Origin of the sequence: Cesiribacter sp. SM1, assembly GCF_020178975.1 — a bacterium.
Taxonomy (GTDB): domain Bacteria; phylum Bacteroidota; class Bacteroidia; order Cytophagales; family Cyclobacteriaceae; genus Cesiribacter.
Map to the genome: position 1 here is coordinate 173,014 of NZ_JAHXBU010000091.1, position 57,671 is coordinate 230,684.

47 protein-coding genes (1 of these 47 running past the window's edge) are annotated in these 57,671 nt (G+C 48.7%); 19 read left to right on the top strand and 28 right to left on the bottom strand.

Features of this window, described 5'->3' with window-relative positions; all coding sequences use genetic code 11:
- The first annotated feature begins 271 nt into the window (after nucleotides 1-271).
- The 6 genes from KWJ01_RS18695 (at nucleotide 272) to KWJ01_RS18720 (ending at nucleotide 8,752) form a co-directional block, all read left to right on the top strand.
- On the top strand, nucleotides 272-1,579 hold the full coding sequence (locus tag KWJ01_RS18695; RefSeq protein WP_224998534.1) for an SWIM zinc finger domain-containing protein: 1,308 nt from the start codon (nucleotides 272-274) through the stop codon (nucleotides 1,577-1,579).
- Between the two features lie 2 nt (nucleotides 1,580-1,581).
- Nucleotides 1,582-3,054: a DUF5691 domain-containing protein gene (locus KWJ01_RS18700; protein ID WP_224998535.1), complete on the top strand. Its 1,473-nt coding sequence runs from the start codon at nucleotides 1,582-1,584 to the stop codon at nucleotides 3,052-3,054.
- Nucleotides 3,055-3,058: 4 nt separating this feature from the next.
- Entirely contained in the window at nucleotides 3,059-4,138 is a 1,080-nt protein-coding gene (locus KWJ01_RS18705; RefSeq protein WP_224998537.1) for an AAA family ATPase, read from the top strand.
- Nucleotides 4,139-4,363: 225 nt separating this feature from the next.
- Entirely contained in the window at nucleotides 4,364-6,694 is a 2,331-nt protein-coding gene (locus KWJ01_RS18710) for a DUF5682 family protein (protein WP_224998539.1), read from the top strand.
- A gap of 23 nt (nucleotides 6,695-6,717) precedes the next feature.
- A complete protein-coding gene (locus KWJ01_RS18715) occupies nucleotides 6,718-7,866 on the top strand; it encodes a VWA domain-containing protein (RefSeq protein ID WP_224998541.1) in 1,149 nt (382 codons plus the stop codon).
- A gap of 76 nt (nucleotides 7,867-7,942) precedes the next feature.
- Nucleotides 7,943-8,752, top strand: coding sequence for an SDR family oxidoreductase (locus KWJ01_RS18720; protein WP_224998543.1), 810 nt, complete (start codon nucleotides 7,943-7,945; stop codon nucleotides 8,750-8,752).
- A gap of 100 nt (nucleotides 8,753-8,852) precedes the next feature.
- On the opposite strand, the gene KWJ01_RS18725 is transcribed toward KWJ01_RS18720, so the two are convergent.
- The gene (locus KWJ01_RS18725; RefSeq protein WP_224998545.1) at nucleotides 8,853-10,508 is read right to left on the bottom strand and encodes an alpha-amylase family protein; all 1,656 of its coding nucleotides are present in this window, start codon (nucleotides 10,506-10,508) and stop codon (nucleotides 8,853-8,855) included.
- Between the two features lie 102 nt (nucleotides 10,509-10,610).
- Entirely contained in the window at nucleotides 10,611-11,327 is a 717-nt protein-coding gene (locus tag KWJ01_RS18730) for a 3-ketoacyl-ACP reductase (protein ID WP_224998547.1), read from the bottom strand.
- 196 nt (nucleotides 11,328-11,523) lie between these two features.
- Between KWJ01_RS18730 and KWJ01_RS18735 the strand changes: the two genes are divergently transcribed.
- Both KWJ01_RS18735 and feoB read left to right on the top strand, forming a co-directional pair.
- Nucleotides 11,524-11,742 (top strand): FeoA family protein, encoded by a 219-nt coding sequence (locus KWJ01_RS18735; protein WP_224998548.1) that lies wholly within the window; start codon nucleotides 11,524-11,526, stop codon nucleotides 11,740-11,742.
- On the top strand, nucleotides 11,739-13,880 hold the full coding sequence (gene feoB / locus KWJ01_RS18740) for a ferrous iron transport protein B (RefSeq protein ID WP_224998549.1): 2,142 nt from the start codon (nucleotides 11,739-11,741) through the stop codon (nucleotides 13,878-13,880). Before KWJ01_RS18735 ends, feoB begins: the two co-directional genes overlap by 4 nt.
- Before the next feature lie 25 nt (nucleotides 13,881-13,905).
- Here feoB and KWJ01_RS28075 read toward each other — a convergent pair whose 3' ends face one another.
- Nucleotides 13,906-14,193: a hypothetical protein gene (locus KWJ01_RS28075; RefSeq protein ID WP_255651141.1), complete on the bottom strand. Its 288-nt coding sequence runs from the start codon at nucleotides 14,191-14,193 to the stop codon at nucleotides 13,906-13,908.
- Nucleotides 14,194-14,640: 447 nt separating this feature from the next.
- On the opposite strand from KWJ01_RS28075, the gene KWJ01_RS18750 reads away from it, so the two are divergent.
- From KWJ01_RS18750 to KWJ01_RS18765, 4 genes are all read left to right on the top strand, one after another.
- Nucleotides 14,641-17,886, top strand: coding sequence for a PA14 domain-containing protein (locus KWJ01_RS18750; RefSeq protein ID WP_224998551.1), 3,246 nt, complete (start codon nucleotides 14,641-14,643; stop codon nucleotides 17,884-17,886).
- Nucleotides 17,887-18,835: 949 nt separating this feature from the next.
- On the top strand, nucleotides 18,836-21,613 hold the full coding sequence (locus tag KWJ01_RS18755) for a PA14 domain-containing protein (protein WP_224998552.1): 2,778 nt from the start codon (nucleotides 18,836-18,838) through the stop codon (nucleotides 21,611-21,613).
- Between the two features lie 379 nt (nucleotides 21,614-21,992).
- Nucleotides 21,993-22,421: a BLUF domain-containing protein gene (locus KWJ01_RS18760; protein WP_224998553.1), complete on the top strand. Its 429-nt coding sequence runs from the start codon at nucleotides 21,993-21,995 to the stop codon at nucleotides 22,419-22,421.
- 470 nt (nucleotides 22,422-22,891) lie between these two features.
- A complete protein-coding gene (locus KWJ01_RS18765; RefSeq protein ID WP_224998554.1) occupies nucleotides 22,892-23,230 on the top strand; it encodes a hypothetical protein in 339 nt (112 codons plus the stop codon).
- An 80-nt stretch (nucleotides 23,231-23,310) separates the two neighbouring features.
- On the opposite strand, the gene KWJ01_RS18770 is transcribed toward KWJ01_RS18765, so the two are convergent.
- The gene (locus KWJ01_RS18770; protein ID WP_224998555.1) at nucleotides 23,311-24,783 is read right to left on the bottom strand and encodes a PQQ-dependent sugar dehydrogenase; all 1,473 of its coding nucleotides are present in this window, start codon (nucleotides 24,781-24,783) and stop codon (nucleotides 23,311-23,313) included.
- A 311-nt stretch (nucleotides 24,784-25,094) separates the two neighbouring features.
- Between KWJ01_RS18770 and KWJ01_RS18775 the strand changes: the two genes are divergently transcribed.
- The 6 genes from KWJ01_RS18775 to KWJ01_RS18800 all read left to right on the top strand — a co-directional run bounded on the left by KWJ01_RS18775 (nucleotide 25,095) and on the right by KWJ01_RS18800 (nucleotide 33,326).
- Entirely contained in the window at nucleotides 25,095-29,114 is a 4,020-nt protein-coding gene (locus KWJ01_RS18775; protein ID WP_224998557.1) for a hypothetical protein, read from the top strand.
- Between the two features lie 291 nt (nucleotides 29,115-29,405).
- Complete coding sequence (locus KWJ01_RS18780) at nucleotides 29,406-30,026, top strand: YceI family protein (protein WP_224998559.1); 621 nt, start codon at nucleotides 29,406-29,408, stop codon at nucleotides 30,024-30,026.
- 210 nt (nucleotides 30,027-30,236) lie between these two features.
- The gene (locus tag KWJ01_RS18785; protein ID WP_224998561.1) at nucleotides 30,237-31,112 is read left to right on the top strand and encodes a helix-turn-helix domain-containing protein; all 876 of its coding nucleotides are present in this window, start codon (nucleotides 30,237-30,239) and stop codon (nucleotides 31,110-31,112) included.
- Between the two features lie 183 nt (nucleotides 31,113-31,295).
- On the top strand, nucleotides 31,296-31,775 hold the full coding sequence (locus KWJ01_RS18790) for a cupin domain-containing protein (protein ID WP_224998563.1): 480 nt from the start codon (nucleotides 31,296-31,298) through the stop codon (nucleotides 31,773-31,775).
- Between the two features lie 20 nt (nucleotides 31,776-31,795).
- Complete coding sequence (locus KWJ01_RS18795) at nucleotides 31,796-32,167, top strand: hypothetical protein (RefSeq protein WP_224998565.1); 372 nt, start codon at nucleotides 31,796-31,798, stop codon at nucleotides 32,165-32,167.
- A 484-nt stretch (nucleotides 32,168-32,651) separates the two neighbouring features.
- On the top strand, nucleotides 32,652-33,326 hold the full coding sequence (locus KWJ01_RS18800) for a YceI family protein (RefSeq protein ID WP_224998567.1): 675 nt from the start codon (nucleotides 32,652-32,654) through the stop codon (nucleotides 33,324-33,326).
- Between the two features lie 102 nt (nucleotides 33,327-33,428).
- Here KWJ01_RS18800 and KWJ01_RS18805 read toward each other — a convergent pair whose 3' ends face one another.
- The 24 genes from KWJ01_RS18805 to KWJ01_RS18920 form a co-directional block, all read right to left on the bottom strand.
- The gene (locus KWJ01_RS18805; RefSeq protein ID WP_224998568.1) at nucleotides 33,429-34,400 is read right to left on the bottom strand and encodes a calcium/sodium antiporter; all 972 of its coding nucleotides are present in this window, start codon (nucleotides 34,398-34,400) and stop codon (nucleotides 33,429-33,431) included.
- 119 nt (nucleotides 34,401-34,519) lie between these two features.
- Nucleotides 34,520-35,602, bottom strand: coding sequence for a TerC family protein (locus KWJ01_RS18810; RefSeq protein WP_224998570.1), 1,083 nt, complete (start codon nucleotides 35,600-35,602; stop codon nucleotides 34,520-34,522).
- A 33-nt stretch (nucleotides 35,603-35,635) separates the two neighbouring features.
- Entirely contained in the window at nucleotides 35,636-37,036 is a 1,401-nt protein-coding gene (locus KWJ01_RS18815) for a dicarboxylate/amino acid:cation symporter (protein ID WP_224998572.1), read from the bottom strand.
- A 12-nt stretch (nucleotides 37,037-37,048) separates the two neighbouring features.
- Nucleotides 37,049-38,365, bottom strand: coding sequence for an NAD(P)/FAD-dependent oxidoreductase (locus tag KWJ01_RS18820; RefSeq protein ID WP_224998575.1), 1,317 nt, complete (start codon nucleotides 38,363-38,365; stop codon nucleotides 37,049-37,051).
- Nucleotides 38,366-38,409: 44 nt separating this feature from the next.
- Nucleotides 38,410-40,002 (bottom strand): tetratricopeptide repeat protein, encoded by a 1,593-nt coding sequence (locus tag KWJ01_RS18825; protein WP_224998576.1) that lies wholly within the window; start codon nucleotides 40,000-40,002, stop codon nucleotides 38,410-38,412.
- 18 nt (nucleotides 40,003-40,020) lie between these two features.
- Nucleotides 40,021-40,971, bottom strand: coding sequence for a PstS family phosphate ABC transporter substrate-binding protein (locus tag KWJ01_RS18830; protein ID WP_224998577.1), 951 nt, complete (start codon nucleotides 40,969-40,971; stop codon nucleotides 40,021-40,023).
- Nucleotides 40,961-41,200 carry a hypothetical protein gene (locus KWJ01_RS18835; protein ID WP_224998578.1) on the bottom strand — a complete coding sequence of 80 codons (240 nt, stop codon included), beginning with the start codon at nucleotides 41,198-41,200 and terminating at the stop codon, nucleotides 40,961-40,963. Before KWJ01_RS18835 ends, KWJ01_RS18830 begins: the two co-directional genes overlap by 11 nt.
- 2 nt (nucleotides 41,201-41,202) lie before the next feature.
- Entirely contained in the window at nucleotides 41,203-42,009 is an 807-nt protein-coding gene (locus tag KWJ01_RS18840; RefSeq protein WP_224998579.1) for an energy transducer TonB, read from the bottom strand.
- 10 nt (nucleotides 42,010-42,019) lie between these two features.
- Entirely contained in the window at nucleotides 42,020-42,526 is a 507-nt protein-coding gene (locus KWJ01_RS18845) for a biopolymer transporter ExbD (RefSeq protein WP_224998580.1), read from the bottom strand.
- A 20-nt stretch (nucleotides 42,527-42,546) separates the two neighbouring features.
- Nucleotides 42,547-43,137 carry a biopolymer transporter ExbD gene (locus KWJ01_RS18850; protein WP_224998581.1) on the bottom strand — a complete coding sequence of 197 codons (591 nt, stop codon included), beginning with the start codon at nucleotides 43,135-43,137 and terminating at the stop codon, nucleotides 42,547-42,549.
- 17 nt (nucleotides 43,138-43,154) lie between these two features.
- On the bottom strand, nucleotides 43,155-43,979 hold the full coding sequence (locus KWJ01_RS18855) for a MotA/TolQ/ExbB proton channel family protein (RefSeq protein ID WP_224998583.1): 825 nt from the start codon (nucleotides 43,977-43,979) through the stop codon (nucleotides 43,155-43,157).
- 139 nt (nucleotides 43,980-44,118) lie between these two features.
- On the bottom strand, nucleotides 44,119-44,508 hold the full coding sequence (locus KWJ01_RS18860; RefSeq protein ID WP_224998584.1) for a hypothetical protein: 390 nt from the start codon (nucleotides 44,506-44,508) through the stop codon (nucleotides 44,119-44,121).
- On the bottom strand, nucleotides 44,505-45,155 hold the full coding sequence (locus KWJ01_RS18865; protein WP_224998586.1) for a DedA family protein: 651 nt from the start codon (nucleotides 45,153-45,155) through the stop codon (nucleotides 44,505-44,507). Before KWJ01_RS18865 ends, KWJ01_RS18860 begins: the two co-directional genes overlap by 4 nt.
- Before the next feature lies 1 nt (nucleotide 45,156).
- Entirely contained in the window at nucleotides 45,157-48,165 is a 3,009-nt protein-coding gene (gene secDF, locus KWJ01_RS18870) for a protein translocase subunit SecDF (RefSeq protein WP_224998588.1), read from the bottom strand.
- A 269-nt stretch (nucleotides 48,166-48,434) separates the two neighbouring features.
- Nucleotides 48,435-48,782 carry a hypothetical protein gene (locus tag KWJ01_RS18875; protein WP_224998590.1) on the bottom strand — a complete coding sequence of 116 codons (348 nt, stop codon included), beginning with the start codon at nucleotides 48,780-48,782 and terminating at the stop codon, nucleotides 48,435-48,437.
- A gap of 82 nt (nucleotides 48,783-48,864) precedes the next feature.
- Nucleotides 48,865-49,539 (bottom strand): phosphate signaling complex protein PhoU, encoded by a 675-nt coding sequence (gene phoU, locus KWJ01_RS18880; protein WP_224998591.1) that lies wholly within the window; start codon nucleotides 49,537-49,539, stop codon nucleotides 48,865-48,867.
- 62 nt (nucleotides 49,540-49,601) lie between these two features.
- Nucleotides 49,602-50,363 carry a phosphate ABC transporter ATP-binding protein PstB gene (pstB, locus tag KWJ01_RS18885; protein ID WP_224998593.1) on the bottom strand — a complete coding sequence of 254 codons (762 nt, stop codon included), beginning with the start codon at nucleotides 50,361-50,363 and terminating at the stop codon, nucleotides 49,602-49,604.
- A gap of 6 nt (nucleotides 50,364-50,369) precedes the next feature.
- A complete protein-coding gene (pstA, locus tag KWJ01_RS18890; RefSeq protein WP_224998594.1) occupies nucleotides 50,370-51,227 on the bottom strand; it encodes a phosphate ABC transporter permease PstA in 858 nt (285 codons plus the stop codon).
- The gene (gene pstC / locus KWJ01_RS18895) at nucleotides 51,220-52,095 is read right to left on the bottom strand and encodes a phosphate ABC transporter permease subunit PstC (RefSeq protein ID WP_224998596.1); all 876 of its coding nucleotides are present in this window, start codon (nucleotides 52,093-52,095) and stop codon (nucleotides 51,220-51,222) included. The genes pstA and pstC overlap by 8 nt, the downstream gene beginning before the upstream one ends.
- A gap of 29 nt (nucleotides 52,096-52,124) precedes the next feature.
- Nucleotides 52,125-53,144, bottom strand: coding sequence for a PstS family phosphate ABC transporter substrate-binding protein (locus KWJ01_RS18900; protein WP_224998598.1), 1,020 nt, complete (start codon nucleotides 53,142-53,144; stop codon nucleotides 52,125-52,127).
- Nucleotides 53,145-53,806: 662 nt separating this feature from the next.
- The gene (locus KWJ01_RS18905) at nucleotides 53,807-55,144 is read right to left on the bottom strand and encodes an MFS transporter (protein ID WP_224998600.1); all 1,338 of its coding nucleotides are present in this window, start codon (nucleotides 55,142-55,144) and stop codon (nucleotides 53,807-53,809) included.
- Nucleotides 55,145-55,215: 71 nt separating this feature from the next.
- Nucleotides 55,216-55,503: a hypothetical protein gene (locus KWJ01_RS18910; protein WP_224998602.1), complete on the bottom strand. Its 288-nt coding sequence runs from the start codon at nucleotides 55,501-55,503 to the stop codon at nucleotides 55,216-55,218.
- Between the two features lie 72 nt (nucleotides 55,504-55,575).
- Nucleotides 55,576-55,875, bottom strand: a complete 300-nt coding sequence (locus KWJ01_RS18915; RefSeq protein WP_224998603.1) for a hypothetical protein — start codon at nucleotides 55,873-55,875, stop codon at nucleotides 55,576-55,578.
- A 183-nt stretch (nucleotides 55,876-56,058) separates the two neighbouring features.
- On the bottom strand, nucleotides 56,059-57,513 hold the full coding sequence (locus KWJ01_RS18920; RefSeq protein ID WP_224998605.1) for a PLP-dependent aminotransferase family protein: 1,455 nt from the start codon (nucleotides 57,511-57,513) through the stop codon (nucleotides 56,059-56,061).
- 114 nt (nucleotides 57,514-57,627) lie between these two features.
- Between KWJ01_RS18920 and KWJ01_RS18925 the strand changes: the two genes are divergently transcribed.
- Nucleotides 57,628-57,671 carry the start of an EamA family transporter gene (locus KWJ01_RS18925; RefSeq protein WP_224998607.1) on the top strand. Its footprint extends 877 nt past the window's final position, so the window shows 44 of its 921 coding nt (coding positions 1-44); the start codon lies at nucleotides 57,628-57,630; its stop codon lies off the right edge, out of view.

The following is a 57,671-nucleotide window of genomic DNA, read 5'->3' on the forward strand; positions in this document are numbered from 1 at the left end:
AAATATCTGACTGCCAGCTGATCTGTATTTACTCCTGCCTCTTATATTCAGAGAGGTAGCTGCTGCCTCTTCAGCAGCAGCTCATCCGCAATGGGCCCGGATCAACAGAAATTAGATTTCCGCCAGCACATGTTGGATGATCTGCAGAATATCAATTTCAGCAATAAACTCTGGTTCCAAACAATAGCAAAACTCCCGTCCATTTCTTACCTTGGTTTGGGTGTGGCAATGGCAGAAACACAGGCTGCTGCGCCTATTCGCCCTTCTCTCTATGCAGTTTACTGAAGATCAGATCATACAACTTTCACCTGATGCTGCCTCTACCAAGGCAGGGCAGCAGCTTGCTACTACGGCCAAATGGGTAGCCCGCCATGCGCACGAAAGAGCCTTGTGGGGCGATTGCCAGGGCAGCGGCAAAAATCCCTACCGCACTGTTATTGACCTCAGCAATATTGCTTTTAAATGCTCCTGCCCCAGCCGAAAATTTCCGTGCAAGCATGGGCTTGGACTCTTTCTGCTCTATGCTAAAAACAAAGAAGCCTTTACACGGGAAGAAAACCTTAGTGCCGATGTAGAAGAATGGCTGGGCAAGCGTGAAAGCAGGGCGGTGGCCAAAGAGGTAAAAGAAGGTACTACGCCTGATTCCAAAGCCAAAGAAAAGCGCGCAGAGGAGCGGGAGAAGAAAGTATCTGCAGGGCTGGAAGAGCTCCGCATGTGGCTGAAGGACCTGGTGCGGGGTGGCATTATGCACATTCCGGGAGATGCTTATAAGTTCAACCAGGCCATCACCGCCCGCATGGTAGATGCCCAGGCCGGAGGCGTTGCCGGCATGCTGCGCCGCTTAAGTAATATCAATTATTACCAGGATGGCTGGCAGCAGCCATTCTTAAAAAAAATCGCCAGCCTTTACCTGCTAACAGAAGCCTATAAGCAGCTGGAAAGCTGCAGTGATTTGCCTGCCGAAGACATCCGTTCTCTAATTGGCTGGTCCACGCCAAAAGAACAGGTTCTGCAGCAGGATGGAGTTAAGGATCAGTGGCTGGTGTTGGCCAAGAGCAGCGAAGTGGACGACCGGCTCACCATAGAACGTACCTGGCTCTGGGGCTGCAAAACAGAAAAGTTTGCCCTGCTTCTGAATTTCTACGCCCCCGGCCAGCTCCCGGGTGCCAGCTCCGTGGAAGGCAGCATGCTGGAGGCAGAACTGGCTTTTTACCCTTCTGCCCTCCCCTTACGGGCACTGATAAAAGAGCAGCATGCCACCAAGCCTATTCCTGAACCGCTGCTTAGCCGCAGTTTCAGCGATCTGGAACAGGAGCAGGCAGTTAGTCTGTCTGTACTTCCGTTCATAGATCAACTCCCCAAATGGCTTAGCCCTGCCCGGATATTCATGCAAAAGGGTAGCTGGTTTTTAGCCGATAGCAATAATAAAACCGCCCGCCTGCTGAATGCAGAAGATGACTGCTGGAAGACCCTTTCCATTAGTGGCGGTGAAGATTTTACTGCTTTTATACTCTATGAACCCGAAGGCATCTGGCTCATGGCCCTATGGTTCAATCACACCTACCACACCTTATCATAAGCATGCTGCAGGAAATCATTAAAACAGCCATGATTGGCACGGAGAAGTATTTACCTGCTCCGGACACTGCACTCATGCAGGAGGTAACGGAAAAAATTACAGCTACCCGGGAGGATAAAGAAGATGCTTTTCTGAAGCTCACCGCTGCTTACCTGCTACTGCAGGAAGCTGGTAAACAGCTGCCCGTAAATGATTACAGGCATGCTACGGCCCCTCCTGACAACAGGCCCCAGCTTTCTGCAGATTCAGCTTCGCTCATCAACCAGCTGCTGAAAACCAATGAGGAGGCTCTGCTGGCATACGCCCTGCACCGGGTGGCTGCCAGCGGAAAAGTGGTGCGCCCTGAGCTGGTGCCTGCCCTTTTGAACAAAGCAGCTGCACGAAAAGACAACAGCCTGTACCTGCAGGTGTGCGGTGAGCGCGGCCCCTGGCTGGCGCGCCTCAGTGAACAGTGGAAAATGCTTTACCTGGGCACCAACGAAGACATCTGGCAAACCGGCACCTCAGCCCAGCGCAGGGAGTACCTGAATGCTGTCAGAAAAACGGATCCGCAGCTGGGCAGGGCATTATTAGCAGGGGTAATTGAGCAGGAAAGTGCCAACCTACGCTACGAACTGCTCAACCAGCTTATTGTGGGATTATCTGCCGACGATGAAGCTTTTCTGATTAGCCAGACCAAAGACAAAAGTCAGAAGGTAAAGCAAACTGCTTACACACTCTTAAAACTACTGCCCCAGTCGGCCATCAGCAGGCAATATGCAACTTTCTTAAAGGAAGCACTGCTGCTGAAGGAAGAGCGCGTACTGCTGATAGGAAAGAAAAAGCTTTTTGAGGTAAACAAAGACATAGCTTATCCGCAGGCGCTGGCCGACAGCGGACTTGAAAAAATGAGCAGCCAGAAAGGGATTGAGGATAGGGATTACTGGGTAGCGCAGGCAATTGAACACCTGCACCCCCATTTCTGGCAGAAGTCCTACGGCCTTACTGCAGATCAAACGGTGCAGCTGTTCATGGAGCACAAGCAAAAAGAGCTATTCCTGACTTCACTGATCCATGCCGCATTTCTACACAAGCACCAGCCACTGGCGCATGCCCTGCTCCGCCAGCATGCAGTCTCCCATCCATCAATCCTGCAAGTGCTGCCGCTACAGGAACGATGGAGCTATGCAGCACAGTTTACAGATAACAGCTCCAATGCTGCGCAGTTGCTGCCCCTGCTGATGGACGAGGCCTATGTGCCTATACCCGCCGGGCTGTGCCGGAAACTACTGGAGATTTTCATCCATAAACCTTATGATGTTAGCCAGCCCCTTTACCACAGCTGGGCACTTTACATGCCTGCCGGGCTTCTGCCCTATCTGCAGGAGCTGGCAAAGATTGAATCAGAGCACTACCAGCAGCGCTTCTTCCGCAATGTAGTAACGGAAATGAGCCGCATCATCGAAACCAGAGAACAATTAAACGCATCGATATAAACCTATGCAGAACGTATTACGTCAGCACGCCGAACAACAGTTTGCAGAAGAACTGGAGGAGCTGAAAAAACAGGATACCCAAACAAAGCCCCTCAACTGGCTGCTATCGCCGCAGGCGGTGGTTACCTACCTGGTGGGTGGCAAGCTGGCCAATGGCTACCACATCATGCCTAAATACATCGGCAACAGGCGCCTCATGGAAATTGCCGTAGCCACCCTTACTACCGACAGGGCCCTGCTGCTGTACGGATTGCCGGGCACCGCCAAGTCTTGGGTATCGGAGCACCTGGCGGCCGCCATCTCCGGAGACTCTACCCTGCTGGTGCAGGGCACTGCTGGCACCGGCGAGGAAGCCGTACGCTATGGATGGAATTATGCCCGCCTGCTGGCAGTAGGTCCCGTGCCCGATGCGCTGGTAGAAACCCCTGTGATGCGCGCCATGAAGGATGGTAAAATTGCACGGGTGGAAGAGCTTACCCGCATTGGCTCAGACGTGCAGGACACGCTCATTACCATTCTTTCAGAAAAAACCCTGCCCATTCCCGAGCTAAACACAGAGGTGCAGGCGGTAAAAGGCTTCAATGTAATAGCCACGGCCAACAACCGCGACAAAGGCGTAAATGACCTCTCCAGCGCCCTTAAACGCAGGTTCAATACCGTAATTCTGCCGGTACCCAACACCCTGGAGGAAGAAGTGGAGATTGTACAGCAGCGGGTAAACAGCTTCAGCAAAACCATGGAGCTACCCCTGGAGAAACCCATTGGCGAAGAGGTTAAGCGAATTGTAACCATCTTCCGGGAGCTGCGCAGTGGCCTTAGCCTCGATGGCAAGAACAAGCTAAAATCGCCCTCCGGCACCCTGAGTACCGCCGAAGCCATTTCGGTAATGAACAGCGGCATTGCCCTCTCCCACCATTTTGGCGACGGAAGCATTAAAGCCGACGACCTGGCCTCCGGCATACTGGGAGCCGTGGTGAAAGACCCGGTGCAGGATAAAATTGTATGGCAGGAATACCTGGAAACTGTTATGAAGCAGCGCGAAGGCTGGAAAGACATCTACCGCTCCTGCAGGGATATGATGTAGAGGTGAGAGGTATGGAGTATGAAGTATGAGGTAAGGCGTGGCTGGTTTCAACTGAACTACTGCAAAAGCTGATACTCAATTTCAATGAAAGGCAAGGCTGAAATATAATCTGTTAATCTTTTACTGATACCGCATACTCCATACCCGAAAACTGATACCAATACCATAGCGGCAGATCGTCATAAGGCTCAATCCTCATACCTCATACCTGACACCCCCCTCCCCATGCCCCTACACCTCTTAGGCATACGACACCACGGACCTGGCTCTGCGCGCAATGTAAAAGAAGCGCTGGAGCAGCTGCGGCCTGATATCATACTCATTGAGGGTCCTCCTGAAGGTGAGGCCCTGCTGCAGTGGGCGCTGCACGAAGAAATGCAGCCGCCCGTTGCCCTGCTCGTTTACAGGCCTGACAATCCGCAGGATGCAACCTTCTACCCCTTTGCCGAATATTCACCTGAGTGGCAGGCCATCTGTTATGGGCGGCAACACCATATTCCCGTCCGCTTTATCGACATTCCGCTGGCGCATGAGTTTGCCCTGCGCGAAGCTGAAAGAGTCCGGCAGGAGGCCCCATCAGAAGATGGAGGAGCCGATGGTATTGAAAGGCAGGAAGATCTTACTGACGAAAGTGAGCTACGCAATGGTACACAGCCTGGCACAGCCCTGGTGACTGAGGCCTTAGCTGATGAGTTGTTAGAAGAACTACCAGAACCAGATGTATACCGGAACCCTATCCGCTACCTGGCAGAGGCTGCAGGCTATGCCGATCCCGAGGTATGGTGGGAGCAGCAGTTTGAGCTGCGCAGGGGAAGCCTGGAAACCTTCGATGCACTGGCAGAAGCCATGCAGGCCCTGCGGGATACACTCCCGCTGAAAGAGGACCGCAGGGAACAGCTCAGGGAAGCCTTTATGCGCAGAGCCATTCGCAACGCACAAAAGGAAAAGTGGGAAAATATTGCAGTAGTATGCGGTGCCTGGCATGTACCTGCCCTGCAAAACATGCCCTCTCAAAAAGCCGACGATGCCCTGCTGAAAGGGTTGCCCAAAGTAAAGGCAGATGCCACCTGGATTCCCTGGACCAACAGCCGACTATCGTATGAAAGTGGCTACGGGGCAGGCATTGACTCCCCCGGCTGGTACACCCACCTCTGGAACAGGTCCCAGGACGACGGCACAGAATGGCTCGTGCATGTGGCCAGGGTCTTCAGGGAGCAGCGTATGGATATTTCTTCTGCCCATGTAATTGAAACCCTCCGGCTGGCACATGCCCTGGCTTCCATGCGCCAGCTGCACCGTGCAGGCCTGCATGAATATAACGAGGCCGTGCAATCGGTGATGTGCATGGGCGATGGTGCGCTGCTCCAGCTGGTGTGGCGTGAGCTTATTGTGGGCCACCAGACCGGCAGCACACCAGCCGATGCCCCACAGGTACCCCTGCAGCGCGACCTGGAAATCTGGCAGAAAAAGCTGCGCCTGAAAGCCCAGGATGCCCCGAAACTGCTGCAGATTGACCTGCGGGACGAAAGCGGACTGCAAAAAAGTATTTTGCTGCACCGGCTGCTCCTGCTGGAGGTGCCCTGGGGGAGTAAACGAGCAGCTGCCGGTAAAGGCACTTTCAAAGAAGAATGGGAGCTGTACTGGAAGCCCGAGCTAAGCATTAACCTGCTGGAAAAAGCAGCCTGGGGCAACACCATTGAAGAAGCCGCCAACGCATTATTAGGAGACAGGGCAGCCAAAGCACAGCAGCTATCGCAGCTAACCAGGCTGATGGAAAACACGCTGCCTGCAGAATTACCAGCCGGTGTAGCCCTGCTCATGCAACGCATGGACCAGCTGGCAGCCAGCACCTCCGATGTAGGGGAGCTGATGCAGGCCTTTCTGCCGCTGGCACAGGTACGGCGCTATGGTAATGTACGCAACACCAATACCAGCACCATTGCCCTGATCATGGATTCGCTGCTGGCGCGCATTATAGCAGGCCTGCCCCCTGCCTCCAGCGGCATCGATGAAGAAACAGGCGCCGCACTGGCAGCACTGATGGTGCAGATGAACAGCGCCATTCTGCTGCTGGAAGAGGAAGAATACCGCAGTCTCTGGTATGAGGCTTTGGAAAAGATCATGGATACCCACCAGGCAAATGCTTTAGTCTGCGGCAGTTGCTGTAAACTGCTGCACGATGCACAGGAGATCGATGAGCTAAGGACTGCACAGGAGTTTAGCAAAGCCCTTTCGGCAGGTACCGATCCTGCCTATGGCGCATCATGGATCGAGGGTTTCCTGAAGGAAAGCGCCACCACACTGATACTTGATGACCGCATCTGGCAAATTGTAGACGAGTGGCTGGGAGAATTACAGCCCCAGCTGTTCCAGGAGGTGGTGCCCGTTTTGCGCCGCACTTTTTCAGAATATACCAATACTGAAAAAAGGCAGCTGGCCCAAAAAGCAAAAGCAGGTGGCACTGCCACAACCACTACAATACAGCGCGAAAACCTGGATGAAGCCCGGGCCAGGACATTACTGCCCCTTTTCTACAAAATGATTGGTGCTGAATAAATAAGGCGATTAGGCTTAAGCAAATGAACGAAGAAAAATTAAAAAGATGGCGCCTGGTGCTGGGCAGCGAAACCAAAGAAGAGCTGCCAATGGAGCTATCGCAGCTGGAGGGTGGCATCGATAAAACCCTGGAGGCACTGTACAACGGCAGCCGCAGAGGTGGTTTGGGAGCCTCCTCCCCTAATGTTGCCCGCTGGCTGGGCGATATCAGGGAGTACTTTCCCGGCACCGTGGTGAAGATCATGCAGCAGGATGCCCTTAAGCGCCTCAACCTTACCTCCATGCTCATGGAACCCGAAATGCTGGAGGCGGTAGTACCCGATGTGCACCTGGTAGCCAACCTCATGACCCTAAGCCGGGTAATACCCGAAAAAACCAAAGACACCGCCCGGCAGGTAGTGCGCAAAGTTGTGGATGAGCTGATGCAAAAGCTGGCAGCCCCAACCCAGCAGGCTATTACAGGTAGCTTAAACCGCTCCACCCGCAGCCGCAGGCCTCGCCATAATGAAATAGACTGGCCCACCACCATCCGTAAAAACCTGAAGCACTACCAGCCCGAGTACAACACCATTATTCCGGAAGTGCGCATTGGCTTTGGCCGCAAGCGTAAAGCCCTTAAAGACATTGTGCTGTGCATTGATCAGAGCGGCTCCATGGGCAGCTCGGTGGTGTACTCAGGCATATTTGGCGCAGTAATGGCCTCTATTCCTGCTGTTAATACCAAAATGGTGGTGTTCGATACTGCCGTTGCCGATTTAACCGAAGAGCTGCAGGACCCTGTGGAGCTCCTGTTCGGGGTACAGCTGGGTGGCGGTACTGATATTCACCAGGCCCTAAGCTATTGTCAGCAGATCATCACACGGCCAACAGATACTGTGCTGGTGCTTATTACCGATCTGTACGAAGGGGGCAATGAAAAAGAAATGAAGAAAACCGCTGCCCAGCTGGTGAACAGCGGCGTACAGGTGGTTACCCTACTGGCGCTTAACGACAGCGGGGCTCCCTCCTACGATCATCAGAATGCAGAATATTTTGCCTCTATCGGCATCCCGGTATTTGCCTGCACACCAGATCTGTTCCCGGACCTGATGGCCAGCGCCCTCAGTAAACAGGACATCAGCCAGTGGGCAGCCATGCAGTCTATCAAGCTGGCATCGGCACACAGCGCTTGAGCGGATAGCACATCAAACCCATAAGCATTGGTTTCGTAGACTCTTTTATAGAATTAAAAACATAAAAGAAGAAACCATGTCAAATAGTAATAAATATGCCCTGATCACAGGAGCAACACAAGGGATAGGTTTTGAGCTGGCAAAATTGTTTGCTAAAGACCAGTATAACCTGATTATAGTAGCACCCGAACAGCAGGAGCTCGATAAAACAGCCTCAGAGCTAAAGCAGCTGTATGATATTGAGGTAGTAAGCATTGCCAAAGACCTTTTTAAACGCGAAGCCCCTTTTCAGATTTATGATGAGGTAAAAGCCAAAGGCATAAAGGTAGATGTGCTGGTGAATAATGCAGGGCAGGGTCAGTACGGTGAGTTTGTGGATACTGATATCAACAGAGAGCTGGATATCATTCAGCTGAATATTGGTGCCTATGTAACCCTCACTAAAAAGTACCTGCAGGAGATGGTTGTGGCCAATGATGGCAAGATCCTGCTGGTTTCTTCCATTGCAGGCGAAGTGCCAGGTCCGCTGCAGGCAGTGTATCACGGTACCAAAGCTTTTATTACTTCCTTTGCCGAGGCTATTCAGGAAGAAAACAAAGAAACAAATGTAACGATTACCTACCTGATGCCCGGTGCCACCGATACCGACTTTTTCAGAAAAGCAGATATGGAAAACTCCAAGATGGTACAGGATGGCAGCCTGGCCGATCCGGCAAAAGTTGCCAAAGATGGCTATGATGCCCTGATGTCGGGAGATGAGAAAATCATTTCTGGCTTTAAGAACAAAGCCATGGTAGCTGGCACCAAGCTTATATCTGATGACCTGGCTGCAAAAGCCATGCATAAGCAAATGGAACCTAAAGACAAAGAAAAGAGCAAAGCTTAGTCAGCCTAAGCAAATAGTTAAAGCAAAAGCCCCGGAACGTGTCCGGGGCTTCTTTTATGGGTTTAGCATTGGGTTGCCCCTAAAGTAAACTGCTCAAAGTTTAACTATTTTTTTTATGAAAGGAATGCTCGAGATTACCAGCCCGGAACCACCGATAACCGAAAGCATCCAGGGTAATATTGTGTATCCCGCTGTCTTCGGCAACACTTTCGTACTCAACCATCAGGTCTACGAGTTTTGTTTCTCCATCACGCTCAAGTTTCAGGCTTACTTCATGGGCTTTTTCGTCGAAATTATGGAGAATAACCAGGGAGCTCCCCTTCCAGTTATAGTGCATGCACAGCACCTGTTCAACACCAGTGTCCAGTATCTTCCAGTCTCCCCAGCCAATTTCGGTGCACTCCTGGCGCAGCCTGATGAGCGTCGTCATCCAGTTGAGCATAGAATCCGGTGTGCGGCGCTGGTTTTCTACATTCACGTGCTTGTAACCATAAGGCCCTTTGTCAATAACAGGATGCACCAGCTCATCGGCCTTCGAAAATCCTGCCTGCGGACTTTCTGACCACTGCATGGGGGTGCGTACAGCATTCCGTTCCTCCAGCTCCAGGTCATCACCCATGTTTATTTCGTCTCCATAGCGAATTACAGGTGCACCCGGCAGAGAAAATATCAGGCTATAGGCCAGTTCTGTCTGCTGCCTGTTGCCAAGCATGGTGGCTAAACGCCGCCGTATGCCCCGCCCGTACAGCTGCATATGTTCTTCGGGAGCAAAGCGGGCAAATACTTTTTGGCGCTCCTCGTCTGAAAGCCTCCCAAGGTCAAGCTCATCGTGGTTACGCAAAAAATGAGCCCACTGGTTAGTGGGTATATCTATCCTGGTTTCCTCCAGTGCCTTGATCAGCGGTTTGGTTTCACCCGTGGCAAGGGCGTAAAACAGGTACTGGTTAACATAAAAATTAAACATCATGTGAATACCGTTTCCTTCATTACCAAAGTAATCCTTGGTATCCTCTGGTTTTACGTTAGCCTCGCCCAGTAAAATGGCATCGCCCCTGCGCCACTGTAAGAATCTTCGTATCTCACGCAGGTATTCAAACCTGATCTCCTTGCTGGTTTCTCCCGGATTCTGTGTTTCCAGCAGAAAAGGAACAGCATCTACCCGAAAGCCTGCCACCCCCAGCTCCAGCCAGTAGCCTATAATACGGGTAATTTCTTCTCTTACTTCCGGATTATCTATGTTCAGGTCTGGCTGAAAGTGGTAAAAGCGATGATGGTAATAGGCTTTGGCTTTTTTATCATAGGTCCAGGTTGTTTTCTGAACACCTGGAAAAACCATACCCTCATCCCAGTCTTCGGGTTTCTTTTTAGACCATACATACCAGTCGCGGTGCATGGCATCTTCACTGCTGCGGGCATCCTGAAACCACAGATGCTGATCAGAAGTATGGTTTACCACCAGGTCTATGATTACCTTGATGCCTCGTTTTTTGGCCTGATGCATAAACTCCACAAAGTTACCACTGGAGCCATGGCGGGGATCTACCCCATAATAGTCTTTGATGTCGTAGCCGTTGTCATGGTTAGGTGTTGGCTGAAAGGGTGCCAGCCATACCGTATCCACTCCCATGGCATGAAGATAATCCAGGCGCCGGGTAAGGCCCTCGAAATCGCCAACACCATCTCCATTCAGATCCATGAAGGTTTCAAGGTCAAGACTGTAGATGATTGCATTTTTGTACCATAAGTCTCCTATCATAGTTTGATGGCTGTTGAAAAATGAGTTAAACATTGTTGATCCTGATGTTACAGCTCATGTGGCTGCATTAAAGCTGCAATTGAATGATATGACAAAGGCAGTTTAGGGGTTCGTAGACCACATACCTGCCTCTTTGATAAATACACGGCGGTTCAGCTTCAGCTGGGCGATGATCAGTTCTGCCAGGTCTTCGGGGTGCATTACCTTCTCGGGGTCTCCGCCAATCAGGTTTTGGCTGTAGGCCAGGTCGGTTACAACGGTGCTGGGGGTTAAGGCACTAACCCGTATGTTGTGCTTCCGCACCTCCTGCATCAGGGACTCAGTTAAGCCCATAAGCCCGAATTTAGAAGCACTGTAGGCACTGGTAACAGCCGCACCACGCAAACCAGCGGTAGAGGAAATGTTGATGATGTCACCCTGTTTGCGCTCTATCATGTCTGGCAGTACGGCCCTGGTCATATAATACACCCCGAAAAGATTAACCTTAACATTGCGTTCCCATTCTTCGGGCTCCAGCTCCAGAAACTTACCAAAGCTTGCGGTACCGGCATTGTTGATGAGGATATCGATGCTGCCAAGCTCTTTCAGCACCTGCTCTACAGCCCCGTTTACTGCTTTTATATCGGCTACATCGGCAGTTACCACGGCGGCTTTCACCCCCTGTGCCTCTACTTCGGCTGCAACTTCTTTTAGCTGGCTAGCCGTTCTGGCCAGCAGGCCAACATTTACACCTTCGCGTGCAAGAGCAACTGCCACTGCCCGGCCAATACCTTTTCCCGCACCTGTTACAAGTGCATTCTTTCCCTTTAGAGATTCCATGTTTTCTTCTTGATAATATAGATGTCTGTTCTGTTGTGTAGAACATAGCCTGAAGATATATCAACAGGAGCTTCAGTAAAAAGTTATAGGCCCCGGATCGAAAAGCATTTCTATATTAGCGCTATTTATTTAGAATCTCTCTAAATAATAAGTAACTTGCGTTGAATGAAAACAGTGATGTTTTAGTTATCGGTGTATGACAACCTTAGACCAGTTGAAGCCCGGTGATAAAGCCACCATTACCAACATTAAGTCATCTGACTTAACCATAAAATTGCTGGAAATGGGGCTCCTGCCGGGTAAGACTATAAAATATAATTTTAAAGCTCCACTGGGATGTCCCATCTCAGTGCAGATATCCGGTTACAGCCTGTCGCTAAGGATAGACGAGGCACAACTAATTGAGGTGGCATGAGTACACAAACAGTTACAGCATCCCCGCCAAAGATTGGTAAGCCATCCATTACCCTTGCCCTGGTTGGTAACCCAAATTCAGGAAAAACCACCCTGTTCAACCTGCTTACCGGCCTTAACCAGAAAGTGGGCAACTATCCGGGTGTAACGGTAGAACGCAAAAGCGGGAAATGTACTTTAGGAGAAGACAAAGCTGCAGAAGTAATTGACCTGCCGGGCACGTACAGCATTTACCCCCGCTCCACAGATGAGCAGGTAGTGCTGGATGTGTTGCTGAACAAACAGGTAGACGACTATCCGGATGTGGTGGTGGCAGTTGCAGACATGAGTAACCTGGAAAGAAGCATGCTGCTGGTAACCCAGCTCCTGGATATGAACCTGCCGCTGGTGCTGGTTTTGAACATGGCCGACATGGCCAGTAAGCGTGGAATAGAAGTAGATACTGAAAAATTAAGCAAACTGCTGGGTGGCATTCCCATTGTTTGCATGAATGCCCGCAACGGACAAGGGCTGGCCAGGCTTAAAAAAGTGCTGAAGCAGGAAGTCAGTGCCAATGCTGCTCCGTTTTATAATGTACTTCCGCTTGCCCCGGAGGCTATTGCAGAAGCACGGCAGTGTTTTGACCGTAGTACCTATTATGAAGCCTACCAGCTGCTGCAACACACAGAAGGACTCCGCTTTCTGTCTCCGCTTGAAAAAGACCAGCTGGCCGCCATCAGGGACCATGGCAAAATAAACCCTGAAGCCCTGCAGATAGAAGAAACCAAAGCAAGGTATGCCAGGATTCAGCAGGTGCTGGAAAAGGCTATCAAGCGGCCCGATACTGATAGCAGCAGCTTTGCCTCGGCAAAGATAGACAAGTGGGTAACCCATAAAGTCTGGGGATACCTGATCTTCTTTGGCATTCTAACACTGGTGTTCCAGGCAATTTTTGCATGGGCATCTGTGCCCATGGATCTCATAGACATCCTTTTTGCCAGGGTTACAGAATTTTTACAGCAAAACCTCCCCGATGGCAGGCTTAGCAGGCTGCTGGTAGAAGGTATTTTACCGGGCATTGGCGGTATTATCATCTTTGTTCCGCAGATTGCCATTCTGTTCGTACTCATCGCTATGCTGGAAGAAAGCGGCTATATGGCAAGGGTGGTGTTTCTGATGGATAAACTGATGCGTAAGGTAGGCCTGAACGGCCGCAGCGTAGTACCCCTGATCTCAGGCCTTGCCTGTGCCGTACCGGCCATTATGGCTACACGCGGTATCGACAACTGGAAAGACCGCCTGATTACCATCTTTGTTACCCCTTTTATGAGCTGCTCTGCACGCCTGCCTGTTTATACAATTCTGATTGCCCTTGTAGTACCGGAAGAGCGGGTGTTGTGGTTTATAAACCTGCAGGGGCTGGCCCTTATGGGCATGTACCTGCTTGGCTTTGTAGCAGCCATTGTATCGGCCTTGCTGATGAAGCTGATCATCAAAACCAAAAAAAGTGGCTTCCTGATTATGGAGCTGCCGGCGTACCGCTGGCCGCGCTGGGGCAATGTGCTGCTGATGACGGTAGAAAAATCAAAGACCTTTGTATTTGAGGCTGGTAAAATAATACTTGCAGTTTCTGTTATACTATGGGTACTGGCCTCCTACGGCCCCGGTGACAGGATGGAGCAGGCAGAAAATGCTTATATAGCACAACACAGCGGCGAAGAAAACCTGGATGATAAACTTGCCTCTGTACGCCTGGAGCACTCCTACGCAGGTACCATAGGTAAATTTATGGAGCCTGTGATTGCTCCCCTGGGCTACGACTGGAAAATTGGCATTGCCCTGCTTTCTTCATTTGCAGCACGCGAAGTGTTTGTTGGTACCATGGCAACCCTCTATAGCGTGGGCAGCAGTGCCGACGACGAAAATACGATCAGGAGTAGGATGCAGGCCGAAGTTAATCCTGCCACAGGTGGCCCCAGGTTTAACCTTGCCGTTGCCTTTTCGCTCCTGGTATTCTACGCCTTTGCCATGCAATGCACCAGCACCCTGGCCATTGTTAAAAAGGAAACCAACAGCTGGAAATGGCCTTTGCTGCAACTCACTTACATGACTGCACTGGCCTATGTATCTGCCCTGCTTGTTTACCAAACCCTTTCGTAATATGATTCAGGATATTTTAGTCTGGCTACTTTTTATTATTGCACTGGGCTACATTGGTAAGCTCCTCTACAGCAACTTTAAGCCTAGTAAGGGGGCGGCCTGTCCCAGGGGCTGTGGCAGCTGCAGCGCAATCGACATAAAAAAAATAGAGGCACAACTCAGAGACAGGGCATAAAAGCCCTGTCTTTTTTTCACCCAATATTTTCTGTACGCCCTTCTGTCTCTTTAATTCACCGCAGGCATCAACTTTTTTTTGAGCTAAAGCACCTGCACTTAAAACCATACTGTAATCACCCACTATGCTTTCTTTCACGGGAGCATTTTTACCCAAAATTGTACTACTAAAGTATTAGCCGTTAGCAGCAAATCAGGAAAAATGCTTATTTCCTCCTTTTTTGTAAACTCCTGGCCCCAACATTACATTGCACATTCGCTCCACAGATTTCCCCACCATTGTACTATTCTGCTGTTTTGAGTACTAAAACAATTCAGGTCTGTAGAAGCCTTCCACAAAACTCAGGCTTAATTTAACTGCAAGGCAGCTTTCAAGACCACACATTTTTTAAACTACGGCATTTACTAACGATCTGTCCCAACAAAAGGCACGGCAATTTTTTCGTGAGCTGCATGGCTTTAATATTGCAATAGTTCAGCAAAAATCTCTTGATCAGGCACTTACAGGAAGCACAACACCCTGGTAAGGAGTCTCTCGCAGAAGCTGAAGCTACACTATTAAAACCATTGCTTTAAAGACGGCTGCATGAAAACATATTTATCTGCCAGATATTTAAAAGAATTTATTACAGGCTTTATCCTTACTGTTTTATTCCTTCTCTCCACCCCCCTACTGGCCCAGGACTGCGGATGCGACTATACCATTAGCACATCACAGGGTTATATCAAAGCCAGCGATGTACCAGCCATCAAACCTGGCAGCACAGTATGTATCAAAGCGGGTGTGCGCGGAAGACTGAAGCTGATGGGCTTCAAAGGCACAGCAGAACAGCCCATTACCTTTATCAACTGTGGCGGCAAAGTAATATTTGATAATACCACACAGGAGGGCACCTTCATATTCGAGAACAGCCGCTATTTCAGGGTTACAGGCAGCGGAGACCCTGCACATAAGTATGGTTTCCTGATCCGCACTGCCCCTAAGGGATCTGCCATGGGTGTTTCGGAAAGTGATTTTGAGATCGACCATGTTGAAATTGCCGATGCCGGCTTTGCAGGCATCATCTCTAAAATTGACCCCACCTGCACCAACAACCAGTATCACAGGGCTAATTTTACCATGCGCAATGTATCCATTCACGATAATTACATACACGACACCTATGGCGAAGGCATGTACATTGGCAGCACTTCCTATGGTGGAAAATCATCAAGCTGCGGCACCTTATACCCCCACGTGATAGAAGGTCTGCGTATCTACAACAATCGCATTGAAAATACAGGTGCCGATGGCCTGCAGGTTTCTTCCGCAACCAAAGATGTAGCGGTGTACAACAATACAATCTACCGTTATGGGCAGGATCCCTTCCAGTCGAGCCAGATCAATGGCCTGATGATAGGTGGCGGCAGCACCGGTAAATACTATAACAACAGCGTAATTGAGGGCAAAGGCATGGGTATCTGCAGCTTTGGCATTGCAGATCTGTACTTATACAACAATTTGGTGGTAAGGTCTGGCGGCGATGGTATCTTTATTGATGAGCGCACTCCTATTCTACCCAACAGCGGCAACCATGTACATAATAATACGGTTGTTTCCAGCGGCAAGTACAGCATTCGCATGCTTTCACGTAACTCGGTTGGGAACACCTTCTACAACAACCTGATGGTAGCACCCGGCACCCTTACCGCTACCAGCACAGGCTCCTACAACTACCTCAACATTGTGCACAGCGATATTAAGTACGTGCAGAGCAACAATGTTAATGCTGCCACTGTAAAGGATGCGTATTTTGTAGATGCCGCTACAGGCAATTACCAGCTACAGCAAACGAGCCCTGCCATTGATAAAGGCAAAACCCTCACCTACTTTAACTTCGATTTTAAGGGAACCTCACGCCCACAGGGCAGCAGCTACGATGCAGGTGCTTTTGAGTTCAGCGGCTCCGTACGTACCGATAATCAACTGCCTGTTGTTTCAGCAGGATCAGACAAGTCAGTCACGCTGCCAACCAACAGCATTACCCTTAGCGGCACAGCTTCTGATGCTGACGGCAGCATTGCCTCCACCACCTGGACTAAAGTAAGCGGACCTTCTGCCAGCATGAGCGGCGCTTCCACCCTTTCGCTCAAGCTTAGCAGCCTGCTGGAAGGTACCTATAACTTCCGCCTTACGGCCAAAGATAATGCCGGTGCCACCAAGACTGATGATGTGGTGCTAACTGTAAAGTCGCAGACCAGCTCTACCACTACCAATGGGCTCAGCTACAAATACTACACCACCACCAGTGGAAGCCCCTGGAAGGTACTGCCTAACTTCTCCAGTCTTACACCTGCCAAAACAGGTACCATCAGCAACTTTAGCCTGTCGCCTAAAACCCAGAGCAATTACTTTGCATTCCTCTACGAAGGGCAGATACAGATAGATGCAGCAGGTACTTATACCTTCTACACCTACTCCGATGACGGCAGCCAGCTCTTCATCAACGGAAATCTGGTAGCCAATAACGATGGTGCTCATGCTGCACAGGAAAGATCAGGCTCTGTTTACCTTGCTGCCGGTAAGCACAACATTAAAGTGACTTATTTTGAACATGTAAACGGAGAAACCCTGGCTGTGAAATACTCCGGCCCCGGCATCAGCAAGCAGACAATACCAGACAGTAAGCTATTCAAAGGGAGCAGCACCACCATCAATGCTGCACCTACTGTAAGCGCAGGATCAGACAAAACCATTACCCTGCCAACCAACAGCATTACGTTAAGCGGTACAGCTTCTGATGCTGATGGCACTGTTGCATCTGTAGCCTGGAGCAAAATAAGCGGCGCTACCGTTACAATGAGTGGTACTTCTACCCTTTCGCTTTCGTTAAGCAACCTGCTGGAAGGCACCTACACCTTTCGACTTACCGCTAAAGACAATGCCGGTGCTACCAGGTACGATGATGTGGTAGTAAATGTGAAGTCTTCAACCACCAGTTCGACCAATGGGCTGAACTATAAATACTACACTACCAGCAGCAGCAATCCCTGGAAACTGCTTCCTGACTTCTCTAAACTTACTGTTGTAAAAACCGGCACCATTAGTAACTTCAGTATTTCTCCCAAGACCCAGAGCGATTACTTTGGCTTTGTGTACGAGGGGCAGATTCAGATAGATGCTGCAGGCACCTATACCTTTTACGCTTACTCTGATGATGGCAGTCAGTTGTTCATTGATGGCTCTATGGTTGTAAACAACGATGGCACACACGGAGCACAGGAAAGATCAGGTTCTGTTTACCTGGCTGCAGGAAGGCACAGCATCAGGGTCACTTACTTCGATTACATCAACGGCGAAACACTGGCGGTTAAATGGGCTGGTCCGGGCATAAGCAAACAGACAATTCCAAATACCAGACTATTTACAGGAAGCAGTACAAGCACCTCCACCGCCTCTGTTGCTGCTGCGGGCACCGACAGCTACTCAGGCAGCACTTCCAGCTTCTCTACAGCAGATACTACAGACATAGAGGAGATCAGCACCGCCGGCAACGGCAGTACAGACTCTTTGCAGCTGGCCAGCAGCTTTGATGAAACACCAGCACTCACCGCTTACCCAAACCCCGCCTCAGATTACCTGGAGGTAGAATTAGGAAGCAGCTTCAGGGGCAAAGTAAATCTGCTGATCATTAATATGGCCGGGCAGCTGCAGTTTAGCAAGAGCCTGGATACCAGTGATGCTACCTCGCTAAGACTAAACCTGAACGAGGCACAGCTGCAGCCCGGCCTGTACATTCTGAAGGCCAGTGATGGACTTAGCAGCAAATCCCTCAAAATCATAAAAAAATAATTCTGAACTCTGACACTCGTTTCTAACAATGAAAAAGCCCCGGTAACGGGGCCTTTTTTTTTGCAGTAAGCTGTTACCGACAGCAATCTTTAAAATATCTGCCTAGCAGTGCTTATGAGTGCCATCGTGAAAATAAGCTGTGTTTTTTGTGGTGTCTACAGCAAAGCTGTGCTCCCTTTCCCAGCTTTTGTATGGCAGCAACACCATAGGGTACAGAGCTTTCCTGATAATACCATTGAAGTAAACAGCTGCCGAAGTTCAGGGAATTAGACCAAAGGAGGAAAACTAGCCTGTGTTTGGCGTTGGCAGCAAGTAGTACAGCACTCAATAGTAACCTTGTTCCACACTTTGCGTTAAAGGATGAGGGCAGCAAGTAGCCCCGATGTTAAACATTAGCATCTTATATTTTTTAATGTCTCCAGGAGCCGTAGCCGCACATCAAATGGAGTGTGGTATTTTTTCAACGGCAAGGAGTTAATCTGTCTGTCTTTCACCAGTTTACAAAGCAGTCAGAATTGCAAATATTCAAGATACACCTACAACGGCAAGCGCTTGGCCTACTTCTGAATATTGTTTTTCCCGAATAACTGCTCAACAAATCCTGTTTCTTACATTGCTTATTACATCCACACTTTTCTACATTCTTGCACTATGTTCCAACATCATTGTCTTTTTGCAATAATGTTGTAGAAAGCCTCCACATCTTACACGCACCGTTAGCAGCAACATTAGGCACTAATTCCACACATTCCATAAGTTTTTGCTTTATCTAACGCTCCCGCCATATAATTGCCGGAATCTTTTTTTCGGGCCTGTATAGGCCCTAATATTGCATCACAGTTTCAATAGCTTGTCGATCAGCCATTTGCAACCAGCGCGCCCCCTGCAAACTGCCCGGCAAAACATTTTATCAGTTTTATTAAATCCTCAACCCACAAGGATCAGTACAATGCACACCTACACTTATTCTAAAATTTTTAGAACATTCATTACATGCATCACCCTGGTGCTCCTTACTATTATTTCCTTTACAGCTCAGGCACAGAATTGTGATTGCGATTTTACCATCAGCACCAGCCAAAGCTATATGCTGGCAGAAAATTACCCGCAGATAAAACCCGGCAGCACTGTTTGTATAGAGGCCGGCAAAAGGGGCAGGCTTAAACTTATCGGTTTTAAGGGCACCAAAGATCAGCCTATTATTTTCAAGAACTGCGGCGGCCAGGTAGTGTTTGAAAATACCACGCAGGAAGGCACTTTCATTGTAGAGAACTCTCGCTACTTCAGGGTTACAGGCACAGGAGATTCCAGGTTTAAGTATGGCTTTCTGCTGAAAACAGCCCCTAAAGGCACCGCCATGGGCCTTTCTGAAACCGATTTTGAAATAGACCATGTAGAAATTGCCGATGCAGGATTTGCCGGTATCATGGCCAAGATTGAGCCAAACTGCAATAACACCGAGTATCACCGCGCAAACTTTACCATGCGCAACATCTCTATTCACGATAACTACATTCATGATACCCATGGCGAAGGCATGTACCTGGGCAGCTCGGCCTATGGCGGTAAATCTACCCCCTGCGGAAAATTGTACCCGCATGTAATTGAAGGCCTGCGTGTTTACAACAACCGCGTGGAGAACACAGGTGCCGATGGCATCCAGATTTCTTCTGCGAGCAAGGATGTAGAAGTTTACAACAATGAAATTTATAAATACGGACAGGATCCCTTTAACCCGGTTCACGTAAACGGCCTTATGATTGGCGGTGGCAGTACCGGAAAATACTACAACAACAGCATTATAGATGGTGCCGGTCTGGGTATATGTAGCTTTGGCATAGGAGACCTGTACCTCTTCAACAACCTGGTGGTTAGGTCTGGCGGAGAAGGAATTTTCATCGACGAAAGAACTGCTCTGTTACCCAACAGCGGCAACCACGTTCACAACAATACGGTAATTGCTCCGGGCAAAGACTGTATTAAGATGCAGTCACGCAACTCGGTTGGCAATACCTTCTACAACAACCTGCTGGTAGCGCCGGGCACTCTTCACCTGAACTACTACACCAGGAGCCAGTACATTCACGTTATTCACAGTGATATCAAATATGTACAGAGCAACAACTCGTTTGTACCTACAGTAAAGGAAGCACAGTTTGTAGATCCCGCATCTGGCAACTACCGGCTACAGCAGTCGAGCCCGGCCATAGAAAAGGGCAGAATCCTGAGCTACTTCAAGCATGATTATGACGGAAATGCCCGCCCACAGGGCAACACCTTCGATAATGGAGCTTTTGAGTACAGCGGCTCTGTACGTACCGATAACCAGGCACCTGTGGTTGCTGCAGGCAACGACCAAAATATTACCCTGCCCACCAGCTCTCTTAGCCTAAGCGGCAGTGCCAGCGATCCTGATGGCAATATTGTTTCCAGCAGCTGGACCCAGCTAAGCGGCCCTTCTGCCAGCATCAGCGGTGCCAATACACTTACCCTGAAGCTCTCCAACCTTGTTGAAGGCTCCTACACCTTTCAGCTAACAGCTACAGATAATGTAGGCAGCAGCAGTTCCGACGAAGTACAGGTTACGGTAAAACCACAACCAGCATCTGGCGAGCCTGTAACTGCTAACGGCCTTAGCTATAAATTCTACAGCACCAGCAGCGGTAATCCCTGGAAATACCTGCCCGATTTCTCACGCCTTACACCTGAAAAGACCGGCACGGTCAGCAACTTCAGCCTTTCTCCAAAAACACAGAACAACTACTTTGCTTTTGTTTTTGAAGGAAAGATCCTGATAGACACCGAAGGCACCTACACCTTCTACTCCAGGTCAGATGACGGCAGCCAGCTGTTCATCAACGGAAACATGGTAGTGAACAACGATGGCGCGCATGCTGCAATCGAAAAATCCGGTACAGTTCAGCTGGAGGCCGGCCTGCACGACATCAAGGTTACCTACTTTGAACACATCAGCAGCGAGACCCTGGTGGTACAGTATGAAGGCCCCGGTATTGGCAAAAAGCCTATTCCTGATACCAAACTCTTTACCGGCAGCGGAGAGAACAACAACACCACCCCTGCTGATGAACCCCAGGCAGAGGAAGCGCTAAATTCCGACAGTACCACAGACCCGGAAGCACCAAGCAACCTGAATGTATCTGCCAATGCTTATATGAGCAGTGCCGGAATTAACTGGCAGGACAACAGCAGCAATGAGAAAGGGTTTGAGATTTTCATGAGTGTTGGCAACAACAGCAGCTATAAGCAGGTGGGCAGCACAGGCTCAAACAAAACCGGCTATGGCGTTGGCATCAGCAAAGGCAATGTCTACTACTTTAAAATCAGAGCCAAGATTGGCACCGGCCACTCTGCATTCTCTAACGAAGTAAGGCTTGATGCAGATGTTTCCAGCAGCTCACGCGTAGCGTCTGCCGATACACTCGCAGATGCTGGCAGCAGCCAGGCCCAAGCCTTTAACCAGGCAGCCGTATATCCAAATCCTGCCACCGACTGGGTGAACATCTCTTTTGGTGATGAATTTAACGGCAAGGTAAAAGTTCAGCTCGTGAATATGACAGGCGAGCAGAAGCTTAGTAAAACCATACAGGTAGCAGCAGGCTACCCAATAAAACTTAGCCTGAACGAGAAGCAGCTTGAGCCAGGCCTGTACATCATCAACATCAGCGACGGTGTAAACAGCAAAAGCTTAAGGCTCTACAAAGAATAATCAGCTTAGTCACAATCATCAATCAAAAAAGCACGGATCTTTTTCCGTGCTTTTTTTGCATTGAGGCAACAATAAGAGCGAAAGCCAGCAAAGCAAGGCCTATTGGCAGCCGGAAAACAACGACATACATGCAAATACCTACATAAAAATGTATAACGTTTAATAATTTAATCACACCATTAGTCAAACAAGATTTTTACAATAATATTGTAGAAATGAGCAATGGAGTGAATAGCGGGGCGTTATAGGGCAAATATTGTATTTTAAAGCTTTTTTATAGAATTAGTCTATTTATTACCTCCCCTTGTAGTGGGCTTATATATGTTTTAAGTTTGCATTAGATAATTACACAAACGCAAAACCAAAACATTTCTCCCTCATGAACTTCCTCTATCAGCTCGTGTACACAAGCCAGCGAAATCCAGCCTGCACAGACACAGAAATTCAGAACATACTGGAATCCTGCAAGCGTAATAACCCCTCTAAAGATATTACCGGTGTACTCTTACATTCCGATGACCACTTTATCCAGTACCTCGAAGGCGATAAGGACATCATTAAACTGTACGACCTGATCAAGGAAGACTCCCGGCACAGAAACGCTGTACTGCTAAGTTATGGTCCCCTTAAGGAACGTGCCTTTCCATCCTGGCACATGGGTTATAAAAACCTGCCGAAAGACCAGGTAGATTTTCTCACAGAAAGCAATGAAGCAGATCGTAAGCTTTTTAACTCAATCATAAAAGGTGAAAAGCAAAGTGGTACCTCTGCCACTAACCTTCTGGTTAAGTTCTTCAACAGAGCCTGATTGGTAATACTGAAACAGAGTTATTGAAGCCGCAGCACTACTATCAAAAAGTGCCTGCGGCTTTTCTGCTTTTATAGATGTGACTGACCACCCACATGCTACCGGCTCATCCTGCACTTTTATAAGGGAATACAGACCATCCCTATCAATAAGCTATTTCTGAAGCAGAGCGGGGCGGAAGATTAACGAAGATTAACAGCACGAACACCAGCATCTCTCCGGCCTGATGTTTGCAGTAACTTAAGGAGGAACACTGATTTTTAACGAACAAGCAAAAATAAATTACATCAGGCAAAAATCAGGAACGCTACACCCAAAAGCAGTGTTCAATCCTCATTCAATATGATTATATTTGAAAAATTATAAACAGCAAAGTTAACTCCGGCCTCTACGTCTGACTAAAGCTAATTACTCCTTCTCACAGCGCCGGTAAAACCCCGCAATCTATAAAAGCAGTATTCCCATTCATTATGAAAATTTCCATAAATCTCTTATTGTTAGCTTCTTTTGTCACCTTCATGAGCTGCTCCGATGGTAACAGCAAACAGGAGGGCGCTACCCCTGGTACAGCACCTGTTACAACAGCACCTGCAAACGCCGGGCCTTTAAACCCACCCCACGGACAACCCGGCCACCGTTGCGATATTGAAGTAGGCGCTCCACTGAATACACCGGCAGCACCAAACCTGCCTATGCCAAACCTCGCACCCCTGCCAGTACAGGGAACTGTAGCACCGGGCACTAACCCTCCCCACGGACAGCCCGGCCACGACTGCGGCTTGCCGGTTGGCGCACCTCTTAATAAGTAATTTACCTGCACATTAAACAAAAAGGGCGGTACTCTCAACACAGATGTACCGCCCTTTTGATATTTCTCGTACCCAACCTACTACTCTACAGGAACAAGCCTGTAAATTCTGGCCGGGTTCTCAACTGCCAGGTATATGTAGCCATCGGGACTCATTTTCACATCCCGTACCCTGCCAATGTTTTTCAGCAACTGCTCATCAGCAGTAACTTTGGTTCCATCCACAGTGCTGCGGTTAAGGTACTGAAAGCGCAACGAACCAGACAGCAGGCTTCCCTCCCATCCCTTGTACTTATTACCAGTTACAAAGGCCATACCAGAGGGAGCAATAGAAGGTGTCCACTGTTGCACCGGCTGCTCCATTCCCTCCTGCTCTGTTTTATCGGTGATTGGCTTTCCATCATAGTTAATGCCATAAGAAATAACCGGCCAGCCATAATTCTGCCCTTTGCGGATAATGTTGATTTCGTCGCCACCGCGTGGTCCGTGCTCATGCTCCCACAACTGGCCACTCTGGGGATGAAAAACCATTCCCTGTGGATTGCGGTGCCCATAAGAATAGATGGAGGCTTTTGCATTTCCCTGCCCGGCAAAGGGGTTGTCGGAAGGAATGCTGCCATCATCCTTGATACGGTGAATTTTACCCGGGTGCCGCTGCAGGTCCTGTGGGTTTTCATCATGGTTACCGCGATCACCAACAGTAACAAATAAATTACCATCGGGGCCAAAGGCAAGGCGGGAGCCATAATGGTGCCGGGTAGTGGACCAGGGTTCTGCCTCGAAAATAACCTTTTGCTGGGTTAGCGAATTGCCGTTTAGCCTGGCCCGCATTACTGCTGTTGTTGTAAGGGTACTGCCCTCTTCTTCTTTTACTGCCGAGTAAGAAATATAAATCAGGTTGTTGCTGCTGAAGTCAGGATGAAGCTCCACATCCAGCAAACCTCCCTGCCCCTCTGCCTGTACTTTTGGCGTACCGCTTACCTGCTGCATTTCTCCATTGGGCGTGCGCCTGTAGAGGGTTCCGCCAATTTCTGTAATGAGCATACCGCCATCGGGTAAAAACTCTATGCTCCAGGGCACCTCCCCAAAACCGATGGCCACTGTATCTAGCCTGTAGGCAAACTGCTCTGCCTGGTAAGTAGCAGGCAGGCTTGCTGTTTCTTCAAAAGCGTATTGGGCAACCTGCTCCATGCCCTCCTGTATGTAAGCTACCAGGCCCCTGATCTCCTGGTCGGAAAAAGTTTTTTCAAAAGCCGGCATACCCACATCGGGGTGCCCGTATTTGATAGAAGCAAACAGCTCATCGGGCTGTTCTCCGTACTTCCACTTCCTGTCGGCAAAAGTGCTGGCACTACCGCCATGGCAGCCTGCACAGTAGGCTGAAAAATTTGATGCAGCTTTTTGCTGCTCTTCCCCGGTAAGGGCATATTCCGCTTCTGTGCCGGTGGTATCGGCACCCGAACCGGCCTGTGTGCCTGCCTGCTCACTGTTACAGCCAAACAAGCTTACCAGGCCAAGTAACATCAGGGCAGGTATTTGGTATCCTATTCTCATAAATACGCAGACTAAAAAAGGGATTGATCCCACTTATAAAACTGCTGTAAATAAAGCAAAAACAGACACTTTATCTACGAACTCATCTACATCAAAACAGAATTGACACTTTTAGCCCGTAGACCTCAGAGCTAAGAAGGCAGCTTTTACCGGAGGTACCATTAATATGCTTCAATATTGAACAACATGACCTGCATATAAATAAACAAAAGGCTTCAGGCAAATCTTAATATCAAAGCACAACGTAATACTAAAAGAGAGAGTAGTTTACATTTCTCTCTTTTTTTCTATCAAACTACTTCCACTTTTAGATGTCATCAAAAGAAAAGACAAGCACTGGCCGGAAAATACTAAAGATCATAGGTATCATATGCGGGTGTCTGTTTGGCCTTGTATTGATTGCTACAATATTACTCCTTACTGCCTTAGAACCCTTCGCAGAACGTTTCATAAAAAAGCAGGTAACCCAAAATACAGAAGGCTTGTACAATCTTGACTTCGAGGATTTAGATATCAACCTGCTTGCCACCACCGTTACCATTACCAATCTGCATTTATCTTACGATACTGCCGTACACCGCCAGCAGCGTGAAGCCGGGGAGGCAAGCCCCATGCTTGTTGCGCTAAAAACACCGGAGTTCGAAATTGCCGGCATCAATTTGTTAGATGCAATTTTAAGAAAGCAGCTAAGCATTGGAACCGTGTTTATGGATAGCCCCGACATAACAGTGGTGGCAGATAAAAAAGCAGAAACTACAGCAAATACATCACAGCAGCAGGGCAGCGGAAAACCAATATCAGATTTCATACAATCTGTTGACATCAACGAAATAGACATCCCTGATGCCACAATTCGCCAGCTGGTTTGGGGTGCACCTAACCAGCCGGTACATAGCATACCCTTTTTGTCGCTGCGCGTGCTGGACCTGGGGCTGGACCTCGAAAAACTTGAGCAGCCAGGCCATACCCGTTTTTTTGATGCGGATGATATCCGGATAGCACTTAAAGATTATACTTTTAACACACCCGACAGTGTGTATACCATTGGGTTCAGGCAGTTTACTTACTCCTCGAAAGCAGGAGAACTACTGCTGGAAGATTTAAAGGTAAAAGCAGACCACGAAGCCAATAAAGCCTTGCCCAAAGCAGATGCCAGCCGGATGCTTTTTGGTGTAGCTGTACCCCGCCTGCACATGGAAGGCTTGGATATAGTGGAGGCTTACCACAGCAAACAGCTGCAGATGGAACACATTACGCTGGAAAATGCAGCACTGGAGGTTCTGGAAAATTCAGATATCCCTGCTGCAGAAACGCAGGAATTTAACTTAAAACAACTCTACGACCAGGCCTCTAAATATTTACTAGAGATAGGACTGGAAGAATTTCGCATAGCAGATGCCAGCCTGCTGTACCGCACCAGGTTCCAGGAAATTTTAACGGTTCAGCAGCTCGACAAGCTCAACCTAAGCCTGGAGAAAGTTCAGATTGATTCCGCCACGCTTTTTCACCCCAGGGACAGCCTGCCTCTTCAGGATTATCTTTTCATAGCTGAAGGCTACCGCTACCAGCATCCCCAAACACCTTACACTTTTGATGTAGGCAGCATGGAACTCTCCAGCCATGAAGAGCACCTGCTGGTTGACTCTTTGATTGTTGATGGTGACTGGCAAAAGAACGACAGCCTGAAGCAGCTTGGCAAAGGCATCTTTGCTATTTACAACATTAAAGCGCCAAGCTTCCGCATCACAGACCTGAACCTGCTCCAGGCATTTCAGACAAAAGTTTTGGACATAGGCAGTATAGAATTACCGAACCCTGCACTGGATGTACTCTACGAAGAAAATGTACCCGCCCCAGACCTTGAAGCATTGGTCCAAAACACCTACGAACAAGTTTCTGACTTTATTACAGAGCTTAAAATTAAGCAAATAAGAACACAGGACCTTTTTTACACCCAGCATATAAAAGACAGAAGTGGTGTGATGCTAAGCCATAAGCTTGAAGATGGCTCGCTAACGCTCAGCGGCATTCATATAGACTCTCTGTTCATTTATGAGCAGGAGCCACGGCTGCCGCTGGAAGCCATAGCTTTAACAGGCCTGGATTACCAGTACCGGATTCCTGATAAGGCCCAGACATTTACCCTGGACCGGTTTAGCTATTCCAGCAGGGAAGCCCTACTCACAGCCAGATCAATTGATTTAAGTTCAGATTTACAACAGAACGAAAGGCTCAAGCGCAGGGAAGAAGCCAGCAAGACCCTGCTTGATTTCTCTGCCCGTCTTTTCCGGATTACCGGGCTGGACATCATCCGGGCCATGAACAATGGCAGAATGGATATCAACCAGATTACCCTTCGCCAACCGGACCTGGTCATTACTATGGACAGGGATGTGGAAGCAGACACCAGCGCACAACAAGGCCAGCAACAGGCAACAGATATGCTGTTCAGCTTTTTCAATCCTTTAACCGTAGATTCCATCAGCCTGGTAGACGGCACCTTTACCTATCGTGAAGAAAGAGATGAAATTATCCGCACACAATTACTGGAGCATGTATCAACCTCCGTTACCGGCCTGCATCTTAGCCCGGAAAAAATGGCCAGCCTGGATGAGGAACTTCCTATAGAAGAAATGACCTTAACTGCCAGCGATTACACCTACCAGTCGCCTGACAGCATCTACACCATTACCCTGGATAGCCTGCATTACTCCAGCCGGGAAGAGGCACTTACTGCCCGTATATTCAGAGTAGATTCAGACAGAGAAATGCATGAGCAGATAAAGCAGGAAAACCCTGAAGAAGCCAGCAGCAACCTTTTCAATATAACAGCAGAAAAGTTCCGGATGAGCGGTTTCGACCTTATCCGCGCTTACGAAAGTGGCCGTTTTAACATAAACGAAATGGTGCTTACAGAACCAGAAGTGGCCATTTTGCAGGATAAGAATGTAACGCAACAGCAAAATGCCGGAACAGATCAAAAAGCCGAATCTGATGAAGATGAGGGTACAGAGGAGAAGGCCGCAGACTCAGCCAGCAAGGCACTGGCAGCAGGCAGCGGGAACAACAGCCAAAGCCAGGCACTGGAACAGGTAAATAATATAGTAGAAACATTCAGGGTAGAACGTATCCGTCTGGAAGACGGGTACTTCAGGTTAAACGTACTGGAAGATACCGTACAAAGAAGCCAGACACTTGAACATGTTTCTCTTGCCCTTGATGAGTTCAGACTGGTTTCTCTGGAAGCCTCCGATCCGCTGGAAATGTTCAGGGTGGATGATATTGGCATACTGGTTAAAGACTACTCCTTTTTAACCCCCGACAGTTTGTACGAATTCCGCCTTGGAGAGGTGAGAACTGACCTGAATGACCAGCTGCTCACCATTGACAGCATTCGGCTAAAGCCACTCTTTAAGATAGAAGAATACCAGGATAAGCTCGAGTATGCCGCAGACCGCATTGATCTGCGGGTACCAGGCATAAGAATGCAGGGATTTCAGCTTGATGCCTTTCTCAATAAGCAGGAAATACTGGCTTCCAAAATCTATATCGATGATCCTGTTATAGATATATATCGCGATAACCGCGTTACGCAGGACCCGGAAAGGCAGCCTTATACCCTACAAAGAATGCTACGGGGGGTTCCATTTCTTATTCAGATTGATACTGTGAGCGTTGAGCAGGGAAAGATCGTGTATTCAGAAATATCGCCAGATGGAGCAGAACCCGGTGTGCTAACACTGGACGACACAAGACTACTGATCACCAACATAACCAATGATTCCCTGCTGATCACTGAAAATGATGTTATTACTGCAGATGGAAGCACCCGCCTGATGGACGAAAGCCTGCTCGAGGTAAAGTTCAGGTTTCATATGGACCATCCCGATGATCTGTATACCTACCAGGGCTCCCTGGAGCCAATGAAGTTCAGGGCCTTCAATCCCCTGTTTGAAAAGATCATGTTCATCAGGATGGAGAGCGGGCGTATCAACAAAGCAGCTTTTGATGTTACTGCTACCGAGCACATAGCGAAGGGCAACATGCGCTTTTTATACCAGAATCTGGAAATGCAGCTCATTGATAAAGAAGATCCCGGTGATCCTGGTTTTCTGCTGAACGCCGGCAGCTGGCTGATCAATAACGTGGTAATAAAAGACAACAACCCCTCCCGGTGGGGCAACCTGCGCAAAGGTGAAATTGAAGCCGAGAGAGATTATTCCAAATCTGTTTTTAACCACATGAGTGGCGCCATGACCAGCGGCATGGCTTCCAGCCTGATGCCCGGATGGGTAGAATGGGTGGTAGAAGCCCTGATAGGCCTTCCATAGCCTTAACCTAATTCATTACGCTGCATCAGTACCATGCTGCATCAGCACTTAACAAGCGAAAGAAGTCTTATTCCTCATTTATTATGGTGCTGCTTGTCAGGTACTGCTGATACTCCCCGGACCTCGGCAAAAAAACCTGCAGAGGGTGATGCACTTAGCAGAACAGAACTGCTATATTTGTTCTAATATTACAATCTATACTCATTTTTTTCCCTTTTTAGCAAGAAAGCATCTCCCCTGCCTGGTGTCCAGAGGGAGCCAGCTGCGTCCGGTTAATCATTTTCAGAAAAGATGAAAAAAGCATTTATCGCGCTCCTGATCACGGGTAGCCTGCTGGTGGCGGGCTTTCACAAGGAGGTTAAACAATTCAGCTATCGCATAGATGCAGATAGTTCCGTAGTAGAATGGCGTGGTGCAAGCCCCAAAACCGCCCACAATGGCTCTTTTGCTGTGAACAGCCCCGGCCTGGAGGTGGTAAACGGGCAGGTAACAGGCGGCACCTTTATTATCCCCATTGCTTCGATCAGGAATTATGACCTCCCCAAGTTAACCAAACCCCTGCTGATAAAGCACCTCAAGAGCGAGGACTTTTTTAATATGGCGCTCTACCCGGAAGCAAGCTTTACGATTACAAAGGTAGAGCCGCTTTCTCATCTGGCAGCAGGTACTGTGGCAGGCGCCAACACAGTGGTAAGCGGAAACTTCACCATGATCGGGAATACACACCCTATTTCTTTTCCGGCAAAAATCAACTTTATAGATAACAGGCTGGACGTAGAAGCCAGCTTTACAATTGACCGTACCAAATGGGGTATGCTTCATGCTTCTGATCCCGCACTTAAAAACCGGCATATTTATCCCGAAGTTGATATACACCTGAAAGTTCTGGCTTTTAAACAGCAGGCAAATTAAGCCTGCGCAACACTATACATGACGGAAACACCAGCAGACCCCGCAGAAGCGGCTGGTTTGTAACTTATTTTAAGGAAGCTACCATGGTTCTTTTTCAATATTCTGGTAAAATGTACTGACGATTGTTTTAATGGCCATGTCGCATTTGTACAAGTGTATACTACTCTGCCATTTTATTTTTGTATTCACACAAGTTTATCATAAGCCCTGATGAAAGCAGAGATATTCAGCCCCAGCGCCCTTCTTAGCAGGTACATCGACAGCTATATGCTGGTGGATATTGACTGGCGTAAGACTACTGATGTGTCTAAGGTTTGGAGGCTGATTCCCTACGGCAAAGCATCAATGCTGTTTCTGTGGGGAGATAAGCATGAGTATAGCCTCAATGGCACCACCAGTGCCATGCAGCTTACCCGACAGGCTTTTATGGTTGGCCAGCTCACTCAACCTATCTGGCTAAAGTTTACCGGCCACACCCGCCTTATTAAAATTCAGTTCAAGTCCAGCGGCATGCATAAATTCCTGCCGGTAAACATGGAGGAGTTCAGAAATGTACCCAGCCTGGATTTAGAAGCTGTCTGGGGCAAGGCTGTTCATGAGCTGCTGGATCAGCTGCACGAGTCTCTGTCAGACACGGAAAGAATTCTGAAGCTGAACCAATTCCTGGAAAAGCGGCTGCTGAAGCAGAACGATGCCATTGATTATGTAGATTACACCATCAAACAGATGAAAGATTCTAATGGAAATCTTTCAATAAAAGGGCTGGAGCACGAGCTGGGCATTAGCACCCGCCAGCTGGAGCGCCTGTTCCGAGTAAAAATTGGCCTGTCGCCAAAAGAAATGAGCAAGATCATCAGGCTCAACAGTGCATTTTCTTCGCTGGAGACAGAACCGGGCATGTCACTTACCTCCCTCTCCTACCAGGCAGGCTACTACGACCAGGCTCACTTTTCAAGAGAGTTTAAAGGCTTGGCTGGGGTAAGTCCTAATAAGCTGTTAACCGAAAGCTCTAATGAACTTTTCGTTACCCACGGACAGTGCTTTGTAAAGCAAAAGCCAACTCCCGCCATGGCAAATGCGCTATAACATTTAGTTATGTAATTAATACCTGGAAGGAAAATGATGCAAACACATTTTCCTTTTGTATTTAATACAACACCACTGCAGTAAAAGAATCAACAAAAACTAAAACAGGTCGCTTTTATACAATTACCCAAAGCCGCAAGCTGCTAATTTTGTCTTATAAGTTAATTAAAACATTCACAAAACATGCAAACATCAGACAAAACAGCAAACCCTACAAGCGCAGCAGTGGCATACAGAAGCTATATGGGCGGATATTATTCAGTATTGATTTCGCCAGAGCAAAATGGCGGCAGTTTTGCACTACTGGACATGACCCTGCCCAAAGGAGTTGAACCACCCCGGCACATGCACACCAAAGAAGATGAAAGCTTTTACCTCATCGATGGGGAGATTGACTTCCACATTGATGAACAAATAATAAAAGCAAAGCCAGGACAGGCTGTGTTTGCCCCGCGCATGGTGCCTCATCATTTTGCCCTGCAAACCCCTACTGCCAGATTCCTGACACTGATAACACCCGGAGGCTTTGCCGAATACTTTGAGGCTTTCAGCACCAGTACCGAAATACCTGCAGTAGTACCACCTCAGGGTCCGCCACCAGCAGAATTCATCAGTTTTATGACCTCCAGGCTGGAAACAGACTTCCGTGTGCTTTTTACCTAATTCACCCAATTATCAACAGCATGCGCAAGCCATCCATCTTATTTAAAGCCCAGGCAGTAAGTGTAGAAAAGCTTACTGTAGTTGTGGATGGCAATGCTGCAACTGCAGAAGCGGTGGCTACCCTTGGTGCTCACAGGGTAATGCTTGATGCTGCTGCCGCAGAAGTGCTAACAGATTATCTTAGGGTGATCAGGGCCTACTTTTCTTATGGCAAGCCAAAGGAGCTGGTGCAGTTTGTATACCAGAAATCAGCAACCCAGCTGCTGGAAATACTGGAGGAATCCGGAAAAAAAATAGCCACAGAAGAGGATGTTACTTTACTGATACAACAACTAGGCTGCCTGCACGACTGGGCACAGTGGGACCTGGAGTTACAGCATCATGCTGGCTAAAATTCCGCTTATTCAGCATAACAGCAGGCTGCTGTAGCCAGGCAAACGCATCAGAAAACAATAATTTCAGGCAAAAGATCACTTCTTGATTTAAATCAAGAAGACTTGGATAAGTATGTATTTGTTTTGCAGTATAATCATCTGCTTCAAATTATGTAATCTTTATTAAAAAGCTGGTTCTTCCAGTGGCAGTCTCCTGCCACACAAGACTAAAAACCACTGTTTTAAGCGGGAAAGAAACTAGAACAGTGCTGTTTCCCGCTTAAAGCAACATCACCAAAAAAGTTCTGCGGAAACACTACAAAACACTGTACTTTACAAGACCGCAAGATCTGCAAAATCTATCCTGTTTACTGGTAGTACATTTGTAAAAAATTCAAATCTTATCATTTAAAGCTGCTGCCCCAGTGGGGTAGTCTACAGAACGTTGTTGCTTTTATCGAAAATTAATCAACAAACAAACATTAAAAACAAACAAAAAACCATGAAAAAGTCCTTAGTAATGCTCATGACAGCTTGTTCTATTATTTTTGCAAGCTGTGAAAAATCAGATTTAACAACAAACACAGCCGTAACAGACACCGAGCAGCCATCAAACAACAGATCAGAAAACAGTGCCCGTGAGAACTTTAGCCTCGATAGTGATAAATCTGTAGTAGAATGGTGGGGAAGTGGCCCCGATGCAGCTCATCACGGCTCCTTTTCAGTATCAGCACAAAACATTGAAATTGTAAATGGAAAAGTAAAACAGGGAAGATTTATCATACCCATTGCTTCTATTCAGAACTTCGATCTGCCAGACAACATTAAGCCAGTGCTGCTCGACCACCTGAAAAGTGCTGACTTCTTTAACATGGCGCTCTATCCTGAGGCAAGCTTCGATTTCAGGAAAGTAACTCCCATTACCAAGGCCGTAGCAGGTGCTGTAGAAGGTGCTAATTATATGGTAAGCGGCGACTTTACAATGCTTGGCAAGGCTATTGCTATCTCTTTTCCTGCCAGAATTGTAGTTAATGGAGAGCAGTTAGCGGTAGAAGCCAAGCTGAAAATAGACAGAACCCAATGGGGCATGAACTATGCTGCCGATCCTAATCTTGGTGCACATCACATCTACCCGAATGTGGATCTGCACCTGAAGCTTATCGGACAAAAGCAGTAGACAAAGCCTAAAAAAAGCCTTGGGCCGGGTTCCTACACCTGGGCCCAAGGCGGCTTTTTTATACCTGATCTGTAACTGATCAGGGCAAGGAGCAGCCTGCTTTTAGGCTGGGCTGCTTCCCATTGCCAGGGAGTATACGATATAACCGATGTAGATCAGCACAAAGAATCCTCCTTCTATTCTGTCTACACTTTTTCTGCCCAGGGTAAAGGTAGTCAGGAAGAGTAAAAGGCTGGCCGCAATGGTTGCCATAATATCGAAATTGGCTGCAGGTACAAAGGGCAGCGGTTTTACAACAGCCGTTATACCCAGGATAAAGAAGATATTGAAGATGTTGGAACCCACCACATTACCAATAGCAATATCGGCTTTTTTCTTAAAAGCTGCCACCACAGAGGTAGCCAGCTCAGGCAGGGAAGTACCGATAGCAATAATAGTTAAGCCAATCAGGCGCTCGCTCATCCCAAACTCCCTTGCAATGTTTATGGCTCCCTCCACCAGGTACTGGCCACCAAAATAGAGGCCAAAAAGGCCCACAACCACCAGCAAAAAGCCTTTCCAAAAGGGCGTTGGTTTGATTGTTTCATCAATTACTTCTTTCTGGCTTCTAGCTATTTCAAAAGTGTATACCAGGAAGATCAGGAAAAAGCAAAGCAGCACAATGCCATCAATGCGCGATACTTCGCTGCCGGTAGTGCTGCGGTCTATCAGCTGATCGTTGGCCAATACGCCCAGCACCACTGCTGCCAGCAAACTTAAAGGAATCTCTTTCCAGGTAGTATTTCGCTGTATGCTCAAGGGGTATATAAGGGCTGAAATCCCCAGGATCAGGAAAATATTGGCTATGTTACTGCCCAGCACATTGCCTATGGCAATATCTGTGGAACCCTGCAGGGCAGAAAAAATATTCACTGTAAGCTCGGGCGCAGAGGTACCAAAGGCTACAATAGTTAATCCTATCACCAGGTCAGAAATACCGAATTTTTTGGCAATGCCTGAGGCTCCTTCTACCAGCCAGTTGGCACTAAAGATGATGAGGGCCATGCCCCCAATCAGAAAAATGTAGTTTAGCATTGATGTATTTAGATGTAAAGCACGTCAACTCAACAACTACAAAGATAGCAGGAGGTTCTGATGTTCAATACAAAGATCAGTGGCCTGTAGGGCTAATAAAATTTATTATTTACCTCTACTCAGCCTATATGCTTTTTATCCGGGCTAACTACTGTTTTCTCCACGGCAACAGCTACGGGTTCACGATCTGATAATTGGGCCTGAAGGCCATGTTCGCTGCTGCTAAAGGGTACCACTGCGGGCTTACCACGCCTGTTAGCATAATAAGAGGCTGCTATTCCTGCAATCAGCGTTCCTATGATCACCCCTAAAGATAAGATGGTAGGGAACGCATAATGATGAGCCAGCATAATCTTTACCCCCACAAAGGCAAGGATAAAGATAAGGCTGTACTTCAGGTAGCGGAAACGATCCATAAAATCGGCGAGTACAAAGTAAAGAGAGCGCAGCCCCAGTATGGCAAATATGTTGGAGGTAAAAACCAGGAAGGGGTCCGTAGTAATGGCAAATATGGCCGGTATGGAGTCTACGGCAAATAATACATCGGTTGTTTCAATCACCACAAGTGCCACAAACAGAATGGTAACGGCACGCTTTCCCCCTTCCATCACAAAGAACTTACCCTCCGAAAGGTGGGTGCTGATACTGTAAAACCTCTTAATGAACCGCACCACCGGGCTGTTGAGCAGATCTGCATCTTCGTGCCTGGCACGCAGCATCTGTATGGCAGAATAGAGCAGCAGCAGACCAAAGAGATAATTCACCCAGTAGAATTGTGCAATGAGTGCCGTACCGGCGAAGATCATGATGCCACGAAAAACCATGGCGCCCAAAATCCCCCAGAACAGCACCTCATGCTGGTATTTTAAGGGGATGCGGAAGTAGGCAAACACCATGGCCATCACAAATATATTATCCAGGCTTAGTGATTTCTCGATCAGGAAACCTGTATAGAACTTAAGCAGGGCTTCTTTGCCATTGAACAGCAGTACATTATCGGGTGCCAGCAGCTGCATCCAGTTGGTTTCGTAGAGGTAGTATACAAACCCACCAAACAGCAAGGCCAGCGATACCCAGATGCCAGTCCACCCCAGGGCTTCCTTGGCAGAAATCTGGTGGTCCTTTTTATTAAACACCCCCAGGTCGATGACAAGAAAAATTGCCACCAACACTAAAAATCCAGCCCAGAGTAAGATTTGCATGATATTGCTGTTGAGTTATTTCTGCTTCTAAAACTATGCGGCAACTTCTACCGCTTTTTCTGCTTCAGGCTGTGGTGTTTCCAAACCAAACTCTCCCTCCCACTTAGCCACCACACAGGTAGCCAGACAGTTACCGATCACATTCACGGAGGTACGGGCCATATCCATCAGCTCGTCTATACCCAGGATCAGGAAGATAGGTGCCATAGGCAGGTTAAAAGTTGCAGCTGTGCCCATCAGGATCACCAGCGAAGCCCGCGGTACACCCGCCACGCCTTTGCTGGTAAGCATCAGGGTTAGCACCATCAGGATCTGGTCCTGCAGGCTCATGTCAACCCCGGCTGCCTGGGCTACAAACACAGCGGCCAAAGCAAGGTACAAGGTAGTGCCATCGAGGTTAAAACTATAGCCTGTGGGCATTACGAACGCAACAATTTTACGGGGTACCCCAAACTTTTCCATGGCCTCCATGGCTTTTGGCAGGGCCGCTTCTGAGCTGGTGGTGGCAAAAGCAATGGACACCGGCTCAGATATAGCTCTGATAAACTTACGGATAGGAATTTTAAGTGCCAGCGCTATTGGCAACAGCACTCCCAGCAGGAAGATACCCAGGGCCACATACAGCGTAGCCAGCAGTTTAAAGAGGTTCACCAGAATGCCCAGGCCCATCTCACCAACGGTAAAAGCAATGGCTGCTCCCACGCCAACAGGGGCAAAGTACATGATCACACGGGTAAAGTTGAACATGGCCTCCGACAGGCTCTCGGCAAAAGCCAGCAGGGTGTGTTTCTTTTTATCGTCTGCAATCATGGCCAGGCCAATACCAAACAAGATGCTGAAGATTACGATCTGCAGGATCTGCCCCTCGAAAATTGATTTGGCAATGTTTTCTGGAAAAACATGCAGAATCACCTCTTCCCAACCCTGTGCTTTTGCCTCCAGGGGCACTTCGCCTGCTGGCAGATCGATGCCTACGCCTGCCTTGGATATGTTAATGGCAATAAGCCCCACCACCAGGGCAATGGTCGTTACTACCTCAAAATACAGCAGGGACTTCCAGCCCATGCGCCCCACCTGCTTCAGGTTAGAGTGGCCTGCAATCCCCACCACCAGCGTACCGAATAAAAGGGGTGCAATAATGGTTTTGATCAGGCGCAGAAACACCTGGCTCAACACCTTCAGCTCTACGGCCACATGGGGAAAATCGTAACCAAAGGTTGCTCCGATCACCATGCTGCCAAAAATCCAGGTGGTAAGCGATGCTTTCCTCAGGCAGTAAAGTGTAACCCCGGCCACACCCAGCCAGCGGCTCAGGATCAGGGCTTCTTTAGGCAGTATACCTGCCCAAAGCAGTTCAATGACAACAAACAGCGCTGCCTGCGTTACTAGCAGCAGCATGGTAAATGCAACAACCTTCGATTTTAATACCATCATTGTTTAAGCTGATTATGCGGGGATCTCTTGTGCCAGCGGCGCTTTATCTTTTGGGATTTTCATGAACGGTCGTATGATGAGCTGCAGTCCCTTGTCGTAGCTTAGGTAGTTCCAGGCCCAGTTTACGAATACCACCAGCCTGTTCCGGAAACCCACCAGGTACATCAGGTGCACGAACATCCACACAAACCAGGCAAATACGCCCTGAAAGCGTAGCTTGCCCAGGTCTACCACTGCTTTGTTGCGCCCAATGGTAGCCATGGAGCCTTTATCCTGGTACTGAAAAATACCAATGGGCTTATTCTTCCTGATGCGCAGCAACATATCCGCCAGATACTGCCCATGCTGAATGGCCGCAGGAGCAACCATGGGCTGAGGATCCAGCTTGCCCTTGCAGTGCATGGCAGCCACATCGCCAATGGCAAACACATCATCAAGGCCGGGTACGCGTAAAAACTCATCCACTTTAATGCGGTTGCCCCTAACCATCAGCTCTGGCGGCACACCCTGAATGGGGTTTCCTTTTACTCCTGCTGTCCAGATAAGTGATTTGGTAGGGATCTCAAGCCCGTTGTTGAATTTGGCTACTTTGCCATCATATGAGGTAAGGCCAGTGTTGAGGCTCACCATCACCCCCAGCTCCTCCAGGTACTTTTTGGTTTTTTCAGAGGCCTTCTCCGACATGGTACCCAGCAGGCGCGGACCAGCCTCTACCAGGTGAATATCCATAATCTTGAAGTCGAGCTCCCCAAACTCATCCGGAAACACATGGCGCTTAAGTTCTGCCAGTGCGCCTGCTGTTTCTACGCCGGTAGGACCACCGCCAACCACTACAATATCCATCAGGCTTTCCTGCTCATCGCCATACTCCAGGTTCACGGCTTTCTCCAGGTTTTGCAAAAAAAGGCTGCGCAGGTCGAGTGCCTGGGGCAGGCTCTTCATGGCCATGGCATTCTGCTCCACTTCCTCCATACCAAAGAAGTTGGTTTTGGCACCGGTGGCAATTACCAGAAAATCATAACCAATGGTACCGATAGAAGTATGCACCTTCTTATGTTTAGGATCTATTTCAAGGGTTTCGGCCATCCTGAAGAAGATGTTGCTGCTTTTTTCAAAGATGTTGCGATACGCAGTACCGATAGAATCGGGCTCCAGGCCTCCTGTAGCCACCTGGTAGAGCAGCGGCTGAAAGGTATGGTAGTTATGTTTATCGATGAGCACTACCTGGTATGGCTTATTCCTTAGCTTTTTGGCCAGGTTCAGCCCTCCAAAGCCTCCGCCAATAATCACCACGCGGGGGTCAGCAGATTCGGGAATTCTTATTTTCATGGTGGTCAGGAATAGTTTGTGGTTAAGTATGGAATAGAAGTGGACTACGGATTTAGCGCTTTTAGTGCGTTGGTTGCTTTGGCATCCTGCGGATCTATGGCTTTTACCCTTGCCCAATAGTCTTTGGATGTTGCAAGTTCTGATTTTACATAGTAATAGTAAGCCAGGTAGGAATAAGCCTCTTTTAGCTCATTTTTGTACTTTGCAGCATCGGCAACAGCTTTTTCAACTACCTTTTCATAGTAAGGCTTGGCCAATCCTTTTTCAGAATCAGGGTCGAGGTTCGATTGTGCACGGGCTTTCCAAAGCGATGCCGCCATCAGTTCGGGCTGTAGCTCCAGCAGTTTACCGAAGGTGGAGTCGGCCTGCTGGTACCTGGCATCAAAGTAGTAAGCTCTGCCAAGTGCAAAATAATCCTGTGCCAGCGGTTGCTTACGCAGGCTAAGCAGCTGCTCATAGGCCTCTGCCGAAAAATTATACTCCTTCTGTTTAAAGTGGAGATCACCCAGGGCCTGCAGGGCTTCTGCCTGTGCTGGCTCTTTTTGCAGCGCCAGCTTATACTGCTGAATGGCCTCTGCCGGTTTTCCCTGTTTAACCAGCAGGCGGGCAAACTTCTCATGGTCCATGGCATCCTGTTCTGCTGCAGCCACCAGCCCAAAGTATCTTGTAAATACCTCCTCCGACTGCTGCAGTTGCTCTGCCTCCAGCAGGCTGTAAGCCTGGTATTTTAAAATAATTGCATTGTTAGGCTCCTGCGCCAGTACTTCATTGAAAAGCTGGCTGGCTTTCGTCCATTCCTTTGCCAGGTACATAAAGTAGCCACCACGCATGCGGGCAGTATGCTTGTTTTCTGTGAGGGCCAGGTACTGTTCGTAGCTGGCAGCAGCCTCTTTTGCCTGCCGCAGCTGGAAATGGGCTTCACCCAGTTCCTTATGCGCTGGTGCATACGCCGGATCTGCTGCAACAGCCTGCTGCAGGTACTGCACAGCCAGTGGCAGGTTTTTAGCTTTGGCGTACAACCTGCCTATGTGGGTGAGAGCTTTTGCATTATTCTTATCCAGCGCCAGGGCTTTTTCATAATTACTTACAGCCGGGCCACCCTCTCCTTTTACCAGGTGGGCATCGCCTTTCAGAATATAGAGAACAGGCTGTTGCTCCAGCTTCAGGGCTTTATCGAGTAGGGCATGTATTTCCTCCAGCGCTGGCTTTTCCTGCCGAAGCTTGGCTTCTGCCAACCAGCGCAATACCTCTGCATCTTTGCTTTTGGAGAGCTGCAGGGCTTTTTCATAGACCGATGCTGCCTCTGCCCCTTTGCCGCTCTGCTGATACCAGTAACCTAAACCTGCCTGTGCCAGACCAGATTTTGGATCTGCCGCTACAGCTTTCTGGAAAAGCAAGCCGGCAGAATCAGGCTTAGAAAGCTCCATCAGCGCAATGCCCTGGTAAAAGTAAGCTGCTGGCTGCTCTGGTGCTTTGGCGGCAAGTGTTCTGAAAAGCTGCTGAGCTTTTCCTGCCTGCTCCCGGTCCAGCAGTGCCAGGCCCTCCTGGTAGGTTTGTGCCTGCACCATACGGCTGCTGCCTGCAACAAGCAGCAGAAGCAGCAGCAGAAAGTATGATCTTTTATAGTGAATATTCATAAAAAAGAATGCTTATGGTTATTGTGTGAGATATTCAGCTTCTTCTGTAAGCTGTACAATTCTAAGCGGCATGGTGGCCGGAACTAGTCCTGCCTTTAGCACAATACGCTGCCCGCGTTCACTGGCCACAAAAGAAGTAAAGCCACTACCCAGGCCTGCCCGGGCTTCGCGGCTCAGCACATACACAGATCGCTGCAGCGGGTAGAACTTTTGTGCCAGGTAGGCCTGGTAGGGTTGTACATAATCAGTAGCTGCAGCAGAATACAGTGCTGCAATCTTTACATCCCTGATAAACTGCTGGCTAAGGCTGTCGTCGGTATCGCTTACCCACGAAACCCCGATAATGCCGATGGCATTTGGGTTGGCCTGCACATGCGCCACTACCTCGGGGTTGCTGTTAACCGCAAAGCAGTTAGGGGGCAGTGCACTCACCCCTGCAAGCGAATCTTTCAGCACACGCACAGCACCAGAGCGTGCATTATCAAATACTACCTGTATGTCTCCCAGGGAAGAGGCTGCATTCAGCTCTTTCCATTGCTGCTGCTCTCCCCTAAGCACCCCCACCAGCTGTTCGGTGGTAAAGAGCGTGTCGGGGTTGGCCGCATTGAGGATAACAGCCAGGGCGTCGCCAGCCACTCTTGTTTCCGCCGGCCAGATTTTGCCAGCCTGCAGCTGCTCCTTTTCTCCGGCAGTAAGGGTGCGGGTTACCACCGCCAGCACGGCACTATCAGCCAGCATATACTCTACAGCTTGCTGTTCCGGCAGGTACACTGCCTCTATGTCGGCTTGGGTGTAAATGCCCTCAAAGGCAGCAATCTGGGCCTCTACGATTGGTCGCAGGGCTTCATCTGCCGCTATGATAAGCTTACCGGAAGTAGGCGTATCCAGCACAGCCTCCTGTTTCTGGGATGGCCCAGAGCAGGCCATCCCGAAAACAAGTGCAATAGCAATATACCTCTTATTGCTCATCGTTATTTTCTCCTTTCGTTAGCAGGTACTTCACAGCAAACCGCCAGGCCCTGAAAATCCCATACCCAATCAGCATGATGCCCAGCGGAACCTTTTGGGCTGCAGGCATTTGCTCCAGCTTTCCCATCGATAGCAACACAGCGGTACCCAGTACTATATAAGCCACTGCCATAATAGCCGTGAGGTACTTCATTACCAGCTGGTAGCGGGGATCTGCGATAAATTTCATGGCTACGAATTAGAGATCTGAAATTTAATGGGGAGGATTCTGCGCACCCGAACAGCCTGTCCGTTTTGCTTTCCCGGTTTCCAGCCTGGCATGGAGGAAATTACCCGAACCGCTTCTTCGTCGCAGCCCATGCCAATGCCCCGTACCACCACTACTTCTTTGATCTGGCCCGTTTCATCGATCATAAAGCTTACCATAACGGTACCCTGTATGCCTGTTCTAAGGGCCTGCCTGGGGTACTCGATGTTTTTAGCCAGCCATTGCATCAGGGCAGCATCGCCACCTTCAAACTCTGGCATTTGTTCTACAATCGTAAAAACTTCTGCAGGAGCGCCCTCTCCGGTATCGGTTACTTCAACCGGCGGTCCTTCAAATACCACATCGGCATCGCCTTCTATGGTTTCTGCGCCTGTTTCATTTGCCTTTATTTCCTCGATGGTGGGCATCACCTCCTCTTCAGGCACTTCCTGGTCTGTTACTTTGGGAGGCAGAAATTTAATGACTGCTTTCACCGGGGGCGGCACATTTAGCTTAGGTGGCGGCGGGGCCATTTTATCGATGGGTGGCGGCGGGGCAAGATCGGTATAGCGAATGGTTTTGGCTGCCTTGGGCGCCTCTACTTCCTCTGCCTTAAAGTACTCCAGGAGCCGGGGCACCGATAAGGCCAGCATAAATACCGACAGTGCAATAGCTGCAGACAAAAGCACATTCCTGTCGTAAATTTTCCGGAGCAGGTAAGCGCCGTAGTGCTTGTTACGCCCTTCAAAGACTACGTCGTTCCAGTTCTGATATGTTAACTCTGGTTTCATGAAGTACTGTTTAAAGGTTGCTGATAAGGGCTACATCCTCGGGCGTAATATCTACCAGGGCAAAGCGCGCCACATTGGAGATCTGCATTTCGTCCAGGATATCTACCAGGTTCTTGTACTTAGAGCCATCGGAGGGCTTTATGAGCACCACCATGTCTTTAATCTGCTGATTTTGCTCCAGCAGAATTTTGCGAACGCCTTCCTGCGAGAAATTGGTTACCTGTATCTGCGGGTCGGTGATCCCCACATACCAGTACACCTTATCCTCCTTGCCCAATACCAGGTTAAGCACCTTTTTCTCATTTACGAGCGGCTGGTTATCTTCCTTTTTTGGTTTCTCGGGCATGGTTAGCTCCATGGTTTGAGGCTTGTTGAAGGTGGTAGCCAGCATAAAGAAGGTAAGCAGCAGAAATGCCAGGTCTACCATGGGCGTCATGTCGATGCTTGTAGACGATTTTTTACTGCGTACTTTTTTGCCTTTATCCTTACCACCCCCTGATTCTTTTATTTCAGCCATTGTTGTTGCTTTTAATCAGTTTAGGACTCTTTTTCCAGGTTGGTGATCATGTTGAAACGGCTGATGTTGTTGTCCTTCAGCGTATTCAGCACCTGTTTCACCACAGGGTAGGCGGCTTCTCGATCGCCCTTAAGGGCAATGCGGAGTTTGGGGTTGCTCACCCGTGCCAGCACTACCCAATCGGCCAGCTCGTTACGCAGCGAGTCGCAGGGAATGCCAGGCTGCCGTATGGCCTTGCGTTCTTCGGCAGGCAGGCTTAGGAACTCCTTAAGGTTGCCTACCGGCACGCCCATGCTCGACATAAGCATGAAAGCCTGTTTCTCCTCTTCGGTAAACTGCAGGCCGTACTTCTCGCCTATTTTGCCCAGGAGTGCCTCCCGGGTGTACTTGCCGTCCATGTTAAAATAAATGGTGCCTTCTCTTGCAATGGATATGGTCAGGATATCGGTATCGGGCAACTTAATGTCCGATACCGATGAGGGCATATCTACCACCACAGGCTCTTCGGGAGCAAATTTGGTGGTAAGCATAAAGAAGGTTACCAGCAGAAAGGCAAGGTCCACCATGGGGGTCATGTCCAGGCTGGGCTTGGTTCTTTTTGGGCTCGACATTGGATACCTCCTCCTGCTTAAGCAGCTACTGTTTCGTTTTTCTGCGCAGCAAAGTTCTGTACAATGGTATAACCGGCTTCGTCGATGCCATGGGTAAGCTTATCGATGGTGCTGGTAAAGTAGTTGTACATGATAATGGCAATGGCCGAAGTACCAATACCCAGGGCTGTGTTGATCAGCGCTTCTGAAATACCGTTTGCCAGGGCTACTGCATCTGGTGCACCGGCAGTTGCCAGCGCAGCAAAAGCCTTGATCATACCCAGTACGGTACCCAGCAGACCCATCAGCGTAGCAATTGAGGCAATGGTGGCAATAATTACCAGGTTTTTCTCCAGCATCGGCATTTCCAGCTGAGTGGTTTCCTCAATATCCTTCTGAATGGCCAGGATCTTCTTATCTTCTTCCAGGCTGTGGTTGCGGCTCATTTCCCTGTATTTGAGCAGGCCTGCCTTTACCACGTTGGCTACAGAACCTTTCTGCTGGTCGCAGAGTGCAATTGCATTGGAAAGCTCGCCCCTGTTCACCAGGGTTTTAACGGTGCGGATAAAATTTTTAAGGCTACCCTTCCCTTTGGCACTGCTGATGGTAATAAAGCGCTCCAGCGAAAATGTAAGCGTCATGATGAGCAGGCCAAGCAGCATGGGCACAATCAGACCACCTTTGTACACAATGCCCAGCCAGTTACCAGGCAGCGGGTGGTTGTTCGGGTCTCCGCCCTGGAAGTTATCGGGGTTGCCCAGCACATACTGGAAGATCAGGTAAGAAGCTACCAGGATGGCAGGGATTACAATGGCAGCAAAACCAGATTTCAGGTTGTCTATAAGATTAGATTGAGTTTTCATATTGTTAAGATGTGAGTTTGTAGGGCGCGTTAGCCCCGTTATTGTTGTTAGTTCTTTTAATAAAGTGTGTAGAGTGCTGTAAAATCCTCCTGTGGAGGACATAAACATAGATTAGTAAAGCAGAGTGGGGATAGTTATGCTATATCAGCAGGCACCTGAAAAGAATATGCAGCTGTACGGGCGGGGCCACTGCTACAACAGCCGGCAGAGCGGGGCTACTGTTTAACCACCTGGATAACAGCAGAAGCCCATGCTGACCACCCATTGCTGCAGCAGGAATAAACTTAGGCCCTGACTGCTGAAAATAGGCTTCACCATAGGAGTAAGCTGGCAGTGCCGGGAGATTGGTATGTCCCTGGTGTGGAAAATCCACATGCTCGCAGCATATTTCCTGGGCAGCAGCAAAGGTCTCATGCTCCGCCTGGCTTCTGTTCAGCAACCCCACCTGCAGGCATAGCAGGATGCCCAGCACTGCAAAGAGTGTTGTAAGCGTTTCTACCGCTTCTGCATATATGGGTTTAGCTTTCAAGCTTCTACAGTTTCGGTTGTGAGCTTACTTCTCTTTTTTTCTTTCCTGAAGGTGCTGATAACGGGTATGGCCGAAACCACGATCATTGCTACAACCACCAGCTCCAGGTACTCCTTGATCTGCGGAAAGCTTTTGCCCAGCAGAAAGCCTGCCACTACAAAAGAGCATATCCAGACAAGTGCACCCAGTATGTTGTAGAGCATAAACTGCCTGAAGTTTACCCCCACCAGGCCTGCCAGAATAGGCACAAAAGTGCGGATGATAGGCAGAAAGCGTCCAATGATGAGGGTGAACTTTCCATGCCTGCCATAGTAGCTGCGCGTCATCTCCAGGTACTTCTTTTTGTAAAAAAGGCTTTCCGGCATGTTAAGCAGGAACTTACCCATTCTATTCCCAAAGAGGTAGCCACAGCTATACCCCAGTATGGCCGCAACATTCAGCAACAGCAGGAGCTCTCCCAGCCCTTGCGGCAGCACCCCTGTACCACACAAAAGGCCAGTGGTAAACAAAAGGGAGTCGCCTGGCAGAAAGAAGCCAAAGAAGAAGCCCGATTCCAGGAACACGATCAGCAGCAGGAGGTATACCCCACCGCTTAGCAGGATGGTTTCCGGATTAAGCCATTGCAGTATGTTTTCCAGCCACTCCATATCAGGCAGCAATTGCTTTTTTGGTTTTGGTGGTTTTCTGTGCTACCTCTGCTTCACCTGGCTTTTTGTTCTTTATAAAATCAAGCACAATGGGTGCAGCTATAAAGATTGATGAGTAGGTACCGAAGATAACACCAAGCAGCAGTGCAAAGGAGAAACCTCTTAGGGCATCGCCACCAAACATGAACAGCACCAGCACCACAATAAACACGGTTAAGGAGGTGATGATGGTACGGCTAAGCGTGCTGTTGATAGAGGCATTCAGTACCCTGGGCAGGTTCTCGTCTTTTTCATCTTTAAAGAACTCCCGGATGCGGTCGAACACCACCACGGTATCGTTAATGCTGTAGCCCACCACGGTGAGTACTGCTGCAATAAACACCTGGTCAATCTCCAGCTGTATGCCAAACCAGCGGGCAAGCGCAAAGCCGGAGAAAACAATCAGCACATCGTGCGTAAGGGCAATCAAAGCACCTGCACCATACTGCCACTTCTGAAAACGGATCAGGATGTACAGAAAGATTATACCCAGGGAGTACAGAATGGAGGTTCTGGCTGTACCCTGTATATCATCGGCCATGGTGGCCCCCACTTTTGAGGAGCTTAGCAGCGCTGGATTTTTATCGGAGAACTCCTCCAGGCCTTTTTTCAGCGCTGCTTCTACTTTCTCATCAGCAGTGCCTGTCTCGTCCTGTATCAGGTAGCTGGTGGTGATCTTCAGCTGGTGCTTGCCATTGAAGGTTTTAACTTCCAGCCCGGTTTGTTCAAAATCATCTGCCAGGGCCTCACGCACCTGTGCTGCAGGCAGCGGCTCGCTGAATTTTACTACATAAGAACGGCCTCCCCTGAAATCGACACCCAGGTTTAAGCCACCCTGCAGCAATATACTTACCAGGCCGGCGCCAATCACCAGGGCAGAAAACGCATAGGCCATTTTGCGCTTCCCGATAAAATCGATGTTGAGGTTACGGAAAAGTGACCTGGAGAAAGGTGTAGAAAATGAGAGCAGTAATTTGCTGTCTTTTCTTGCCATCCATTCTATCAGCAAACGGGTAATGAATACGGCTGTAAACAGGGAAGAAACAATCCCAATCATCAGCACTACCGCAAAACCTTTCACCGGTCCGGAGCCAAACATATAGAGGATGGCACCGGTAAGAAAGGTAGTGATGTTAGAGTCGAGGATAGAGCTATACGCTTTATCGTAACCAAGCTTTATGGCCTGTACCAGGCCCTTGCCCTTCAGCAGCTCTTCTTTGATGCGCTCAAAAATAAGCACGTTGGCATCTACACTCATACCAATGGTGAGCACAATACCGGCAATGCCCGGCAGCGTAAGCGCTGCACTGAACTGCGCCAGGATACCCAGGATAAAGAACACGTTTACAAACAGGGCCGCATTGGCTACAATACCCCCGGAGCCATAGTAAAAGATCATAAAGATAACCACCAGGCCCAGGCCGGCTGCCATGGAGAGCAAACCCTGCTGAATGGTTTCAAGACCCAGCGACGGACCCACCACGGCTTCTTCCACAATGGTGGTAGGGGCAGGCAGCTTACCTGCTTTTAAGATGTTGGCCAGGTCTTTAGCTTCATCAATGGTAAAGCTGCCGGAAATGCTGGAGTAACCATTTGGAATTTCTGACTGCACCACCGGTGCGGAGTACACAAAACCATCCAGCACAATGGCAACACGGCGGCCAATACTTTCTGATGTTAGCTTTTGCCACTGTCTTGCACCAAAGCCATCCATCTGCATCGAAACAGCAGGCTGTCCGTTCTCGCTGAAATCCTGGCGGGCATCTGTTACCACCTCGCCATTTAAGGCTGCTTTGCCGTTGCTTTCCTTTTTAAGGGCATAGAGCTCCAGGTACTGGGCTCCATCTTCAGCTGCAGTAGCTTTTACCTCCCATTTAAAGGCAAGGGCATGGGGCAGCAGTTCCTGTATTTCTTTAGTGGCCAGAAACTGGTTGATGGCTGCTGTATCTTCTAGGGCATATACCAGGCTATACTGCGACTTAAGCTTGCTGAAGAGCGGAGAAAGCTGGTCAGCAGGCGATGGAGCCAAACTGTCGGCAGCTGCAGCCACTTCTGTTGGGTTTGCTATGGCAGCTACTGAATCGGTGGCTGTACCAGCAGCGCTGATAGTATCTCCTGCTGATAAGAGGCTGGCCAGCTCATCTGCAGGTGTGGCAGCTGCTTTTGCTTCTGCTCCTGTGTTCAGGTTATTAACCCAGTATTCGTTGGCTGCCTGCAGCTCGGGGTATAATTCCGATACCTCGTATACTTTCCAGAATTCCAGCTTGGCCACTCCCTGCATAAGCTTGCGTACGCGCTCCGGGTTGTCTACACCGGGCAGCTCTACCTGAATACGGTCGGTACCGGGCAGGCGCTGCAGGTTAGGGTTGGCAACGCCAAACTTATCTACACGGGTACGCAGAATCTTAAAGGAACGATCCATGGCATCGTTTACCTCTGCTTCCAATATCTGCACTACGGCAGTATTGGTAGACTCCAGCGATATCTTATCTTTATTGGCAGGCGACAGGAAGAGCTCGGCCAGCTTTCTATCGGGAGCTATCTCCTGGAAAGCCTCATAAAAAAGCTGAACAAAGCTTTTGGAGCTGCCCCCCTGATTGGCCTTGGCCGCCTCCAGGGCCGCCAAAAATTGTGGGTCGGTGCTGTTGCCCGACATACCCGTCAGTATGTCTGCAGGAGCAACTTCCAGCACCATGTACATGCCACCCTGGAGGTCAAGGCCAAGATTTAATTCATATTCTTTTACCTCCTGGTAGGTAAATTCCATACCCAGGAAGTTGTACACCGGCTTTCTCCAGAGAGAATCCAGGTAGTGTTGCTGTTTGCGGTAGTCCAGGTTTCCATCCTGCTGCAGGGCATACCGTTCGGCAGACTTTTGGATGTTTCTGGAAACAAATGTAAAGGAGAGATAGAATATACAGAGCGCACTAACGAGCACCGTCAGCACGACAATAAACGACTTATTGCGCATGATGATTTTTCCACAACTGTTATAGGATAGAATATAGAGGGGTGTTAGCAGGGAGGACTATCGTTTCCCGGGTGATGGCAGGTGCCGGTACAGGTAATTAACCTATAAAACCGGATCTGCGCTTTACCCTTCCGCAGGAGATCTGTTACAGCCCGTATATCAATACCGCGACCTGTAAACAGCATGTATCAGCGTGGGCAGATTTCTCCAGCCTGATGGCAGACACTGTTGTCTGCATCACCATTTGCCAACAAAGAGTTGTGGAAGGCCTAGGGGGCCAGGGTGGAAACAAAAACGAAATTGATCTTTGGAATAAAGAGCTGCTCAAAGCTAGCCCTGTACTCCTGAATTTCTGGAGAAAGAACCGCCTGCATGAGCGCCCATACCTTAGGCAGGGCAAAAAAGAGAACAGGTACCACCAGGCGTGGTTCCGGAGCAGGGGTCAGGTCAGGAGCATCAGAATAAGAAACATTGGAAATCGTGGTTTCAGTCGGTGATGACTTTTTAGCAATCTCCTCTGCCTGCAGTGGATAAAACAAGGCTAACGACAATACCATTGCAGCCATCACCAGCATGAAGGCTTTTTGCAAGAGGCTTGGCGTTGTACGTTGTTTCATCTTATTGCAAATGTATAGAACATTTGTACTGTAATATACCTAATTGGCAAAATTAATTTTATGGCAGGCTGTTATCCTGCCACTATTCCTTTTTCTTTTTCTTCAGCTGGTGCTTCACCACTTTTGCATCGCGGTAAAAGATGATTTCCTCGGCAACATTGCTTACCTGGTCGCCCACGCGTTCAATTTTCTTGATGATGGAGAGCAGCGCCACCCCTTCCTTGATCTTATCGGGATTCTCTTTCAGGTAAGGGATTACAATGCTATCTGATTTGCGGTAAATCTTATTGAGAAACTTATCACGCTTGATCAGCTGCGTTGCCAGCTCAGTGTCGTTATCCAGAAACGCCCTGCGGCAATCGGCAAACATGCTGAGTGCTTCGTCATACATCTCAAGCACTTTGGTTGCCTGAAGCAGCTCCTGCTCCAGCGGGCTTTCAAACTCTCTAACGAAGTAAGCAATGCCTTCGGCTGTATCGCCAATACGCTCCAGGTTGGCATTTATTTTAAGAATGGCCAGCACCACCCGCAGGTCTACGGCAACCGGCGTAAACAGGGCAAAGAAGTTCTCGCACATACGATCAATCTTTACATCGTAGTCGTTTACCTTATCTCCCTGCTTGATAATTTTTTTCGCCAGCCGCTGATCTGCATTGATCATGGCTTCGCGCCCGCTTACCAGCTGAAACTCCACCACATCCCACATCTGCATGAGTTTCTTTTTCAGGCGTTCTATTTCTTCATCTATATGAGGCATGCTATTTCAAAAATGACATTAAAGTTCCGGATAATTATTACTCTGCAATAATAAACATTTAGTTAACCGAAACGGCCGGTAATATAGTTTTGTGTACGCTGATCTTTAGGATTGGTGAACAAGGATTTTGTTTTTGCAAACTCTATCAGTTCTCCTGAAAGGAAGAAGGCAGTATGATCGCTCACACGCCCGGCCTGTTGCATGTTGTGGGTAACGATCACAATGGTATAATCTTTTTTCAGCTCCCAGATCAGCTCTTCAATTTTAGCAGTGGAAATGGGGTCCAGGGCCGAGGCAGGCTCATCCATAAGCAGCACGCTGGGCCCGTTGGCCAGTGCCCTGGCAATGCACAAGCGCTGCTGCTGCCCGCCAGAAAGTGCCAGCGCAGATTTATGAAGCTTATCTTTTACTTCTTCCCAAAGGGCCGCCTGCTTTAAAGATCGTTCGGCAGCCTCCTCCAGCACCTTCTTTTTACTGATGCCCTGGATACGAAGACCGTATACCACGTTCTCGAAAATAGTTTTTGGGAAAGGGTTAGGCTTCTGAAAAACCATGCCTACTTCTTTACGAAGCTCGTCCACCCGCACACTTTTTTTGTAGATATCTTTTTGATCCAGCAGGATCTCACCGTCTATGCGGAAGCCATCGATATAGTCGTTCATGCGGTTAAACAACCTCAGAAAGGTAGATTTACCGCATCCGGAAGGTCCGATAAAGGCTGTTACAGCCTTTTCCTCGAGCCCCAGGCTAATATTTTTGATGGCATGAAAATCGCCATAGTAGGCATTCACCTCTATGGCGACCAACTTATAATTTTTGCTCATTAAGAATTACCACTTAACTTTTCTTTGCTGCCGGTACCGTAAATATACGGCTACGCCATTTAATAGGAACGTAATAAACAATAAGATAATAATTGCAGCAGCTGCATTGATCAGAAAATCTGCCTGAGGCCTTGATACCCAGTTAAAGATCTGTATTGGCAAAACAGTAAACTCTTCCATGGGACCTGTTGCCACAAAGGGCACATAGGCAAGGGCACCAATCACAATTAAGGGTGCCGCCTCTCCCACTGCCCTGGACAAGGCCAGGATAATGCCCGTCATGATACCACCAACAGAAGCAGGCAGCACCTGCCGCCAGATGGTTTGCCATTTAGAGGCTCCCAGGGCAAAAGATGCATCGCGGATGCTCCTGGGCACTGCCTTAATGGCCTCACGGGTAGTAACAATGATGATGGGCAGGATCAGCAGCGACAGCGTTAGTGCACCAGCCAGCAGGCTGGCCCCCAGCTGCATTTGCCTCACAAAGATCTCGAGGCCCAGCAGACCATAGATAATGGAGGGTACCCCTGCCAGGTTAGAAATGTTAATTTCCAGGATGTTTGATAAACGACCTTTGCGGGCATACTCTTCGAGGTAAACACCCGCAGCCACGCCTAAGGGAATGGCAATCACTGCTGTGAGCACCAGTATCCAGAGTGTACCGGTCCAGGCGGTAAGAATACCCGCACGCAAAGCCCTGCGTGAAGGCAGACTGGTGATAAACTCCCAGTTAATACGGCCCATTCCCTCTATCAGAATATCTACCAGGAATATCGCCAGCACCACCAGCCCAAAGAAGGTACAGCAAATGCCAAATACCTGGAAAGCCTTGTCCTTATATCGGTTGTATTCAGAATTAGTCATACTTTTCCTGAAATTTTTTCCTGATCCAGAAGCTGATGTTATTGAGCGTGAAGGTAAACACGAACAGCGTGATACCTGCTGCAAATATGGTTTTATACTCCAGCGACCCGTGTGGCACATCACCCAGGCTCACCTGCACAATGTAGGTAGTGATGGTTTCTATGGGCACCAGCGGGTTAAGTGTCAGGCGGGGCTGCTGGCCTGCTGCAATGGCCACAATCATGGTTTCGCCCACCGCACGTGAAATAGCCAGGATCACCGACACCACAATACCGGAAGAAGCCGCAGGCACCATTACCCCAAAGGCAGTCTGGTAACGGGTGGAACCCATGCCATAGGCAGCCTCACGCAAAGAGCGGGGCACTGCGCTGATGGCATCTTCGCTAAGGGAGGAGATCATCGGGATGATCATGATTCCCATTACAATTCCTGCTGAAAGTGCGTTAAAACCTGCCAGGCCGGGTATAAAGCTCTGCAGAAAAGGTGTTACCACCGTTAATGCAAAAAAGCCATATACTACTGTTGGTATGGTAGCCAGCAGCTCCAGCACAGGCTTTACAATCTGCCGCATTCTGCCGGGAGCATACTCATTCAGGTAAACGGCAACCGTTAAACCAATGGGCAGTGCTACTGCTATGGCAATAAAGGTAGTGAGCAGGGTGCCAGTTACCAGCGGTAGTATACCAAACTTCTTATCGGCAAACAGCGGGGTCCACTCCTTTTCGGTCAGGAACCTGAATATGGATACCTCACTAAAAAAGCTGATCGACTCTGACAGCAGCACCCAAATGATCCCTACTGTAATCAGTATGGTGATAACTGCCGATAAGAGCAACAGGCCTTCTATGATCTTTTCTGATTTCCTCAAGGGGCTATGTGCTAATGTGCTAGTTGAATTTACTGCTGATTTGCTCCGGCAGCCTGCTGGTTTACACCATTGGCAAACTCCTGGAACTTATCTTTCTGCTCCTGGTAGCGCTCTGCGGGCAGCTGAATGTAGCCAACTTCTTCGCTTAGTTCAGGGGCATTATCAAGGTAAAAATTCACAAACTCCACTACTTCGGGACGTGCTGCCGCCTTGGAGCTAACATAGATGAACAGTGGACGGGAAAGTGGAGCATAGCTTCCATCTTTTACTGTCTCCAGTGTAGGCAGTATGGCGCCCTGGCCGTTGCTGTCGTTCTGGTCATCTACCGGTACTGCTTTCAGCTTATTCTTGTTTTCCTCGTAGTAAGCATAACCGAAAAACCCAAGGGCGTAAGGGTCTGATGAAACACCCTGCACCAGCACATTATCATCTTCGCTGGCTGTATAGTCACCACGGCTGGAGTGGCTCTTGCCTACTACTGCTTCGGTAAAGTAATCGTAGGTACCGGATTCAACACCAGGACCATAAAGGTGGATCTCCTGGTCTGGCCATTCAGGGCGAATCTGGTTCCAGCGGGTAATGGTATTCTGTGCACCGGGTTCCCAGATCTTCTTTAATTCTGCCAGAGTAATATCATTCGCCCAATCATTCTCGGGGTGCACCACTACGGTAAGGCCGTCATAAGCTACCGGAAGCTCAACATAGGAGATGCCATTCTGCTCTGCCGCTGCCGCTTCATCTGCGTTGATGCTGCGGGAGGCATTTACAATATCTATTTCACCACGCGAAAACTTCTTCATGCCGCCACCAGAGCCAGATACACCCACCGTTACTTTTACATCCGGAGCTTCTCTGCGAAACTCTTCCGCTACGGCTTCTGTGATTGGATATACTGTAGAAGATCCATCGATCTGAATGCTACCGGTCAGGTTTTCATTGGCAGCAGCACCTTCGCTGCCACTTCCGCCACATGCACTTAATAGCAAAGCACCACTCAACAAAAAGCCTGCACCCTTAAGATTTTTAAGGTTAACACTGAAAGTACGCATAATAGCCAAATTGATTAAAGTCTTCATTGATTTCAGAGATATCAGGATATAAGTTCTAAAAAGCAGCCATGCATAATTAAACAGGCAGCATTTAAATACAAAATAGAATATTGATTGGATTGTTGTTTGAACAGCCTGGTACGGCCAGTGGTGGAGCGCATTAGAAGCAGGCAAACAGGAAACTTTACTCCATAGCTCTTCCAGGCCTGATAGATGTTTACACCAAGTTTACTACCAGATTTTATGAGCCTGTAAAGCCTAATGTTCTTACTCATGAGCCTAAAAGGCACTTTTGCTTCTTATTTTCACTGCAAAGAGAAAGAAAAGGCAACAATTATTTAATCTTTCCCTATTATGTATTTGTTAACTCATATTATGTAATTGTTAAGAAATCAGGCAAAGGTTGGTTTTTATACACCGGAACTCATGTTACAGGGCCTATAAACCCTCCCCTCATGCCCTTAAACAAGTAATTTCCAGAGCTGCATAACACAACAAAGCCACCATAGCTGGCTTAAAGCTATGGTGGCCTTATTTACTGGAGCGTGAACCTGTATCAGGTAAAGTAAAACAAGCTGCTCTGGAAGCTCCGCACCCCGCCTCTCCAATTGTTGATGTTTTACTACAGCCTGTTAACATCCAGTAATTCCTGGCAAGGGCTTTCAGGCCCTGGCTTGCACCGGCTCAAGTTTAGGAGCAAGCAGCTGGATGAGCACCAGGGCAAGCAGGTAAGCCATGCTGGCAATGATGAATACACTTACATAACTGCCTGTTAAGGAAAGAATGTAACCCACTGCCGTGGAAATAACCATGCCTCCAACAGCCCCGGCCATACCCCCTATGCCAACTACAGAACCCACTGCCTGCCTGGGGAAAAGATCAGATACCAGGGTAAACAGATTTGCCGACCAGCCCTGGTGTGCTGCTGTCGCCAGGCTGATCAAAGCCACCGCCACCCACAGGCTTGAGGTAATTGATGCAAAAAAGATAGGTATGACGGCTAAGGCGCAAACCAGCATGGTAAACTTTCTGGCCAGGTTAATGCTCCAGCCCTTCCTGATCAGGAAAGAAGATAACCAGCCCCCCGCTATACTACCCAGATCGGAGAAAATGTAAATAGCTACCAGGGGAAGCCCTATTTTATCGAGTGTTAAGCCATGGGTTGTGTTTAAGTATTTTGGCAGCCAGTAGAGGTAAAACCACCACACGGGGTCTGTCATAAATTTGGCCAGGGCAAAAGCCCAGGTTTGGCGGTATGGCAACAGCCTGGCCCAGGGTATTTTTTCTTCATGCTCCTGCACATCTGATTGTATGTAGGCCAGCTCCTGCGGGCTTAGGCGCGGGTGTTCCTGGGGCTTTTTGTAGGTCATGAGCCAGAAAGCCAGCCAAACAAACCCCAGAGCCCCTGTAATGATAAAAGCCCATTGCCAGCCCCAGTACAGGGCAATAAAGGGAACAGAAAGCGGGGCAAGTATGGCCCCGATATTAGCACCAGAATTGAAAATACCGATGGCAAATGACCTTTCCTTTTTCGGAAACCACTCCGATACGGTTTTGATGGCAGCAGGGAAGTTACCGGCCTCACCAACCCCAAGGCCAAACCTTGCCAGCCCAAAGCCAAACACCGAGCGGGCAACCGCATGCAGCATGGCCGCAAGGCTCCACAGCACGATTGCAAAAGAAAAACCTTTTTTGGTACCAAACCGGTCCATGATGTGGCCCATGAGCAGAAAGCCCAGTGCATAAGCAAACTGGAAAGCCGTTACAATGTAGCCGTATTCCACCTCAGTCCAACCCATATCGGCCTGCAGCTGTGGTGCCAGAATACCCAGCACCTGACGGTCTATGTAATTTATGGTTGTGGCGAAAAACAACAGCGCACAGATGCGCCAGCGAAAGTTTCCAACTTTCGGACTTGCAGTTTCTGCTACAGCCGGATGCTGCAGCGCCTGTGGCTCTAAAACAACCTGCTTTTTAAAAGGCTCTGTTTCTAGTTTCATGGATTGGGGTGAAGTTAGGTATATGTAATGATCGCCGGGCTGGTTACCGGCGACCAGAAGAAGGCTTAGGCTTACAACAGTTCAATCAGCACAATAGACCTTACCGGGATGATGATGCCAGATTTTAGCATCACATGCTCATCTGTTACAGCTATTACTTCACATTCCACTCCAAACAGTTCTCCACTGCCATTCTTGAAGTAAATGTTAACCGGCTGATGCTCCTGGTGGTGCAGCAGCATTGCCCGTAAAAGATCTTGCTGACGATCAGCTATTTGTACTTTATTGATGAGTACGTCTGTTTTAGCAAACTGCAAAATAGCTGTGTTTGCTATATCTGAAAGGGATATAGATTTCATGGGATAGAAGTATGTAGAATTAAAAAATTACCATTTGTGAATGCTGCTGGAGTGCAGCCAGAATGGTAAAGGCTAAATTCTCAGGATGTGGTAGGAGGCCAGCCGATCTTTTGGCGGCGAGAAAGAAAGAGACTCCGGAAACAACTGGCCAGGGCTTTCGGCTACGTTTTCGTTGCTCAGCAGGAACAACAAACTTACCGCAAGCGGAAACCTGCGCACAGTATGATTTAACTCACTGAATTCAGACCTGGTCTGGAGTATGCCATCGTGTGACTGCCAGTTAACCCCTACTTCTATGAGCTCCTGGCTGTTTTCTGATGCGCGGGCATAGCCTTCAGGAGAAGTTTGTTCTACCTCCTGTGTGCCCAACATAAACAGGTTTAGGAATAAAAACAGGGCGAATATTCCTGAACCTAATAAACGTTTTATCAATCAATAATGCTGTTATACAAATATATAGCAAAATAATTGATCATTGTTAAACGTAATCATAAAATAAAATTTTACCACAGCACATACCCGCCATTACTCCTATGGCGAAATCATGCAGACAGCTTAATCCTTATACTGCTGCTCAACCAGGCTGCCTAACACCTTCATCCCCTTATCGATCTCCGGCGTGTAGGGCATACCAAAGCTGATGCGCATAAAGTTTGTATAGCGGGCATCCGTACTAAAGATCTGCCCGGGCGCAATGCTTATCTTCTGATGCATGGCCTGCTGAAACAGCTCAAAGGCATTTACTGCTTTATTCATCTCCACCCAGAGCACATAGCCACCGCTTGGCCTGCTTACTTTGGTATCAGCCGGAAAATACTCTGCAATAGCCTGTATATAGCGAAGGCACTGGGTATGCAGGGCTTTTCTGAGCTTGCGCAGGTGCAGATCGTAGCGGCCATTCTCAAAAAACAGCCCGATGGCAGCCTGTGTTGGGGTGGCAGAAGAAACAGTATGCATCATTTTAATATTCAGCAACCGCTCTTTGAACCTGCCCGGCAGGCACCAGCCAACGCGGTAACCCGGTGCCAAAGATTTTGAAACAGAGGAACAGAGCAGCACCAGCCCCTCTTTATCGTAGCTCTTGCAGGTACGGGGCCTGGTTCTGCCAAAATAGAGCTCTCCGTAAATATCATCTTCAATCAGGGGAATCTGGTGCTGTGCCAGCAGGGTAACCAGCTGCTTCTTGTTTTCGTCGGGCATGCAGGCACCAAGCGGGTTGATGAAATTAGTAACAAAAAGACAGGCTTTTACCTGTACCTGCTCAATGGCCTGCTCCAGGTAAGGCAAATCAATACCCGTTTCGGGGTGGGTGGGTAATTCCAGCACCTTCAGCCCCAGGCTTTGCATTACGTTAAGAATACCAAAGTAGGTAGGACTCTCAATGGCTACCGTATCGCCGGGCTGTGTAACTGCCTTCAGGCAAAAAAACAAAGCCTCCATACAGCCCTGCGTAGTAACAATATCATCATCAGCCACACGACCGCCCCAGTTAAAGGCATATTTGGCTATTTGCGTCCGTAACCTTTTATTACCCTGAATGTGCTCGTAATTCATACAGCTGTGGGCACTTTGCCGTAATGCCTCTGCCAGGGTTTTACTAAGCTTGGCCTGCGGCAGCAGTTCCAGTCCCGGGGCTGCCAGCGACAGGCGTATGATGCCCTCCTCATCCAGGTTTTCATACACCATGCTAAGCATATCACAGGCACTCACCCTTTGCGGGTCCGGTTGAGAGTCCTGGTGCTTTTCTGTTGGCAGCTGCGGGTACTCCCGCGGTGTAAACTTTACATAGTAGCCTGACTTTGGCCTGGCTTCCACGAGTCCTTTCATTTCCAGGTAAGAGTAAGCCTTAAATGCTGTGCTGATGCTGATGCCCTGCTCCCTGCTTAGTGCCCGCACCGAAACCAGCTTCTCACCTGTTTTCAGCAATCCTTTTTCTATCTGCTCATGCAGCCGCTCTGCTACCTGTAAATAGAGAAACTCATCCTGTTCGGTTATAAGGGTTGTGGCCATGGGCAAATCTGTTATGCACCAAAATATAAATTCTGCATCTGTTTTCAGCTACTGCAGAGTAATAAATTTGTACGACAATAGAAATTAAGGAGCATTAATCTAACCCATGCAGCTATGGGAACAAGTAACACAAAAGCTTATCTGGCGCTGATATTTAT

Excerpts from the sequence above, each read along its gene's own strand:
- KWJ01_RS18695 (WP_224998534.1), top strand. The coding sequence starts at position 272 with ATGCAGTTTACTGAAGATCAGATCATACAACTTTCACCTGATGCTGCC.
- KWJ01_RS18700 (WP_224998535.1), top strand. The coding sequence starts at position 1,582 with ATGCTGCAGGAAATCATTAAAACAGCCATGATTGGCACGGAGAAGTAT.
- KWJ01_RS18705 (WP_224998537.1), top strand. The coding sequence starts at position 3,059 with ATGCAGAACGTATTACGTCAGCACGCCGAACAACAGTTTGCAGAAGAA.
- KWJ01_RS18710 (WP_224998539.1), top strand. The coding sequence starts at position 4,364 with ATGCCCCTACACCTCTTAGGCATACGACACCACGGACCTGGCTCTGCG.
- KWJ01_RS18715 (WP_224998541.1), top strand. The coding sequence starts at position 6,718 with ATGAACGAAGAAAAATTAAAAAGATGGCGCCTGGTGCTGGGCAGCGAA.
- KWJ01_RS18720 (WP_224998543.1), top strand. The coding sequence starts at position 7,943 with ATGTCAAATAGTAATAAATATGCCCTGATCACAGGAGCAACACAAGGG.
- KWJ01_RS18725 (WP_224998545.1), bottom strand. The coding sequence starts at position 10,508 with ATGATAGGAGACTTATGGTACAAAAATGCAATCATCTACAGTCTTGAC.
- KWJ01_RS18730 (WP_224998547.1), bottom strand. The coding sequence starts at position 11,327 with ATGGAATCTCTAAAGGGAAAGAATGCACTTGTAACAGGTGCGGGAAAA.
- KWJ01_RS18735 (WP_224998548.1), top strand. The coding sequence starts at position 11,524 with ATGACAACCTTAGACCAGTTGAAGCCCGGTGATAAAGCCACCATTACC.
- feoB (WP_224998549.1), top strand. The coding sequence starts at position 11,739 with ATGAGTACACAAACAGTTACAGCATCCCCGCCAAAGATTGGTAAGCCA.
- KWJ01_RS18750 (WP_224998551.1), top strand. The coding sequence starts at position 14,641 with ATGAAAACATATTTATCTGCCAGATATTTAAAAGAATTTATTACAGGC.
- KWJ01_RS18755 (WP_224998552.1), top strand. The coding sequence starts at position 18,836 with ATGCACACCTACACTTATTCTAAAATTTTTAGAACATTCATTACATGC.
- KWJ01_RS18760 (WP_224998553.1), top strand. The coding sequence starts at position 21,993 with ATGAACTTCCTCTATCAGCTCGTGTACACAAGCCAGCGAAATCCAGCC.
- KWJ01_RS18765 (WP_224998554.1), top strand. The coding sequence starts at position 22,892 with ATGAAAATTTCCATAAATCTCTTATTGTTAGCTTCTTTTGTCACCTTC.
- KWJ01_RS18770 (WP_224998555.1), bottom strand. The coding sequence starts at position 24,783 with ATGAGAATAGGATACCAAATACCTGCCCTGATGTTACTTGGCCTGGTA.
- KWJ01_RS18775 (WP_224998557.1), top strand. The coding sequence starts at position 25,095 with ATGTCATCAAAAGAAAAGACAAGCACTGGCCGGAAAATACTAAAGATC.
- KWJ01_RS18780 (WP_224998559.1), top strand. The coding sequence starts at position 29,406 with ATGAAAAAAGCATTTATCGCGCTCCTGATCACGGGTAGCCTGCTGGTG.
- KWJ01_RS18785 (WP_224998561.1), top strand. The coding sequence starts at position 30,237 with ATGAAAGCAGAGATATTCAGCCCCAGCGCCCTTCTTAGCAGGTACATC.
- KWJ01_RS18790 (WP_224998563.1), top strand. The coding sequence starts at position 31,296 with ATGCAAACATCAGACAAAACAGCAAACCCTACAAGCGCAGCAGTGGCA.
- KWJ01_RS18795 (WP_224998565.1), top strand. The coding sequence starts at position 31,796 with ATGCGCAAGCCATCCATCTTATTTAAAGCCCAGGCAGTAAGTGTAGAA.
- KWJ01_RS18800 (WP_224998567.1), top strand. The coding sequence starts at position 32,652 with ATGAAAAAGTCCTTAGTAATGCTCATGACAGCTTGTTCTATTATTTTT.
- KWJ01_RS18805 (WP_224998568.1), bottom strand. The coding sequence starts at position 34,400 with ATGCTAAACTACATTTTTCTGATTGGGGGCATGGCCCTCATCATCTTT.
- KWJ01_RS18810 (WP_224998570.1), bottom strand. The coding sequence starts at position 35,602 with ATGCAAATCTTACTCTGGGCTGGATTTTTAGTGTTGGTGGCAATTTTT.
- KWJ01_RS18815 (WP_224998572.1), bottom strand. The coding sequence starts at position 37,036 with ATGATGGTATTAAAATCGAAGGTTGTTGCATTTACCATGCTGCTGCTA.
- KWJ01_RS18820 (WP_224998575.1), bottom strand. The coding sequence starts at position 38,365 with ATGAAAATAAGAATTCCCGAATCTGCTGACCCCCGCGTGGTGATTATT.
- KWJ01_RS18825 (WP_224998576.1), bottom strand. The coding sequence starts at position 40,002 with ATGAATATTCACTATAAAAGATCATACTTTCTGCTGCTGCTTCTGCTG.
- KWJ01_RS18830 (WP_224998577.1), bottom strand. The coding sequence starts at position 40,971 with ATGAGCAATAAGAGGTATATTGCTATTGCACTTGTTTTCGGGATGGCC.
- KWJ01_RS18835 (WP_224998578.1), bottom strand. The coding sequence starts at position 41,200 with ATGAAATTTATCGCAGATCCCCGCTACCAGCTGGTAATGAAGTACCTC.
- KWJ01_RS18840 (WP_224998579.1), bottom strand. The coding sequence starts at position 42,009 with ATGAAACCAGAGTTAACATATCAGAACTGGAACGACGTAGTCTTTGAA.
- KWJ01_RS18845 (WP_224998580.1), bottom strand. The coding sequence starts at position 42,526 with ATGGCTGAAATAAAAGAATCAGGGGGTGGTAAGGATAAAGGCAAAAAA.
- KWJ01_RS18850 (WP_224998581.1), bottom strand. The coding sequence starts at position 43,137 with ATGTCGAGCCCAAAAAGAACCAAGCCCAGCCTGGACATGACCCCCATG.
- KWJ01_RS18855 (WP_224998583.1), bottom strand. The coding sequence starts at position 43,979 with ATGAAAACTCAATCTAATCTTATAGACAACCTGAAATCTGGTTTTGCT.
- KWJ01_RS18865 (WP_224998586.1), bottom strand. The coding sequence starts at position 45,155 with ATGGAGTGGCTGGAAAACATACTGCAATGGCTTAATCCGGAAACCATC.
- secDF (WP_224998588.1), bottom strand. The coding sequence starts at position 48,165 with ATGCGCAATAAGTCGTTTATTGTCGTGCTGACGGTGCTCGTTAGTGCG.
- KWJ01_RS18875 (WP_224998590.1), bottom strand. The coding sequence starts at position 48,782 with ATGAAACAACGTACAACGCCAAGCCTCTTGCAAAAAGCCTTCATGCTG.
- phoU (WP_224998591.1), bottom strand. The coding sequence starts at position 49,539 with ATGCCTCATATAGATGAAGAAATAGAACGCCTGAAAAAGAAACTCATG.
- pstB (WP_224998593.1), bottom strand. The coding sequence starts at position 50,363 with ATGAGCAAAAATTATAAGTTGGTCGCCATAGAGGTGAATGCCTACTAT.
- pstA (WP_224998594.1), bottom strand. The coding sequence starts at position 51,227 with ATGACTAATTCTGAATACAACCGATATAAGGACAAGGCTTTCCAGGTA.
- KWJ01_RS18900 (WP_224998598.1), bottom strand. The coding sequence starts at position 53,144 with ATGCGTACTTTCAGTGTTAACCTTAAAAATCTTAAGGGTGCAGGCTTT.
- KWJ01_RS18905 (WP_224998600.1), bottom strand. The coding sequence starts at position 55,144 with ATGAAACTAGAAACAGAGCCTTTTAAAAAGCAGGTTGTTTTAGAGCCA.
- KWJ01_RS18910 (WP_224998602.1), bottom strand. The coding sequence starts at position 55,503 with ATGAAATCTATATCCCTTTCAGATATAGCAAACACAGCTATTTTGCAG.
- KWJ01_RS18915 (WP_224998603.1), bottom strand. The coding sequence starts at position 55,875 with ATGTTGGGCACACAGGAGGTAGAACAAACTTCTCCTGAAGGCTATGCC.
- KWJ01_RS18920 (WP_224998605.1), bottom strand. The coding sequence starts at position 57,513 with ATGGCCACAACCCTTATAACCGAACAGGATGAGTTTCTCTATTTACAG.